We start from the raw sequence: 54706 nt of genomic DNA, 5'->3' as shown, positions 1-54706 counted from the left end.
GCGCGGGTCGACACCTGCTCGACCGTCTCGCCCGGCGTCACGCCGGGCTTCACCCCGTCGACGAAGACCTCCCACGGGTGACCGATCTCCTCGCTGATCTGCTTCGTGGTGACGCCCTCGTAGGCGCCGTAGTCCCACTCGCGCAGCAGCGGCTCGACCTCGAAGTCGCCGAGGCCGGCCAGCTCGGCGGTGCGCTTGGCCCGCTGCAACGGCGAGACGAGCACCCGCTGGAAGCGGTGCTTGCGCAGCACGTCGGCCAGCTCGCGCGCGGCGGCCTCGCCCTCGGGGAGCAGCGGCAGGTCGGTGGTGCCGGTGTGCTGGCCGCTCAGCGACCACTCGGTCTCGCCGTGCCGGAAGAGGTAGATGTTGCCCGGATAGATGCCGTCGGGGGAGGCCATACCGGTCATCAAACCACCTGCACCCCGCCTCGGGCCCTCGTCGACAGGACTGCGAGACTCCCCGGCATGGAGCTGACCTTCCGCATCGTCAACGTGTTCGGGATCGAGGGGAACCCGTTCTCGGGCAACGCCCTCGGCGTCTTCGAGGAGGCGTCGGGGCTTGACGACCGCGAGATGCAGGCCTGGGCCCGCCAGTTCAACCTCAGCGAGGTGACCTTCCTCGACGACGGCGCGTCCACCGACGCTGCGCACGGCGACGGCCCGGCGCGTGCGTCGGTGCGGATCTTCACGGCGACGTACGAGATGCCCTTCGCCGGTCACCCGACCCTCGGCACGGCCCATGTCGTCGCCGACCGAGCCGCAGCGCGCCTCGGAGCGCCCGTGGACGAGGTGCTCCTGACGATGCCGGCGGGTGACATCCCGGTGCGCCGCACCTCCGACGGCTGGCAGCTGCGCGCCAACCCGCCGCAGCACCGGGAGTCGTCCGCCACGCCGCAGCAGGTCGCGGCGGCGCTCGGCATTCCCGTCACGACGCTCGTGGAAGGTGCGACCCAGTGGGTCAGCTGCGGCGTCGAGTCGCTCATCGTGCAGGTGGACGACCTCGAGGCCCTGCGGTCGGCTGCCCCGGTCCCCGCCCTCATGCTCGAGCACCTGGCGATGCCCGGGCGACCGCCACATGCCTACCTCTGGGCGTGGACCGGGCCCGACACCGTCGAGGCGCGCATGTTCGCCGCGGCGGGCACCACCCTGGAGGAGGACCCCGCCACCGGGTCGGCGTGCAGCAGCCTCGGCGGCTGGTTCGTCGGCCAGGGCCGCACGGGCCTCGAGGTGGTCGTGTCGCAGGGCGCCCAGACCGGCCGGCCGTCGAGGCTGGTGCTCACGGTCGACCACGACTCCACGGTCCGGGTGGCCGGCCGGGTGGCCGACGTCGGTTCCGGTGCCGTCTCGCGCGGCTGAGTCGCCGGCCGCGACACCTGTGCGACCATCGGCAGGTGCCGACCTACATAGGGTTCCTCCGCGCCGTCAACCTCGGCGGCAAGCGGAAGGTGAAGATGGCCGCCCTGCGTGAGCTGCTGGAGTCCGAGGGCTACGAAGAGGTCGAGACGCACATCCAGAGCGGCAACCTCAAGGTGCGGTCGACCACGCGCAGCGCGGCAAAGGTCGAGACCGACCTGAGGAAGACCATCAGCGCAGAGTTCGGCTTCGACGTGCCCGTCGTCGTGCGCACGCCTGCCCAGCTGCGCAAGCTCGCCGATGACGCGGAGGCGCTCGACTCGCCGGTGCCCGGCGATGCCGGCCGCTACGTCACATTCATGACGGGCAAGCTCGACCCGGCGGGCGTCGAGGCCCTGCACGCCTGGGACGTCGAGACCGAGGGGGCGCGGGTCGTCGGCAGCGACATCGTGCTTTTCCTCGCAGCCGGGGTGCAGGGCGCCAAGCTCTCCAACGCCCGCATCGAGAAGCTGACCGGTGCCGTGGGGACAGCCCGCAACATCACCGTCGTGAGGGCGCTCGCCGACAAGTGGTGCGGCTGACGGTCGGTCGGACCGCAGGTTCAGAGCCGCGCCCGGCGGACGAGCTCGAAGCAGACCACGGCTGCTGCAGCCGAGACGTTGAGCGACTCGACCCCGGCTGCCATGGGGATGGACACCCACGTGTCGACGAGCCCGGCGACGTCGGGGGACAGCCCCGCGGTCTCGCTGCCCAGGACGAACGCGACCGGCTCGGGCAGGTGGGCGGAGAAGAGGTCGTCGTCACCACCCGCGTCGAGACCGACGACGTGGAATCCGGCCGTCTTGAGCGTCTCCACGGCCTCGCCGGCGGTGAAGGCCTTGAGGATCGGTGCGCGGAACGCGACTCCCGCCGACGCCTTGACGACGAGCGGGTCGATCGAGGCGACGCCCTTGCGCGGCACCACGATGCCGTCCACCCCCGCGGCCGTGGCCGAGCGAAGGATCATGCCGACGTTGGCGGGAGTCGTGACGCCATCGAGCACCAGCACGGTCCGGAGCGAGCCGCCTCCGTCTCGGGAGAGGGCGGCGTCGAGCGGGCGCATCCGGGGGGCCACGACGTCAGCGAAGACGCCCTGGTCCTGGCGGCCGTTGCCGGCGAGCTTCTTGACCCGTTCGGCGCTGGCGTACTGCACGTCGACGCGTCGACGCCGGGCGGCCTGCTGGATCTCGCGCAGGCCGGACCCGCGAGCGCCCTCGGCGATGACGACCTTGTCGACGTGGAGGTCGTCGTCGAGGAGCACCTCGTGGACCGGGTTGCGGCCGTAGACCGTGATGAAGCGGTCCTTGGGGGAGATCTCGTCGGTCACGCGGTCAGGATGCCATGCCCTGCCCGATGGGGCGCGAGCGGCTGGGACGCCAGCGCGAGGTCGATGACGGGGCCGGTCGGCTCGTAGCTCACGAGAGCGCAGTTGTGCTTGAGCAGCTCCTCACCCACCGTCCGACCTGTGCGCTTGTCGACGACGGTGCGCCAGATCTCGTTGCGCCGGAAGATCTCGGCGCCCGAGCGGATGAACTGCTCGGCGCGTGCATCCACCTTGTACGAGTGCGCGGCCGGCGCGTCCGACCGCAGCTCACCCTCGAGGTGGCGCTCGCCGACGGTGACGAGCAGTTGGAAGGTCGACGTCGTGTCGTTCCGCACGACGAGGTCGACGTAGTTGTAGACGATCGAGCAGCCGACGCCCCACGGCAGCACGCGCGCCTTGTCGGGGAAGGGGTCGAAGGAGTGCTCGGAGCGTTCGAGGACCGTGAGCTCGCTGTGCAGGAACATCCAGTGGAGCAGGTTGGCGAGCTGACAGATGCCGCCGCCGACGCCGGCGCGCGCCTGACCGTTGGACAGTCGCATGCCCTCGACGTAGCCCCGCCGGCGCGTGCAGCTGCCGACCACCTTGTTGAACGAGAAGGTCTCGCCAGGGCGGATCAGCAGGGCGTCGACGCGGCGCGAGGCGAGCCGGAGGTTGACCACCTTGTTTCGCTGCAGGTGCATCTCGTCCTCCGACAGCTCCCGCATGAGCAGGGAGCCGTGCGCCTTGACGCGGTGCGCGAGGGGTTCACCCAGTCGGTCCCCGGCCCATTCCGTGTCTCCGCGCATCCAGGCGAGACGCCGCCGGCACCGGTGTGCCCACACGGCGAGCGGGTAGAGGGCTGGAAGGGTCTGGGCCGGCCTGCGACGGGCGACGACCCGAGCGGGGGCGACAAAGCCCTCGGGCGGTGCGATGAGCTGCATGGGACTTTCCTGGTTCTGTTCAGAAGCCCCGGCGCCCCTGTGGCAGCCGGCTACTCATTGAGATGCTCGCCGGCGACCGAAAGTTGCCGCCGGCCGGCGGCTGCGCGTCGATCCGGTCAGGCGACGGCGACGACGTAGGCCGCCGTGGTCTGCAGCGTCAGCACGCCGTCGACCGAGAGGGGCTCCGCCACCTCCCGGAAGCGTGCCTCGGCAGCAGCGCGTACGCCGGGGGTCTGAGCCAGGAACGTCCGCCCTGCGACCCCGACGCCTCCGGCGATCCCGCGCCACAACGCGGCCACCTCGATCGTCCAGTGCATCGGCAGCTCCGTGGCCACGACCGGGACGAGGGCCGCCGACGAGGCCAGTCCACCGAGGCCCTCCACCGACCGGGCGAAGTCGAGCTCGGGGCTCAGGCGCTGGTCGGGCAGCGGGACGACGCCCGCGACGCCGAAGGCCTCGGTCACCAGACGGGCCCACTGGGGCGTACCCGACGTCCAGATCGTCAGGGCGACACGACCACCCGGCCGTGTGACGCGGCGGAGCTCGTGCACGGCAGCGCGAGGGTCCGCGACGTGGTTGACCACGAAGTTGGCAGTGACGGCATCGAAGGTGCCGTCCCCGAAAGGCAGGTCGGGCAGGGCAGCCTGCAGGACGGCGCCAGGCAGCAGGTCCCGCGACAAGGCCACCATCTGGGGGTCTGCGTCGACCGCCGCGACGGTGCGCCCCTTCGCCGCGGCCGCCGCTGCGAGCGCGCCCGTTCCGGAGCCGACGTCGAGATGGGCCCCGCCGGGGGTGTCGGACAGCAGGCGTGGGACGGGGCCCTCGCACATCGTGGCGAACGACGTCCGGTACGCCTCTGCCACGCCGCTCCACGAGCTCACCGGGCCATCCAACACGATCCTCGGGTCGAGTGCCGAGCCGACGGGAATGGGGGAGGGGTTGACGACGTTCGGTATGATTGAAACGTCAATCACTGAGGAGTTGGGACACATGCAGTTCGGGATCTTCACCGTCGGCGACGTCACCACCGACCCGACCACGGGCCGTACGCCGACCGAGAACGAGCGCATCAAGGCCACGGTCGCCATCGCGAAGAAGGCCGAGGAGGTCGGGCTCGACGTCTTCGCCACCGGCGAGCACCACAACCCGCCGTTCGCCGCGCCGGCGAACCCGCCCGTCCTTCTCGCGGCGATCGCCGCGCAGACCGAGCGCATCGTCCTGTCCACCTCGACGACGCTGATCACGACGAACGACCCGGTTCGCCTCGCCCAGGACTACGCGTACCTCCAGCACCTGAGTGACGGACGCATGGACGTGACGCTCGGCCGCGGCAACACCGGCCCGGTCTACCCGTGGTTCGGCAAGGACATCCGCGAGGGCATCCCCCTCGCCATCGAGAACTACGCGCTGCTGCACCGGCTGTGGCGCGAGGACGTCGTCGACTGGCAGGGCAAGTACCGCACGCCTCTGCAGGGCTTCACGTCCACGCCGCGTCCCCTCGACGGCGTGCCGCCGTTCGTGTGGCACGGCTCGATCCGCAGCCCCGAGATCGCCGAGCAGGCGGCGTACTACGGCGACGGCTTCTTCTCCAACCACATCTTCTGGCCGGCCACCCACACGAAGCAGATGGTGCAGCTCTACCGTCGTCGCTTCGAGCACTACGGCCACGGCCAGGCCGACCAGGCCATCGTCGGGCTCGGCGGGCAGATCTTCATGCGCAAGAACAGCCAGGACGCCGTGCGCGAATTCCGGCCCTACTTCGACAACGCCCCGGTCTACGGCCACGGCCCGACGCTCGAGGAGTTCACGAGCCAGACGCCGCTCACCGTGGGCAGCCCGCAGGAGGTCATCGAGCGCACCCTCGGCTTCCGCGACTACGTCGGCGACTACCAGCGCCAGCTGTGGCTGATCGACCACGCCGGCCTGCCGCTCAAGACGGTGCTCGAGCAGCTGGACCTGCTCGGCGAGGAGGTCGTCCCGGTGCTCCGCAAGGAGTTCGCCGCCCTCAAGCCCGCGCACGTGCCGGACGCTCCGAGCCACGCGAGCCGTGTCGCGGCTGCGGGCGGTGCCCACGACACGACCGTGTACGCCGACGGTGACGACGTCACCGGCGCGTCCCCCCAGCCCACCGACAGCACGACCGCCGTGGAGGTGACCAGATGACCACGCAGGCCCCGTTCCACCTCGCCGTCATCACCGCCGGCGTGACCCAGCCGTCGTCCACGCGTCTGCTCGCCGACCGCCTCACCGAGGCGACCGTGCGTGCCCTCGCCGGTCACGACGTCGGCGAGGTCGTCGTCGAGGTCGTCGACGTGCGCGACGTCGCCCACGACGTGACCAACAACGTGCTCACCGGCTTCGCCTCCCCCGAGCTCCAGGTGCGGCTCGACGCCATCACCGAGGCGGACGCGGTGGTCGTCGCGACGCCCGTGTATGCCGCCTCGTACAGCGGGCTGTTCAAGATGCTCGTCGACGTCCTCCCGCAGGACGCCCTGCGCGACACCCCGGTGCTGCTCGGTGCGACGGGAGGCACAGCGCGCCACTCGCTCGCCATCGACCACGCCCTCCGTCCCCTCTTCGCACACCTCGGGGCCCTCGTCGCCCCGGTCGCGGTCTTCGCCGCGAGCGAGGACTGGGGAAGCACCGACGCCGGTCGGCTCGGGGAGCGCATCGACCGCGCCGGACGGTCGTTCGCCGCTCTCGTGGTGGGCAGCCCACGTGAGGCGCGGGTCGACCCCTTCGACGACGTGACGCCGTTCGCGTCGCTGCTCAGCGACCTGCGGTCCTGACTGATCCCACCACGCCGCGCCGCGAGACCGACCAGGTCTCCCGGCGCGGCTTTCGGCAGACTCGGGCTGTCACCCTGGCCCTCGACCGGGTCCCGCCCGCGGCAGGGCTGCGACGCTGGGTGCCCTCCTCGCCCTCATCGCGTGGGTGGGCCGGACCACCCTGGCGATGGCGCGTGAGGGCGACCTGCCACGCCGGCTCGCCACCGTGCACGAGCGGTATGCCGTGCCGCACGTCGCCGGCGGGAGCGCCGCCGCGACACGCGGGGAGGGCTCCCCATCGACGGCGGGCCGGACGCAACCTAACGTGAGGCGCACCGTCGACAGGAGGCCAACGTGCTCTACCGCAAGGGCGCCGACCCCGAAGCCCTCGAGCGCACCGCACGTGAGCTCACTGCGTGCGCCGGCGAGGTCGACGGCATCCGCGCCACCGGCACCCGGGCCCTTGCCGCGATCGGCCGGTCCTGGGGCGGTGACGACGCGCAGGCCGCCCAGGAGACCTGGCGGTCCACGTCGTCGGCGCTCGTCGCGCTCGGGACCTCGCTCGACTCCATGTCCAAGCGGCTGGCCGAGAACGCCCGCGCACAACGGGGCGCCAGCGGCCCCGGGGGCGCCCGGAGCCCCGGGCAGCCTTCGCTCCCGCCGTGGCTGCCGCCCGGCTTCGGCGGCTCGTCCGGCTCCGGCGGCGAGACCGTTGACGAGCCGGACCTCGCGGACGACGTCAGGGGCACCGACCCGCACCAGGTCGACCTCGAGCTCGCCGAGCTGGCGAAGGGCGTCTATGACGGCGGGGGCACCGACAGCTTCGACCCGGTGAGCGCCGACGACCTCGAGAAGCTCGGCATCGACTCCGACTCCCTGACGGGGCGCGGCGGCTTCCAGGCGAACATCTACCGCGACGCTGACGGCCGCTACGTCCTGGCCTTCGCCGGGACCGACCCCAAGAGCGTCAGCGATTGGGGCGCCAACGCCCAGCAGGGCCTCGGCGGGCTCAGCAGCCAGCACCTGCAGGCCATCGCCCTGGCCCAGCACCTCGCCGCGGCGGTCGGAAGCGACAACATGGTCCTGACGGGGCACTCCCTCGGCGGTGGCCTCGCAAGCACGGCATCGGTCGCCACCGGCGTCCCGGCGGTCACCTTCAACGCTGCGGGTGTGCATCCCAACACCGTCGTCGCTGCMGCGGCGCTGGGCCACCACTCCGCGGGCCTCGACCAGGGGCAGGTGCGCAACTACCACGTGCGCGGCGAGATCCTGACGACCGTGCAGAACCCGCTCGGCTCGTTCGTCGACCACGTGCCGTTCATCGGCGACGACCCCCTCCCCAATGCCCTCGGAACCCAGATCGCCCTCGACCCGGCCAAGGGTCCCGAGGTCCACGTCTCGCCGTGGTCGATGGTGAGTCCGGTGGTCGGACTCGTCGACACCGCGAAGGACCTGGGCAGCTACTCGGTCGGTCAGCACGGCGCGCCGTCCGTCATCGAGGCGATGGAGGCGAGCGAGTACTTCGGCAAGAGCTGACCGGCTGGGCTCCGGCGGTGTGCGACCGAGCGAGCGCGTCAGTCGAGGCCCAGCCGGTCGACCACGAGGTCGGCGATGGCGAGTGACGCGGTGGCTGCGGGGGACGGGGCATTGCGGATGCAGAGGACGGCCCCGACCCTGCTGAAACGGAAGTCCTCGACGAGCGACCCGTCAGCGTCCATCGCCTGGGCGCGCACTCCCGAGCCGGCGCGCACGACGTCGGCGTCGGTGATGGCGGGCACGTAGCGCCGCGCGCGGGAGACGAAGGCATGCCTGCTGACCGACCCCATGACCTCGTGGAGGCCGATGCCGAGGTTGGCCCGGGCGAACCGTCGGAAGCCGTGCGAGGCCGCGAGTGCACGGAGCACGCGTGGGTCGACGTCGCGCCGACGGTAGCCCTCCCGCGCCGTCGCGAGCACGGCGTTCGGTCCGAGCAACACGTCTCCGCCCACGGTGCGCGTCAGGTGCACCCCGAGGAACGGGTAGCGCGGGTCGGGCACCGGATAGACCAGGCCGCGCACCAGATGGGTGGCCGACGGGGTGAGCCGGTGGTACTCGCCCCGGAAGGGCACGATCGCCGGACTCGGCCCGTCGCCGGCGAGGACGGCCAGGCGGTCGGCGTGCAGTCCCCCTGCGATGACCACCCGGTCGGCCCGGAGTCGACGACCGTCCGCCGCCCGCACCTCGACCTGTCCTCCGCCCTGGGCGAGCCCGGTCACCTCGAAGCCGGTGACGACCCGGGCGTCGGAGGTCACGGCGTCCTCGAGCATCGCCGCCGCCACGAGGGAGAAGTCGGTGATTGCCGTCGTGGGGGAGTGCAGCGCGGCCCGGCCGACCGCGTGCGGTTCGACCTCGAGCAGGGCCGCCGGATCGAGCCACCACAGTCCGGGCACGCCGTTCGCGTGCGCCCGCGCCTCGATCTCGCGCAGCCGACCGAGCTCGACCTCGTCCAGGGCGACGACGACCTTCCCGACCTCGTCATAGGGCAGCCCACGCTCGTGGCAGTAGGCGCGAAGGCGACGCACCCCTTCCCGCGAGAGCGTGGCCTTGGCGGATCCCGGCGCGTAGTAGATGCCCGCGTGGACGACGCCGCTGTTGCGGGACGTCTGGTGCCGGGCGGGTGCCGCCTCCTTCTCGACGACGGTGACGTCGGGTCGAGGGTCGGACAGGGTGAGGCGCCGCGCCACGGCCGACCCGACGATGCCGCCACCCACGACGACGACGTGGGGACGGGTCACCCTGCGGCCGCGCGAGCGGCCTCGTCGGCAGCCTCGACGTCGGCTTCGGTGGGCCTCACGACGTGGGCGGCATACGGCTCGGGGTGCCTGCGGAGGTAGACCTTGATGTAGGGGCACAGAGCCACGATCCGACGACCGGACGAGACGGTCGAGGACAGCGCCACGTCGGCGAGGCGGCCGGCGAGGCCCTGCCCCTCGTACGCCGCGTCGACCTCCGTGTGGAAGAAGACGACCCGGTCAGGCTCACCGATGCCCTCGCCGTGGACGACCGCGTAGCTGGCGATGCCGATCACCCGGTCGCCGTCGACCAGCTCGAACCGGCTTCGCCCGGGGTTGTCGACCACCCGGATCGCCGCTGTCGAGCCGTCGGTCGGATCGTCGACGCCGTCACCCGTGCGCTCCGTCATCGCCCCAGCATGGCAGGGTGAGGGCATGGCGAAGTACTTCGACGTCCACCCGGTGGACCCCCAGCCCCGGGCGATCGGCCAGGCGGTCGAGATCCTTCGGACGGGTGGCCTCATCGCCTACCCGACCGACTCATGCTTCGCCCTTGGCTGCTCGCTCGACAACCCCGAGGGCAAGGAGCGCATCCTGCGCATCCGGCAGCTCGACGACAAGCACCACTTCACGCTGGTCTGCTCGGACTTCGCGCAGCTCGGCCAGTTCGTGCACCTCGACAACTCGGTGTTCCGTGCCATCAAGGCCGCGACGCCCGGCCCCTACACGTTCATCCTGCCGGCGACGAAGGAGGTGCCGCGACGCCTGCTCCATGCCAAGAAGAAGACGGTGGGCGTCCGCATCCCCGAGCACCCGGTGGTGCGCGAGCTGCTCAAGGCGATGGGTGAGCCGATCCTGTCGAGCACGCTGCTCATGCCCGACGACGACGAGCCGATGACCGAGGGCTGGGAGATCAAGGACCGCCTCGACCACGTCGTCGACGCCGTGATCGACTCGGGGGAGTGCGGCCTGGAGCCCACGACCGTCGTCGACTGGTCCGACGGCTATCCCGTCGTGACCCGGGTCGGCGCGGGCGACCCCAGCCCGTTCGAGTGAGGGCGGGGGCGGCGGCCACGAGCGAAAGCCGTTCGGCCGAGGCGTGCCCCTGTCGCACCGGGTCGTGGTGCTGTTCAATCGGGCCATGAGCCAAGGCGCCCGAGACGTGAGCCCGACTCCCGAGTCCCTGGACTCGCTGCTTGCCGGTCTCGACGAGGCCGACCGCGAGACCCTGGAGCTGCGGCTCGAGCGATGGTCCGACGACCTCCTGGCGGCGCTGCAGGTGCTCTACCCCGAGCAGGACGTCTCCGCGATCGCCCTACGTCTCGTCGAACGGGCCGTGTCCGCCCACCAGGAGAGGGCACCGGAGCTGCGCCGCCTCGACCAGCGCCGGTTGCTGCGGCCGGACTGGCTCCAGCAGCCCGAGATGTTCGGGTACGCCTGCTACACCGAGCGTTTCGCCGGTGACCTTCGGGGGCTCAGCGGCCGCCTCGACCACTTGCGCGACCTCGGGGTGACCTACCTGCACCTCATGCCGCTGCTGCTACCCCGCGACGGCGACAACGACGGCGGCTATGCCGTGCAGGACTTCCGCACGGTGCGCCCCGATCTCGGCGACGTCGAGGACCTGCGCTCGCTGGCCGGCGACCTTCGCGCACAGGGCATCTCGCTCGTGCTCGACCTCGTGCTCAACCACGTGGCGCGTGAGCACGAGTGGGCGCGGCGGGCCCGGGCGGGGGAGTCGCACTACCGCGACTACTTCCACGTCTACCCCGACCGCGTCATGCCGGACGCGTACGAACGCACCCTGCCCGAGGTGTTCCCCGACTTCGCCCCCGGCAACTTCACGTGGGACGACGAGCTGGGCGGCTGGGCCTGGACGACGTTCAACGAGTGGCAGTGGGACGTCAACTGGTCCAATCCCGACGTACTCGTCGAGTACGCCGACATCGTGCTCTACCTCGCGAACCTCGGTGTCGAGGTGCTGCGGCTCGACGCCATCGCGTTCACCTGGAAGCGTCTGGGGACGAACTGCCAGAACCAGCCCGAGGTGCACGCGGTCACCCAGGCCCTGCGCACGGTCGCGCGGATCGCCTGCCCAGCGCTCGCCTTCAAGGCCGAGGCGATCGTCGGCCCGCGCGACCTCGTGCAGTACCTGGGCCAGGGCGAGCACGCCGGGCGGGTCAGCGACATCGCCTACCACAACAGCCTCATGGTGCAGGTGTGGTCGATGCTCGCGACGGGCAGCACCGGCCTCACCAAGCAGGCCCTGACGGCCCTGCCACCGACCCCTCCGAGCGGCACGTGGATCTGCTACGTCCGCTGCCACGACGACATCGGCTGGGCCATCGACGACGGCGACGCAGCCGCGGCCGGCCTCGACGGCTACGCCCACCGTCGCTTCCTCTCCGACTGGTATGCCGGCGACCAGCCCGGGTCGTGGGCGCACGGACTCGTCTTCCAGCACAACCCGGCAACGGGAGACAAGCGGATCAGCGGCACGGCGGCAGCCCTGACCGGCCTCTCCGACGCGGAGCGGCGCGCAGACTCGGGTGCGGTGGGGCTCGGGATGGCGCGCCTCTTCCTCGCCCACGCGGTCGTGTCCGGCTGGGGCGGCATACCGGTGGTGTGGAGCGGTGACGAGCTCGGGATGCCGAACGACCCGCACTGGGCCGAGGAGCCCGGGCACGAGGACGACAACCGCTGGGCCCACCGCGAACGCATCGACTGGGCGCTCGCGGAGCACCGGGGCGACCTGGGGACGACCGCCGGCAAGGTCTTCCAGGGGCTGCGACACCTGGCCGCGGTCCGCCGCGCCCTTCCCCAGCTCCACGCCTCGGCCCAGACCCGCGTGGTGCTCGAGACCGACGACGGCGTGCTGGCGGTGGTGCGCACGCACCCGAGCGGCTCCATGGTCTGCGTCTACAACGTGACGGCGTCGTGGCAGACCGTCCCGGTCCAGCTCTTCCTCGACGCCGGCATCACGCACGCGCACGACGCGCTGGGCGGGCACCCCGTCTTCGGTGACGCCCGCGGGCTCGCATCGCTGAGCCCGTATGCCGCGTGGTGGGTCACCGAGACACCGGCTGAGGTCTTACGCGCCTGAGACTGCGCGCTCCTTGGTAAAGGTTGTGCGATAACCTTTACCAAGGAGGTGGACAACGCATGGCACCGACCTGGCCCGCGCTCCACACGCGCACGGTTCCATGGCGACCCGTCGAGGGCCTGCTCGAGCTGTCGCGCCGCGCCCAGCGGGCCAGCCCGCGCAGCTACGCCGCGGCCGTCGTGCCGCCCATCGCCGCGACGCGGCTGGTGCTCGACGGCGACCTCGCGGCGGACCTCGACGAGGCCACCCGTCTGCTCGCGTCGTTCGACGCCGGGGGAGCGGGCGAGATCGCCCCGTTCGCCTCCGTCCTCCTGCGGTCCGAGAGCGCCGCCAGCTCCCAGATCGAGAACCTGACGTCCTCCGCCCGCGCCCTGGCCGAGGCCGAGATCGGCGAGGGAAACCGCGCCAACGCCGCCGTCATCCTCGGCAATGTTCGCACCATGCAGGCAGCACTCGAGCTCGCCGGACGGCTCGACGAGGACGCCGTGCTCGCGATGCACCGCGCCCTCATGGCCCACCAGACGCAGCACCCGGCCGGGCGATGGCGCGACCAGCAGGTGTGGGTCGGCGGCTCGGGCGTCCACCCCGGCGACGCGCACTTCGTGCCGCCCGTGGCCGACGACGTGCCTGCGCTCATGGCCGATCTCATCGCCTTCATGGACCGCGACGACCTGCCGCCACTCGCGCACGCGGCGCTGGCGCATGCCCAGTTCGAGACGATCCACCCCTTCACCGACGGCAACGGGCGCACCGGGCGCGCCCTGCTGCACTCGGTCCTGCTCCACACCGGAGTGATCCACCAGGTCACGGTGCCGATCTCTGCCGGCCTGCTGGCCATCCGCGAGGACTACGTCGAAGCCCTGATGGCCTACCGCCGGGGAGACACCGAGCCCATCCTGCGATGCGTGGCCGAGGCCGCGCGCAACGGCACCCACATCGGCGAGCGGCTCGTGGCGACCCTGCGAGAGGTGCGCGCCGACTGGGCCGAGCGCCTCACCGCCCGGGCCGGCTCGGCGTCGTGGGCGATGCTCGACCTCCTGCTGCGCCAGCCGGTCGTCACGTCGCGGGTCGTCATGCGCGAGCTCGAGGTCTCGGCCCCCACCGCCCAGTCGGCCCTCCAACGCCTCGTCGACGACGGCGTCCTGCTCGAGTCGACCGGACACCGGCGCAACCGCGTCTACCGGGCCCCGGCGGCCTTGCGGGCCCTCGACGCGTATGCCGCCGGGCTGGGTCGCCGCGCCCGCTGACTGTCAGCCCGGGGGGTGGCACCTGCAGTGCTAGGCTTGATGAATTCGCTTGTGCTGCAATGTTATTCGCCGTTAATCGACATTATGATGTTCGTCGTCAGAGACCGGCGAGGGCCAGATCCACCCACGCGCCGTGCGGGTGGCAGGTGCCGAGCGTCACCGACTCACGCTCCCGATCACCGCGCCAGCGACGCAGGCCGACGACCGTGCTGCCGTCGTCGGCTCCGGCCGGGGCCTCGATGCCGGGCGCGCACCCCGGCGGCTCCGCCGTGAGCCAGGACACGGCTTCGCCGTCGATGGCGAGCAGCCGCACGGCGGCCTCAAGGCCGGTGCGTCGTGAGGCATCGACGTAGGTCAGCGCCCACGAGCTGAAGACGACGACGTGGGCCCCGGCGCCCGCCTGGGCCCGTGCCCGCTCGACGGCCGCGGGCAGGCCGTCGACCATGTCGTGGCGCAGCACCGTCGGCTGCTGGCCTCGCAGCAGGTCCCGCGCGGCACGGAAGCGCTCGGCCCTGCCCGGCACCTCCGGCCAGAGGCACGCCTCCAGCCAACGCAAGGCACCGTCGTCGGCCAGGTCCACCGGGTCGAGGTCGACCCCGACGCGCCCCCTCACCGGAGGGAGTGCGAGCGTCTCGGACCCGAGCCCGGCCACCGTGCCCGACCGGTCCTGGCCCGCGCAGCGGACGCTCGAGGCCGGGTCACCCAGGACCACCTCGCCCTCCGGCGAGTCGATGCGGACGGCATACCGATCGACGGCGAGGAGCAGTCCGGCGCTCGCGCCGAGCTCGACCAGTGCGAGTGGGCGGTCACGCGTGTCGTGCGATGCGGCCGCCAGACCTAGCGCGAGGTAGACCGCGCGGTTCACCTCGTTCGTCTGCGTCCCGTGCGTCGCGATCTGCTCCAGCAGCTCGTCGCGGTGCTCGCGGACCGTGCGCCGAACGTCAGGCCACGGGTCTCCAGCGGGCAGTGCATTCGCACCCACGACACTCGGATACCACTGCGCTGCAGGCGTATCCGGGCGGTGGAGGGCCAAGTCGTGGAGGGCCGCCAGCCACAGGACCGGGCGAGCCTGGCCCGGCCTCGCGGCGAGCAGCATCGACGCCAGGTCGGGGTCGTCGGCGAGGTGGCGGCAGATCGTCGCGTAGAGCGGGAGCGCGGCATACTCGGTGGCGAACTCGGAGAAGCGCCGCTGGATCCGGGCGAGCCGCTCGGCGTCGCGCGGCGCCTCATCAGGCACCGGTGACTCCGTCGAGACTCTCGCGAACGAGGTCGGCGTGTCCGTTGTGACGGGCATACTCGCCGATGAGGTGGAGGTAGACGAACCGCAGCGAGAAGGGTTCACCGCCGGCCTCGAACACGCCATCGAGCGACCGACCGGCCACCGCTCGGTCGGCGGCCGCCCACTCGGTCAGCAGTGCCTCGTAGTCCTCACGTGCCGTAGCCGGGTCGAGGTCGTCGAAGTCGAGGTCGACCCCGCTGCCGAAACCGTGCAGAGCGGCCACGGGCTCGCCTGCGACCCTCTGGCGCAGCCAGATCCGCTCGACCTTGCGGAGGTGGCGTAGCAGGCCGAGGAGGCTGAGGTTGGACGGCTCGATGGTGCGCTCGGCGAGCTGCGCGGCGGTCAGGCCCGAGCACTTCGCGAGCAGGGTCGAGCGGTGCCAGTCGAGCATCTCGGGCAGCATCTTCGCCTCGGGCGCGACGAGAGAACCGCCGGGACGCTCGACCTCAGGGGCCGTCCATGGCGCAGTGGCGCTCTCGGTCGCCGTGCTCTGGCTCATGGGTCAAGACCTCCGTTGACGGGTTCGTCTGTGACAGATTGCGATTCGCGCTCCAGCAGCACGATCACCTCGTGGTGCGACGTCTGGGGGAACATGTCGTGCAGACGAGCCCGTCGCGCGACGTAGGAGGGCATGCGAGCGAGGTCGCGGGCGAGGCTGTCGACGTTGCAGCTGGAGTAGGTCACGTGGTCGGCGCCCGAGCGCTCGATCCAGGCCGCCAGGTCGGGGCCGATGCCGCGCCGTGGCGGGTTGACGACCACCATCGACCTGCCGGCGCCGAGCACGGTCGGGTCGAGCGCGGCGACGTCCGTGGCGTCACCGGCCCTGAACGTCACGTCGACGGAGACGGTCCCCGCCGCGCGCAGTCTCTCGGCGCTCAGCTCGGCGCTGCGCACCGCCTCGGGGGACACCTCGATGCCCAGCACTCGTTGGAGCGCGCTGTGGCCGGTGGAGCAGTGCAGGGCGAAGCCGCCCACGCCGCAGTAGAGGTCGAGCACGGTCTCGGGCCGCACCTCGAGCGCCCAGTCACGGGCCTGGCGGTAGAGGCCTGCGGCCACAGCGGTGTTGGTCTGGAAGAAGCTGTTGGGTCGCAGGTTGAGCGTGACGTCGTTGACCGGCATCTCCAGCACCGCCTGCTCGGTGAGCACCACCTCGGTCTCACCCTCGAGGACGGCCTTGTGCTCGGGCTGGAGGTTCACTGACACGACCCGCACCTCGGACAGGTGTTCGAGCAGGCGGGGCAGCCGCGACTGGAGCAACGCGAGGTGCTTCTTCGAGCGGAGCACGAGGCGCAGCATCACCTCACCGGTGGGGGAGAGGCTCAGGATCAGGTGCTTGAGCTCGCCACGTCGGGCCGCCACGTCGTAGGGCTCCAGGCCGATCTCGTCGACGACGTCAGCGAGCCGGGGGATCAGCCGCTGGAGCGGTTCCTCGTGCAGCCCGCAGGCCCGTAGGTCGACGCCGCCCAACTGCGGGTCGAGGATCCCGAGGGTGACCGCGCCCGCGCGGCCGCCGACGACGAGCTTTGCCTTGTTGCGGAAGGCGGACTCGCGGCTGGCGAAGGGTTCGAGCCAGGTGACCTCAGGAGCGACGGACGCCAGGGCCTGCTGACATCGCTCGAGCTTCTCGGCGAGCTGGACGGCATACGGAACGCCCATCAGGGCGCACGAGCGGCAGCGTCCCGCGTCGAAGTAGTCGCACTGCACCGAGCAAGGCTACGGCGCGACGCCCGAGTCTAGGACGACGGGTAGACCGCTCAGGGGGAGGTCTGACAAACAGCAAAGTGACATAATGTCGATTATCGGCGTTATACCGTTCCTCAACTGCTCGCGGGGGGCCGCCATCCAGACCGCGTCGCGCGGCGCCTCTGCAACGGGCCGCGCGACGGGCCCTTCCCACGCAGACAAGGGTCGCTCGGGCGGCAGGCCGCTCGCCATCAGACCTTCGACCTAGAACCCGGCCGCCGCCGGAGATCGACTCATGGCCACCCGTCGCCTACGGCTCGGTCCGTGACAGCCAGTCGCCGAGCACGCGCTCCAAGGTCGAGCAATCGGCCGACGTCAGTCCCGCCAGCATCTCCTCGTCGCCGGCCATCACGGCACCCAGGATGCGGTCCACCGCAGCCAGTCCGTCGGCCGTGAGCTGGACGTGGACCGTCCGCCGGTCGGGCTCCTCGCGCACGCGTTCGACGAACCCGAGCCGTTCCATGGCCTGCACCCGCTGCGTCGTCGCGCCGGCCGTGACCCGGCACCGCCGCGTGAGCTCGCCGGCCGTCAGCCGGTGCGGCGACCCGGCGCGCCGCAGGGTCGCCAGGACGTCGAGATGGCTCTGCTCCACGCCGAGGTCCGCGAGCACCCTCGTCCGGTTCTCGGTGGCACGTGCGGCCAGACGCCAGAGCGGGGTCAGCACCGAGATGGACGAGACGTCGACGTCGGGTCGCTCACGACGCCAGGCCTCGACCATCTCTGCGACCCGCTCCCCCGAAGGCTCACTCACCATCGATACTTTAGCGCTAAAGCGCAGTGGTGGGGAACCGTCTCCCCACCCTGCGTGGCCGCGTGTCGTCCGCTGGCCGGTGGGTCGCAAGCCAGCGCGTGCCGCCCGGGCGACGGACGGCATACGTAAGCGGGACGCTGCGGCGTGTTGGGGCCGCTCCCGGTGCCCTCTCCGACGCGTTGTGGGACCGTTGCGCCATGTCGCACGACGTCGTCAACGCCGCCCGCCCCGAGACTCGGGAGCAGCGCGCCTGGTACTGGTACGACTGGGCCAACTCGGCCTACGTCACGACCACCGCAACGGTGCTCATGAGCCCCTACCTGACGTCGGTGGCCGAGGAGGCAGCCTGCCCCGGGCTCGCGGACGGCCAGGACTGCACGACGACGCTCTCGGTGTTCGGCATCCCGGTCGCGCCCGGCTCGCTGTGGTTCTTCACCGTGACCTTCACGACCATCCTCTCGGCGGTCGTGCTCATCTTCATCGGCGCCATCGCTGACCGCAGCCCCCGCCCGACCAGGCTCTTCGGGGCGTTCGCCTGGGTTGGCGCCGCCGCGGCGAGCCTCATGTTCTTCGTCGCCGGCACGAACTGGCAGCTCGGGGCGGCACTCGTCGTCGTGGCGGGCATCTGCCTCGGCGCCTCGCTCGTCATCTACGACTCGATCCTCGTGCGCATCGCCAACGAGAACGAGCGAGACCGGGTCTCCTCGAAGGGCTGGGCCTTCGGCTACCTCGGCGGCGGCATCCTGCTCACCCTGAACTTCGCGCTCGACTTCTTCCACGAGGACCTCGGCCTCGACCGCGCCCTGAGCACGCGCATCAGCATCCTGTCCGCCGGCTTGTGGTGGGCCGGCTTCACGCTCATCCCCTACCTGGGGCTGCGCCACCTCACCGGCACCGCCGAGACGCCCGTCGATCGCGCGGCCGGTGTGGTCGGCGGCAGCATCGCCCAGTTGCGCAGCACCTTCCGCGACCTCGCCCGCTACCCGCAGACGAAGATGTTCCTGCTCGCCTACCTCTTCTTCAACGACGGCATCCAGACCGTCATCGGCAGCTCGAGCATCTACGGGTCCAAGGAGCTCGGCTTCTCCGAGACGACGGTGCTCGGGGTGTTCCTCTTCGTCCAGTTCGTCGCGTTCTTCGGGGCGCGGCTCTTCGGGCGCGTCGCGGCGACGATCGGCGCCTGGCGCACGGTGCTCTACGGCATCGGCCTCTGGACGGTGGTCGTGGTCTTTGCCTTCCTCGTGCCGTCCAAGTCGCTCGTCATCTTCCTGGCCCTCGCCCTGCTCATCGGCATCGTGCTCGGCGGCACCCAGGCCCTGTCCCGATCGCTCTACAGCCAGCTGATCCCGCGCGGCCGGGAGGCGGAGTACTTCAGTCTCTACCAGGCCATGGAACGCGGCACGAGCTGGTTCGGCACGCTCATCTTCGGGCTGGTCTACCAGGTCACCCTCAGCTACCGCTGGGCCATCATCGCCCTGATCATCTTCTTCGCCATCGGGGGCGTCCTGCTCTCTCGCGTACGCATGCGCGAGGGCATCGAGCAGGCCGGCAACCCTGTCCCCGCCGTGATCTGAGACGCGATTACAATCCGGGCAACTCCGGGGAACAAGTCAACCGTTTCGCTCGTTCAAGCGTCTGTGAGGGTATGACACCAACGGGTGTCACAGCGGCAGAAGTTCTGGAGGKGTCCACATGGCCGATCGAGCACTACGCGGTTCCAACCTCGGCGCGAGGAGCATGGAATCCGACGAGAACGTTGTACCGAGTGAGCGTCAGCTCACCGTCTACGTCTGCCCTGACGGCCACCGCACCGAGCTTCCCTTCTCGATCGAGGCCGACGTGCCCGCCACCTGGGAGTGCCGTTGCGGCCTCGACGCCAGGCTGCAGGGTGGGCCCGAGCCCGAGGCGAAGCAGGTCAAGCACCAGCGCACGCACTGGGACATGCTGCTCGAGCGCCGGTCCATCCCCGAGCTCGAGGAGCTGCTCGAGGAGCGCCTCCTGCTCCTGCGCGAGTCACGTGGCGAGAAGCCTCGCCGCCGCAAGAGCGCCTGACAGACGTACCACCGAGAAGCCCGCCCCGTTCGTGGGGGCGGGCTTTTCGCTGTCCTGCCACGCCCACTCGAAAGCCCATTTTCGTACGCCGTCCCGCCCAGTCGAATGCCCCACTTTCGTACGCCGACCCGCCCCGTCGAATGCCCATTTTCGTACGCCGACCCGCCCAGTCGAGTGCCCACTTTCCTACGCTGCGGCGTCGGGAAGTGGGCACTCGACGCGGGCTGGGCGTCGGGAAGTGGGCACTCGACGCGGGCTGGGGCGTCGGGAGGTGAGCACTCGACGGGGACGGTCAGTCCTCGTCGATGATCTCGCCCTCGACCACCTCGTCGCTCGACGACGAACGGCGCGGGCCCTGCGGCGTCTGCTGGTCCCAGCCCGGCTGGCCGGTCACGGTCGGGCCGGTGAAGCGCTCGGTCTGGGCGATCATCCGGCGGGAGATCACGGCCGCCAGCATGCTGCGGGCCACCGGCCGCGTGAACGGCAGCACCAGCAACAGGCCAAGCACGTCGGAGACGAAGCCCGGAGCGAGCAGCAGGCTGCCGCCGACCAGCACCACGACACCGTCGGCGATCTCGCGGGCCGGCATGCGACCACTGCGCACGGCCTGCTCCAGCGCGCGCCACGCCTTTGCGCCCTCTCGACGGATCAGCCAGGCACCGAGCAGCGACGTCGCCACGAGCAGCAGGAAGGTGGGCCAGCCACCGATGGCCTGGCCGACGGCGATGATGACCACGATCTCGATGATCGGCAGGACCAGCAGGGCGACGAGCGCCAGCCGGGTCAACCGCACCCGCCGGGCACGAGGGGTGCCGGGAGCGGTGGTCATGGCCGGTCCCCCACCGGCTCGCTGCGCCGGGCCTTCTGTGCCACTGAGCGCAGCTGGCCCAACCGGTGCTCGACACCCCAGCGCGTGACGCTCGTCAGGGCCTCGCGGACGATGTCCTTGCCCATCTTGGAGACGCCGACCTCGCGCTCGACGAACGTGATCGGCACCTCGACGACCGTGAGCCCCGCTCGGACCGCACGCAGCGTCAGGTCGATCTGGAAGCAGTAGCCCTGCGACTCGACACCCTGCAGCCCCATGGTGCGAAGGGCGCTGGCGCGGTAGGCGCGGTAGCCGGCCGTGGCGTCGTTGACCGCCATCCCGAGCATCAGCTTGGTGTAGACGTTGGCCCCGACCGAGAGCAGCTTGCGGTGGACCGGCCAGTTGCGCACCTCTCCCCCACGCACCCAGCGCGCCCCGATGACGACATCGGCCTCGCCGAGGGCGGCGAGCAGGGACGGGAGCTGCTCGGGCAGGTGCGAGCCGTCGGCGTCCATCTCGACGGCGGCGTCGTAGCCACGATCGAGCACGATCGCGAAGCCCGCGAGGTAGGCCGTTCCGAGGCCCTCCTTGCCGGCGCGGTGCACGACGTGGACCTGGGGGTCGGAGGCGGCGACGCCGTCGGCGACCTGTCCGGTGCCGTCAGGCGACGCGTCGTCGAGCACGAAGACGTCGACGGACGGGGCGCTCGCCCGCACCCGGGCGATGATCCCGGGCAGGTTGTCACGCTCGTTGTACGTCGGGATGAGCACGGCCACCCTGGTCACCGGCTCACGCTGAGTCGTCGTCATCCTCTTCCTTCGTCGTGTCTGCCACCGCACGCCCGCGGCGGATTCCGAGGGCCAGCATCATCAGCAGTGCAGCGGCGGCGACCCATTCGGGGGCCTCGCCGACCCGGGTCGCCAGTGTCGTGGCGTCCCGCAATGGTAGGGCCCCTCGAACGACCGCCTGCGTGAACAACGACGTGACCTGGTGGGCGGTTCCATCGGGCGTGATGAGGGCGCTCTGCCCCACGGTGGAGACGTGCACGACCGAGCGCCCGAACTCCATGGCGCGCAGCCGGCTGATGGCGAGCTGCTGCGGGGACTCTGCGGTGAAGCCGAACGTCGCGTTGTTCGTCTGCACGACCAGCACGTTGGCCCCCGTCTGCACCGCGTCGCGCATGATGTCGTCGTAGGCCACCTCGAAGCAGATCGCGAGACCGGCCCGGATCGACTGCCCACTCGGTGTGGTCACGCGGAACACGCCGGGGGCGTCGCCGGGCACGAAGTCGTTGCGGACGAGGTCGACCTCCTTGCTGAAGTGGCGCCAGAAGGACCGGTTGGGGATGTACTCCGCGAACGGCACCGGGTGGCGCTTCACGTAGCGGTCGGTGTTGCCCTTGCCGGGCTCGAAGAGCAACGCGACGTTCGACAGGAACCCGACGGGCTCCTCGAGCAGGCCCCCGACGATGAGCGGGCGCTGGAGCGTCTCGACGGTCTGCAGGATCAGCGACTTCGCGTCGGCGTTGCGCAGCGGGTCGATGTCCGACGCGTTCTCGGGCCAGACGACGAGGTCGGGCGCCGGGGCCCGACCGGCGGTCACGTCCTGCTGCGCCTTCAGCGTCGCGGCGATGTGCTTGTCGAGCACCGCGCGCCGCTCGGCGTTGAAGTCGAGCCCGGGGCGCGCCACGTTGCCCTGAACGCCGAGGAACTGGGCGGTCGGGCCGTCGGTCGGCAGTGGCACGGCCAGCCCGATGAGGCCGAGCACGAGCGAGGCGGCCACCGGCAGCGTGACAGCACGAGACGGCATACGCGATCGGTGGGGTCTGGCTGCGAACGCTCGCTGGGCCGCCAGTGCGAGGAACCCGCCGGCGAGGGCGATGGCGAAGCCGACGAACGGGGCGCCGCCCACTGCGACGAGACGCGCGAACGGCGAGTCCGCCTGCCCGAACGCGATCTTCACCCAGGGGAACCCGCCGTAGGGCGCCCGCGCCCGGAAACCCTCCGTCACGACCCAGACGAGGGCGAACCCGGCGGGACGCACCCTGCCGTCGCGGCAGAGCCACCCGACGAGGGCCCCTGCGAGCCCGACGAAGAGCGCCTCCAGCGTCGCCAGCGCTATCCACGGGACCGCGCCGACGTAGATGCCCGACCAGCTCAGGGTCGGCACGAAGAAGACGAGCCCCCCAGCGAAACCGAGCCCGAAACCGCGGCCGGCGCCGGCGCCGCCCCCCGACCACGCCCACGCCCACAGGCCGAGCGCGAGCGGCGCGGCGACCCACACGTCGAACGTCGGGAACGCGAAGCAGAGGAGCCCGCCCGCGAGCAGGGACACGATGAGACGCCGCACGGGGTTCACCGTATGCCGTGCGGTCGGGGCGTCAGGCCTCAGGGGACGACGACGACCCCGCGAGCCGTGGTGGCCACGAGCGGCGGGTCGAGGACGGCGGCCGCGGACTCGCCGCGGTCGGGGGTGCCGCGCCCGACGACTCGGACCTCGAAGGCCATCTCGCGCGACCGCGACCCGACGCGGACGAGCTCGGCCGAGATCTCGATGACGTCACCGGCGCGCACCGGGGCCTTGAACTGGACGTCGCTGTAGGAGGCGAAGAGACCCTCGTCGCCGTCGGTGACGATGCACATCTCGGTCGCGACGTCGCCGAACGCTGCCAGGGAGTACGCGCCGTCGACGAGGTTCCCGGCGTAGTGGGCGTGGCTGTACGGGACGTAGCGGCGGTGCGTCACCCGCTGGCCGACGCTCGCTGTGGTGGTGCGCTCGGTCATGACTTCCTCGTCTTCCGCTGGGTCATCTCGTGGACGAGGTAGCTGGCGACCTCGCCGGGGGTGGTGCCGCGCCCGAAGATGCGGTCGACGCCGAGGGCCTTCTCCGAGCCGTCCTCGAAGCGGGGGCCGCCGGCGATGAGCACCGGGACCTGTCCGGCCGGATAGGCCTCGCGGAACGCGGCCGACATCTGCGTCGTGTTGTGGATGTGGGCGTCCTTCTGGGTGACGACCTGGCTCACGAGCACCGCGTCGGCCTTCTCGGCGCGAGCCCTCGCCACGAGGTCGGGCACCAGCACCTGGGCGCCGAGGTTCACGACCTTGATCTCGCGGTAGTACTCGAGGCCCTTCTCGCCCGCGAAGCCCTTGATGTTGAGGATCGCGTCGATGCCGACCGTGTGCGCGTCGGTGCCGATGCAGGCACCGACGACGACGAGCTTGCGCCTCAGGTGCTTCTTGATCGCCATGTTGGCGTCCTTGGCCGACAGCAGGGGGTACTCACGCTCGACGACGTGCACGTCGTCGAGGTTGACCAGGTGCGTCGAGCTACCGTAGACGACGAAGAAGGTGAAGTCGGGGCCCATCGCCTTGGCGTGCACGAGCAGCGCCGGGTCGAGGCCCATCTTGCGGGCGAGCTGCAGCGCAGCGCCCTCCGCCTTCTTGTCGTGCGGGATGGGCAGGGTGAACGACATCTGCACCATGCCGTCGCCGGTGGTGTCGCCGTAGGGCCGGATGATGCTGCCCTGGGTGGGCGCGTCGGGGCCCACGTCCGGGCTCACGTCCGGGCTCACGTCCGGGCTCACGTTCGGGCTCATCGGGTGCTTCCCTTCGCCGGCGGGGTCCAGGCGTCGAGCGAGGTGATCGCCGGGTTGTCGTAGCCCGCCGCCCGCTCGACGACGCCGTCGAGACCCTTGCCGCCGGTGGCCGGGCGCTTCATCAGCCCGAAGGTGCCGTCGGCGATGGCCGCGAGCAGGGGCGCGTCTCCCGCCGCGTCCTTGTCAGCGACGATGCGCTCGAGCAGGTCCACGGCCTCGGAGAGCACCTGACGGGCGCGGGTCTGGATGAAGCCGTCGCGCGGCGGGTGGAAGTCCTCGGTGAGGCCGCTCGCGGCGTTCATGACGTAGCGGACGTTCTGGAGGGCGAGGTCGCGGTCCGAGAGGAACGGGGTCACGACGGCCTCGGTCATCATCCCGACGAGCAGGATGCCCTGCCCGGTCATCGCACCGACGAGGTTGAAGAAGCCGTCGAGCAGGTAGCCGCGGAAGACGTCGCCCGTCATGTGCTTGGTCGGCGGCATCCACTTGAGCGGCGCGTCGGGGAACAGCTGGCGCGCGAGCATCGCGTGGGCCAGCTCCATGCGGAAGCTGTCGGGGATCTCGGGGACGATCTCGAAGGCGTGGCCGAGGCCGAGCTGCCAGTCCTCGAGGCCGGCCTCCTTGGCGAAGCGCTCGTTGAGCAGCTGGCTCACCGTGACGGTGTGCGCTGCCTCGACGGCGTCGGCCGTCGTGAGGTAGTTGTCCTCACCCGTGTTGATGATGATGCCGGCGCGGGCATGCACCTGCCGCGAGAACCGTTGGTCCACAAAGGTTCTGATCGGGTTGATGTCGCGGAAGAGGATGCCGTACATCGAGTCGTTGAGCATCATGTCGAGACGCTCCATGCCCGCCAGCGCGGCGATCTCGGGCATGCAGAGACCCGACGCGTAGTTGGTCAGGCGCACGTAGCGCCCGAGCTCCTTGCTGACGTCGTCGAGGGCCGCGCGCATGAGGCGGAAGTTCTCCTGCGTCGCGTACGTGCCGGCGAACCCCTCGCGGGTGGCGCCCTCGGGCACGTAGTCGAGCAGGGACTGACCGGTGGAGCGGATGACGGCGATGATGTCGGCGCCCTCACGGGCGGCGGCCTGCGCCTGCGGGATGTCCTCGTAGATGTCGCCGGTCGCGACGATGAGGTAGATCCACGGCTTGGTCTTCGGGTCGCCGTGCCGCTTGATGAGGCGGTCTCGGGTGGTGCGGGAGCGGTCGACGGCCTTGAGGCCGACCCCGACCCCCTTGGCCGCCGCACGCTGCGCGGCCGTCGCGTCACGCCCGGTCGGCAGCCGGAACGAGACGTTCCCGCTCGCGGCCTTCTGGGCCAGCGTGGTCAGGTCGGGCGCCTCACCGCGCAGCAGCGCGTCGTAGACAGGGGTCGTCACACCGTGCTCGAGGCCCACCTCGTCGCGGACGGCCGTGACGAGGTGGTTGACCCACGGCACCCGCTCGTGGTCGGCACCGGCGAGTCCGGCGAGGCGCAGGGTCGCGCGCTCCACCGAGACGGTCGTGTGGCTCTTGGCGATCTTCACGACCGGGGCCGCCGCCTTGCGGGCGAGCGAGCGCGCCTTGCGCACCACGGCCGGGTCGAGCTCGAGCATGGCGTTCGGGCGGCTCATGCGCCCGCCCCCGCCGTCTCGGCCGCAGGGTGAATCTCGGCAGCGAGCCGCCCCTCGAAGAGGGCCCGGACTGCCGGCACCTCGCGCACGAGGCGCAGCGCGGTCTCGGCGTGGCCCGGCACGTAGCCGTTGCCGACGAGCATGCGCACGTCGGCGGCCAGGCCCTCCGCCCCCAGGGCGGCCGCCGCGAAGTTCGTGGCCATGCTGAAGAAGATGATGGTTCCGCCCTGGGCGGTCGCGAGGATCGCGGGCTGCTCACACCCGGGCACGTCGACGCAGACGACGGTCACGTCGGCCGGGCCGCCGGCCGACTCGACCGCGGCCGCCAGCCCGAGCGGCGAGCGGGCGTCGGCGAGCACCACTGCATCGGCCAGGCCGCTCTGCTCCAGCACCGAGCGCTCGCGCTCGACGGGCACGACACCGATCGTGCGGCCGGCGCCGGCGGCGCGGGCCGCGGCGAGCGAGAGGGACCCGGACTTGCCGGCCCCACCGAGCACCGCCACGGTCGGCGCGACGCCGCGTGCGGCATACTCCCCCACCACCCGCTCGACGAGCGCCGGCGCCCCGCACACGTCCATGACCATGAGGGCGAGGTGGGCGTCGAGGTCATCAGGCAGGGTGGCGGCGATGCTGCGGCCGAAGAGGATGGCGTGACCGGCGGCAGGCACCTGCTCGCTGAGACCGTCCCAGCGCTCGAGCCCGTCGGTGATCGCGAGCGGGGTCAGCGAGAGCGAGACGAGGGTCGCGACCCGGACGCCCGGGACGAGCCCGAGCGTGCTCTCGGGACCGACCTCCTCGACCGTGCCGATGAGCATGCCGCCGGACCCGGTGACGGGGTTCTGCATCTTGCCCCGCGTCGCGACGATGTCGAGGACCTCGGCGCGCACCGCCGCGCCGTCGACGCGCCCGTCGGTGCTGTGCTTCTCGGCGAGCTGCCGGTAGGAGGCGGCGTCGAGGTTCAGCGTCTCCACCGCGATGCGGACCTCGTCGGGCCACAGCTCCGGGCGGGCGTCGAGCCGGCGCGCGGCCTGCGGCAGCATGATCGCGTCGCCGGTGGGCTCGAGGACGCGGTGCAGGCCCACGGGGGACGGTCGGGTCGGCATGGTCACCTAGAAATCCTTCGGTCTGAGAGGGGTCTGGCAGAAGATCCTTCAGCATCATATGGGGCTTGACGGTGATGCTTCGGTTATCCTCGCCTCATGATCAAGGTTGAGCAGCCCTACGCCTACCGGCGCCGAGAGCTCGTCGAGCCCGACTGGACCCGCTTCCCCGGCTGGCGCGACGTCACCCAGGAGGACTGGGACAACGCCCAGTGGCAGCGCGTCAACTGTGTCAGGAACATCAAGCAGCTGCGCGCCCTGATGGGTGACCTGATCGACGACCGGTTCTACGACGACCTGACCAGGGACCAGTCCGAGCGCGCCACGATGTCGATGCTCGTGCCGCCGCAGATGCTCAACACGATGGTCCCCTCCACCGACTCACCGCTGCCGCCGGCCGGCCACGACTTCACCGAGGCGTTCTACGCCGACCCGATCCGCCGCTACATGCTGCCGGTCTTCTCCGACCGCCGCACCGACTGGCCCTCGCACCCGCACGCCTCCCGCGACTCCCTCCACGAGCACGACATGTGGGTCGCCGAGGGCCTCACCCACCGCTACCCCACCAAGGTGCTCGCCGAGCTGCTGCCGACCTGCCCGCAGTACTGCGGCCACTGCACGCGCATGGACCTCGTCGGCAACTCCACACCCCAGATCTCGAAGCTCAAGTTCGACCTCAAGCCGGTCGACCGCTACGCGGCGATGCTCGACTACCTCCGCGAGACGCCGGCCGTGCGCGACGTCGTCGTGTCGGGTGGCGACGTCGCCAACATGCCGTGGAAGAACCTCGAGGCCTTCCTCGACCAGCTCCTCGAGATCGACAACATCCGCGACATCCGGCTCGCCACGAAGGCCCTCATGGGCCTGCCGCAGCACTGGTTCGCCGACGACGTCGTCGAGGGCGTCGGCCGTGTCGCCACCAAGGCCCGCTCGCGCGGCGTCTCGCTCGCGATCCACACCCACGTCAACAACGCCCAGTCCGTGACTCCGGCTGTGGCCCGCGCGTCGAAGGCGATGCTCGACGCCGGCGTACGCGACGTGCGCAACCAGGGTGTGCTCATGCGCGGCGTCAACGACACAACCGAGCAGCTGCTCGACCTCTGCTTCGCGCTCGCCGACGGCGCCTCGATCACGCCGTACTACTTCTACATGTGCGACATGATCCCGTTCGCCGAGCACTGGCGTCTCTCGCTCGCCGAGGCCCAGCACCTGCAGCACTCGATGATGGGCTACCTCCCCGGCTTCTCGACTCCGCGCATCGTCTGCGACGTGCCGTTCGTCGGCAAGCGCTGGGTCCACCAGGTCGAGGAGTACGACACCGAACGCGGAATCTCCTACTGGCGCAAGAACTACCGCACCTCCATCGAGGGCGCCGACACCGACGCGCTGTCCCGTGAGTACGTCTACTACGACCCGATCTACACCCTGCCCGAGGCGGGCCAGAAGTGGTGGCACGACTCCGTCGACCACGAGTCGGTCATCGCCGAGGCCACCGAGAAGGCCGCGACCAGCCGCGCCGCAGCCGAGTCGCAGCTCGTCTGACGCTCGACGGCTTCCGTATGCCGCGTGGCCCGGTTCCCCGTGAGGGGACCGGGCCACGGGTGGTTCCGGGCGGGTCAGCCACCGACGAGTGCGAGCAGCTCGTCGTTGGCGTCACGGTCATCCAGGATCGGTGGCTCGCAGAAGCCGTCGTGCGACCAGTAGATGCCTCGTCGCGCACGCGAAGGTCGGGCGACTCCATGAGGGGCGAGTACGCCTCGACGATGCGCCCTTCCCCGAAGCGGTAGCCGATGCCGGGGCCTTCGGCGTGGGCGGCGAGCCGGTCCCAGGCCTTCGGAAAGACGGCGCCGACTCCTTGGGTGATCCAGTTGACCTCACCACGGCTCGTCGTCGCGACGGCGACGAGGACGAGGCCCCGCACCCGCTCGGGTGCGCCCGCGCGTACGCCAGCGCCAGGGTCGACCCCCACGAGGCGCCGTTGACGATCCACGAGCCGATGTCGAGGTGGGTGCGGTCGAGGTCGAACCGCCAGCGGTGGAGGCTCGTGCCGAGGCACCGCCGGGGCCGCCGTGGAGATAGAGAGTGGGGACACCGTCAGAGTGTCCCCACTCCTCCCAGTAGACGGCCGCGCCGGGCCTGTCCTCAGCGACCATGCCCCGATCAGACCACAGCGGCTGCGCTCGCCCCGGCGCGTACGCCCCGGTCGACAGCTGGGAGGCCCAGCGCCATCACGACGTAGAGCAGGGTCGCGACCCGGGGCAGCGCGCTCGGCTCGAAACCGCGGGACCCCACCACGAGGCCGTTGAGGACGAGGAGGACTCCGGCCAGGGCACCGCTGACGCCGGCCAGACGGACCCGGGTGCCGAGGTGGGCACACCTCAACAGGGCGGCGGCGAAGAGCACCACGGTCACCCCGAGGAGCACGGCAAAGAACGAGTTCACTCCCCACTCGAGCCAGCGGATCGCCTCCGCGGCCGCGAAGCGCGCTGCCTTGTCGTCCGCCTCTGCGACGGCCCAGGCGTCTACGGCGCCCTTGAGGGCGACACCGTCGACCGCCATGTTGACCGCGATCAGGGCCACCGTTGCCGCGGCCGCGACGTTGCCGAGACGAGCGAGGACCGAGGGAGCCCCGGCCCGCACCAGGGCGCCACCGACGACCACGAACCCTGCTGCCATCAGGGCCGCCGACAGGAACTGGAGGTCGTGCACCCACACCCAGTCGGTGCTCTCGGCGTACTCCGCGAAGACGGCCACGTGCGAGTTCGGCGCCTCGGTGTGCGGGTGCAGCAGACCACCGACGAGCGCCAGCACCGCGCCGCCCACGAGCAGCAGCGCCGCCACGAGACCCCGGCCCGACGCGGGCCGGCGAGCCGCGCTGTTGGCCTGGGCGAGGGTTGGGTGGGCGCCGGCGGCGTGGGGACGCAACCACAGGTATGCCGCCATGAGGCCGAACATCGCGACGTGCCCCCAGGTGAGCAGCCCGTCTCCGGACAGCACGCCGAGGTGGAAGGGCACGAGCAGGACGAGGAAGGGCAGCACCATGACGGCCGACATCTCGAGGATGTGTCGCGGCGAGTGACGCCGCACCCACATCCAGGCCGCCATGCCCGCCGTCATGTCGAACGCCATCGTGAGTGCCATGGCGTCAGGGCGCAGGGTCAGCCCGGGCCAGACACCGTCCCAAACGACACCGAGGACACCCATGCCGACGACCATCGACACGGTCATCTCCACGTAGGCGCCGAGGAAGCGGCCGAACCGCGTACGAAGGAACCGGACGACCCGGGCGCGGGGCGCCAGGCCTGCTGGGGAAGAGGTGAGCGTTGTCATGCCCACGAGGATCCGTCGCGGCCACGGCTGTGCGGACGTGCCAGAGGTCATGCCCGGGGTCACCTCCGCGGCATGACCCCCGGCTGCGCCGGCCCGGCGCACCCCGTCGCCCACGGGTCAGAGCAGCCCGAGGCCCCTCGCCCGAAGCGCCGCCTGCGTGCGGTCCCGCACGCCGAGCTTGGCGAGGACATTGGTGACATGGTTCTTGACCGTTCCCTCGGACAAGTAGAGGCGAGAGGCGATCTCGCGGTTGCTGAGTCCCTCGGCGAGCTCGCGCAGCACCTCGAGCTCGCGGGGGCTGAGCGGGTCGACGAGCGGCTGTGGTCGCGCGGGGTCCGGTTCGTCGGGCAGTCGGCTCATCATCGCCAGCACCTTTGCGGCCACCGACGGCTGCAGCACCGACTCGCCGCGCGCGGCGGCCTCGACGCCCTCGACGAGGCGTGCGGCAGTCGCGTCCTTGAGCAGGTAGCCGACGGCGCCGGCACGCAGCGCCGGGAACACCTCGTCGTCGCCGTCGAACGTCGTGAGCACGAGCACCCGGACCCCCGGGTGCTCCACGCGCAGCCGTCGCGTCGTGGCCACCCCGTCGAGGACGGGCATCCGCAGGTCCATCAGGACGACGTCCGGCTGCAGCGCGGCCACGAGCTGCAGCGCCTCTGCGCCGTCCGAGGCACCGCCCACCACCTCGACCTCCTGACGGGCGTCGAGCAGGGTCGTGAGCGCCTCGCGGAAGAGGGTCTGGTCGTCGACCACGAGCACCCGCACCGGCTGAGCGGTGCTCATCCGGGCAGCTCGACTCGCACGGCCAGGCCCGCGCCGGGCCTCGAGTCGACGACCACCGAACCGCCGAGGTGCTCGGCCCGTTCACGGATGCCGGTCAGCCCGAAGCCGCTGGGGCTCGTCGTGTCTCCGGTGATACCGCAGCCGTCGTCGCGCACCTCCAAGGTCATCCGGTCGGGAAGGTTGGCCAGCCGGAGCACGGCGGCCTGGGCGTGCGCGTGCTTGCGCACGTTGGTGAGTCCCTCCTGGGCCGCCCGGTAGAGCGCCGACTGAACCTCGTCGCCGAGCCGGCGTTCCTCACCATCAACGGCAACCGACGTCGGCAGACCGGCGGCGGCGCTCTCGTCGGCGAGCGCCCGGAGCCGGTCGGGCAGTCGAGGGACTCGGGAGCCGCGCAGCGCACCGACCGACTCGCGCACCGAGGTGAGCGCCTGACGGACCTGGTCCTCCGCCTGCGCCAGCAGGCCGTCCGCCCGGGCCGGGTCGGCGGCCAGCACCGCCCGGGCGGCCTGGACCTGCATGCCGACCACCGTCAGGTGGTGTCCCAGCCCGTCGTGGATGTCCCGGGCCACGCGGGCGCGTTCACGCACGGTTGCCAGCTCCTCGGCCTGCAGGCCGAGCTGCCGGAGCTGCTCGTTGGCCACCGCCAGCTGCTCGCGGGCCTGCTGCTCGCGCAGCCGCAGACGCGCGAGCACGAAGGCGACGGCACACGCGAGCCCCGTGCTCACGACCTGGCGCAGCCCGTCTGCCATCGGCATTCCAACATGGACGAGGGGCACGATCGCCGCCACGACCAGAGACCATCCCAACGGAAGGAGCATGACCGCCTGCACCACGACGAGCACCAGCAGGACCGTGCTGCCCACACCGGGCCCCGCGACGTCGAAGGTGAGGAAGCCGAGCGCGAGGGCCGACCCGAGGTAGGCGACGGACGCCGCCCGGCCACGGGCGAGTGCCCAGCGGTAGCCGACGACGGACCAGGCCACGAACGCGACACCCACGAGGGCGGTCAGCACGGACTCACCGCTGGGGGCGGCCTCGATCAGCATCACCCCCAGCGCAGCAACCGCCAGCGTCGGCAGCGCCCGGTTCACCGCCCAAATGTCGCGCCCGGCGACCGGCGGAGTCAACCATGCCGCGAGGTCCGGACCACCGTCGCACGTAGACTGCGGCGGTGACCTCCCGCTCCCCCGGCACTCGCGTGCGCATGCCCAGAGCCGAGCGTGAGGCGCAGATGCTCGCCGTCGCCGAGCAGGTCTTCTCGAGCCGAGGCATCCAAGCGGCCACGATGGACGAGATCGCCGAGCTCGTCGGAGTGACCAAGCCGCTCATCTACGACTACTTCGGTTCGAAGGAAGGCCTGCTGGCCGCCACGATCGAGCGGGCGCGCGGGCAGCTGCTCGCTGCCCTCATCGAGGCCTGGGTGGCCCAGCCGCTCGCGCCGGCTCGCGACCGGGTCGCGGGCGTGGTCCACGCGTTCTTCGCCTTCATCGACGAGCACGAGCAGGCCTTCACGCTGCTGCGCACCGAGGGCGCCCTCATCGGTGAGGCGTCGGCGTCGGTCGAGCGCATCCGGCAGCAGACCGCCAAGGCGTTCGCCGAGGGTCTGCGCACGCTCCCGGCGTTCGCCACGCTCGAGCCGCGACGGGTGACCGTCATGGCCGAGATCCTCATCGGCGGGTGCGAGCGGCTCGCCGTGTGGCGTACCACCCACCCGGGCACGACCGCCGACGAGGCCACCGGCCTGGTCGTGACGACGATCTGGGACGGGCTCGCGTCCGTGTCCGGCGCCTGATGGGCCGACAGCGCCAGTCCGGTCCCTCCACCCCTGCCACGGTCGCCCTCGACCGGGCCGGCGTGCCCTACACGAAGCACCCCTACGACCATGACCCGTCCGCCGCGAGCTACGGCCTCGAGGCCGCCGAGGCGCTGGGTGTCGAGCCGGCACGCGTCTTCAAGACACTCCTCGTCGACACCGGCAAGGGCCTCGGCGTGGGCATCGTCCCGGTCGACGGCCAGCTCGACCTGAAGGCCGTGGCCGCCGCGCTCGGCGCCAAGAGCGTCACGATGGCCGACCCGGCCGCGGCTGAACGAAGCACGGGCTACGTCGTGGGCGGCATCTCCCCGGTGGGCCAGAAGCGCGCGCTCCCCACGGTGCTCGACGAGACGGCATACGGCTTCGACCTCGTCTACGTCTCCGGAGGGCGACGCGGCTTCGACATCGGTCTGGCGCCCGCTGACCTCGCGAACGTCACCGGGGCCGTGCGAGCCCGGATCGGTCGGGCATGACGGCAGCGCACCACCGTTCCGAGGTCGCAGCGTCCCGGGTCTCGCGGGCCACGCTCGTGCTCATCCTCGCGGCCCTCACGATGGTCGGGCCGTTCACCATCGACGCGATCTTCCCCGCCTTCGAGGTGATGGGTCGCGAGCTCGGCGCAGACAAGGTCGCGATGCAGCAGACGATGAGCGTCTACCTCGTCGCGTTCGCCGTCGCGAGCCTCTTCCACGGCTCGCTGTCCGACGCCCTGGGGCGCCGTCCCGTGATCATCACGGGCTCGCTCCTGTATGCCGTCACCAGTGCCGTCTGTGCGTTGGCGCCCAACCTGCCGATGCTGCTCGGCGCGCGCGCCGCCCAGGGCCTGGTCGCCGGCGCCGGCATGATCGTGGGCCGCACCGTGGTGCGCGACCTCTTCGACGGCGCCCACGCGCAGCGCTTCATGAGCCACATCTCGATGATCTTCGCGGTGGCTCCGGCGCTCGCCCCGATCGTCGGCGGGTGGATCCTCGGCTGGGGGTCCTGGCGCACGATCTTCTGGGTGCTGGCGGCATACGGTCTCGTGCTGGTCGTGCTGACCCTGACCTCCCTGCCCGAGACGCACCCGGCCGACGAGCGCGTGGCCTTCCACCCCCGACCGCTCCTCGCGTCGTTCGCGTCGGCCGCTGGCGACGGGGGCGTGCTGCGACTCAGTGCGGCGATCGCGCTCAACTTCGGGGCGCTCTTCCTCTACATCTCCTCGGCGCCTGCCATCGTGGTCGACCACCTGCACCTGGGCGAGCGCGACTTCGGAGTGCTCTTCGTGCCGCTCGTCCTGACGATGATGGTCGGGTCGTTCCTCACCGGCCGCCTCGCGGGCCGCGTGCGACAGGGCGTGTTCGTGCTGGCCGGCTTCGTGATCGCCCTCGCGGGTGGCGTCTTCGCCGTCGCCTACCAGTCGCTCGTCGAGGTCCCGGCCGTCGCGTGGACCGTGCTCCCCGCGGCCGCCGCCTCGCTCGGGGTCTCGTTGGTCTTCCCGATCCTCACAATCGCCCTGCTCGACCTCCGGCCACGCGAGCGCGGGGCGGTGTCGTCGTTCCAGTCCTTCCTCAGCACGTGCCTCAACGCCGTCGTGGCCGGAGCCCTCTCACCGCTCGTCAGTGGCTCGTTGGCGACGCTCGCACTGGTCGCCGGAGCCATGACGGTCGGCGCGCTCGCCCTGTGGTGGTGGCACCGCGCCCGCACCCACGCCAAGGCGCTCCGGCGAGACGACCACGTGCGAATCGACGGGCTGGCCCCCGAGCCGACCGACCAGCTCTGACGCGCTCGCCCGCACGTCGGTCAGTTCGCCGCAAGCACCTCGGCGATCATCCGGTGCCCCTGGGCCTCGAACGGCTCGTCGCCGACGGCATGCGCCCAGGCCGCCGTCCCGATCACCTCGCGGACCCGCTGGCGCGACCACGCCTCCGGGTCGCGCGGGTCACTGCCGTAGCCCTCGAGGAAGGCGCGCTCCAGCGCCGGGTCCCCTCGGAAGTCCGGGCGGCGAGGCGGGTGAAGTCCGTCAGCGCCGGGCGCAGCGCCGCGCGACCGAAGTCGATGACCGAGACGACCCCCTCGTCGACGAGCCAGTTGCCCGGCCGCCAGTCTCCGTGGGTGGGAACGACCGTCGCCGGGGGCTCGGGCCACGACGCGATCTGCTCGCGCAGGTGTTCCTCGGTGCGCGCGTCGATGCGGTGCGGCTGGTCGAGCCACGCGAGTGCCTTCGCGTTCTCGGTGCGCTCGTGGTCGGGGTCGACGTGGCTCTCGTGACCGTGGAACGCGGCGAAGGTCATCGCAGGATCCTCGGGCGGCCACCCGGCGACCATCGGAGCGGACTCCGCGCCCGTAGGCTCTGGACGTGATCCAGCGCTCCGATGTCGACGAGGCCCGCGACCGAGTGCGTGACCACGTCCGCACCACCCCGGTGCTGGAGGTCGAGCGCGAGGCCTTCGGCGTTCGCACGTACTTCAAGCTCGAGTACCTCCAGCACACCGGCTCGTTCAAGGCCCGCGGGGCCTTCAACCGCATCCTCGCGGCGCGGGAGAAGGGCCTGCTCGACCCACGTGTGGGCATCGTCGTGGCGTCCGGTGGCAATGCCGGCATGGCCAACGCGTATGCCGCCGCGCGCCTGGGCGTGCCTGCCACGGTGTTCGTGCCAGAGACCGCACCGGCGGTGAAGATCGCCCGCCTCAAGGCCTACGAAGCGCGCGTCATCCTGGCCGGCACCGAGTACGCCGCCGCGTACGAGGCTGCGCAACAGGAGGTGGAGCGCTCGGGCGCGCTGCACTGCCACGCGTACGACCAACCCGAGATCGCTGCGGGCGCAGGCACGCTCGCCCTCGAGCTCACGCAACAGGTTCCGTCAGCGGTCGACACGGTGGTCGTGGCGGTGGGCGGCGGTGGGCTCCTCGCGGGTGTCACGGCGGCGCTCGACGGGACCGCCCGGGTCGTCGGCGTCGAGCCGGCCGGAGCCCCGACGCTGCGTTCGGCCCTCGAGTCGGGACGCCCGGTCGACGTGCCGGTCTCGGGCATCGCAGCCGACTCGCTCGGTGCCCGTCGACTCGGCGACATCGCCTTCGAGGCCACGAAGCGGCTACCCGTCCAGAGCGTCGTCGTCACCGACGACGACATCGTGGCCGCCCGCTCGTTGCTCTGGGAGCGCTGGCGCGTCGTCGTCGAGCACGGCGCCGCCACGGCCCTCGCCGCGCTGGTCTCCGGGGCCTACGCCCCCGAGCCGGACGAGGCGGTCGCCGTCGTGCTGTGCGGGGCCAACACGGACCCGACCGGGCTCTGACGCGGCGTCGGCGCCGCCGACGTCAGGCGTCGTCGCGCGACTCGGCCGAGGCGCTGCGCGCCTCCCACGGGGTGGAGAGCACGACAGTGGTGCGCGTCGAGACGTTGGCAGCAGAGCGGATTCGCGCGAGAAGGTCCTCGAGGTTTCCTGGGGTGGCCACGCGCACCTTGAGGATGTAGCTCTCGACGCCGGCGACCGAGTGGCAGTCCTCGATCTCGCCGATGTGCCGGAGCCGCTCGGGCACGTCGTCGGGGGCGCTGGGGTCGAAGGGCGTCACCGAGATGAGCGCCGTGAGTGGGAGTCCGAGGGCCTCGGGAGAGACCTGCGCCGTGTAGCCGGTGACGACCCCGCGCTCCTCGAGCCTGCGGACGCGCTGGTGGACCGCCGACGTCGACAGGCCGGTGGCCTTGCCGAGGTCGGTGTAGCTCATCCGGCCGTCCGCGAGCAGCAGGCCGACGAGGCGGCGGTCGAGATCTTCCATGGCCGAAGGGTAGACCAGGGGTTACGCGCAGGGTGGTCCATTCCTCATGCCGGTATGCCCTGCGCCGACCGCGCCCGTCGCCACCGGGCGCTCACCTGCCCCCGGTAGCCTCTCGCGTATGCCGTCCCACGCACCCCGGTTGCTGCTGCTCGACTCCGCGTCTCTCTACTTCCGCGCGTTCTTCGGCGTGCCCGAGGTCATCGGCCCGAGCGGCGTCCCGACCAACGCCGTGCGCGGGCTGCTCGACATGATCGCCTCCCTCGTCGACCGATCGCACCCGACGCACCTGGTCGCGTGCTGGGACAACGACTGGCGGCCTGCCTTCCGCGTCGAGGCCATCCCGTCGTACAAGGCCCACCGTGTCGCCGAGCCCGGCGACGACGACCTGTCCGGCGAGCAGGTGCCCGAGGCGCTGGGCGTCCAGGTGCCGATCATCGAGGACGCCCTGCGCGCCCTCGGCATCGCCCGGGTCGGACTCGACGGCCACGAGGCCGACGACGTCATCGGCACCTACGCCACCGCGTACTCCGGCCGTATGCCGGTCGACATCGTCACGGGCGACCGCGACCTCTTCCAGCTCGTCGACGACGCCAACGAGATCCGCGTCGTCTACACCGCGCGCGGAGGTGTGCGCTCCCCCGACTTCGTCGACCAGACCTTCATCGCCGAGAAGTACGGCGTGCCCACGGGCCTGGCCTACGCCGACATGGCGGTGCTGCGGGGCGACACCAGCGACGGCCTGCCGGGTGTCGCGGGCATCGGCGAGAAGACGGCGGCCAAGCTCATCACGACCTACGGCACGCTCGAGGCGCTCCGCGCCGCGATCGACGGCGGCGACGCGGYACTCAAGGGCGCCCAGCGCGACCGGCTCGAGGCCGCCACCGACTACCTCGACGCGGCACCCCGCGTCGTCGCGGTGGTCAAGGACGCGACGCTGCCCGACATCGACGTCTCCGTCCCGGCGACGGTGGCCGACCCCGTGCTCATGTCGAAGCTCGCCGTCGAGCACGGGCTCACGTCGTCGTTCGACCGGGTGATCTCCGCCCTCGGCATCGACTGACGGCTCCTGGCGGCTCCTGACGACTGACGACGACTGGAGGCACGACATGGCACACCGGCACCACACCATCGACTACATCGAGCTGGCGGCTCCCGACCTGGCCGCAGCCAAGGCTTTCTACGCCGCTGCGTTCGGTGGGAGTTCAACGACTACGGCCCCGACTACTCCGGCATCAGGGCGTCCGACGGCGACGGAGAGGTCGGCGGCCTCAACCCCGAGGGCCGGGCGGGATCCGGCGGCGCACTCGTGCTGCTCTGGTCCGACGACCTCGACGCCACGGTCGCAGCCGTGACCGAGGCGGGCGGCACCGTCACGCGCGAGCCCTACGCGTTCCCCGGCGGTCGCCGCTTCTCCTTCACCGACCCCGCGGGCAACGAGCTCGGCGCCTGGCAGGCGGCCGACACCGGCGAAAACGCGCCGCTCACCGAGCCCAGCGAGGCCTGAAACCCAGGCTGTGGCCCACCCCGCGCACCGCGGAGGCCTCCGGAGGGCGCATACTGGAGGGTGCCCACCCACGGATCGTCCGACCGCCGTCGTCATCTCGCGAGCAGCCCGTTCAGGCCGGCTCCCGCGCCCGACATCGAGGAGTTCGCCGTCGGTGACCGTGTCTCGCACCTGCGCCACGGCCTCGGAGTGGTCGTGGCCTCGAACGCAGGGACCGTGACCCTGAAGTTCGAGTCCGGCGTGATCCGCGTCAACAGCCCGTTCGAGCGGCTGACGCGCCTCTGACCCGTCGTCCGCCCTCATGACAGCGCCCAGAACACGACGAAGGCCGGCCCCCTGCTGGGGGCCGGCCTTCGTGCGTGGACCGAGGTCCGGTGAGGTCAGAGCGCGCGAACGCGCATCGCCTGCGGGCCCTTGGGGCCCTGCTCGACGTCGAACTCGACGGCCTGGTTCTCCTCGAGGCTGCGGTAGCCGTTGCCCGTGATCTCCGAGTAGTGGACGAACACGTCAGGACCCTCGGTGGGGGCGATGAAGCCGAAGCCCTTCTCCGAGTTGAACCACTTGACAGTACCCTGCGCCATGACTGGCTCCTTCAGGTTGGGGATGAGGTCTCCCGGTCGGGAGACCCCGTGTCGAAAAGGACGCAACCCTTCAAACCTGAAGAAACTGCGCTCGCTGGTCGTTCCTGCGAGCGTGCGAACACGAGCACCAAAAACGTCGACGGTTCGCCAAGACTAGCCGACCCGGCCCTCGAACGACGATTCGACCCACAGGCCGCACCGGCAGCGCGCCACGTGACGTCCCCGTCAGTCGAGCCGGTCTGCCGCGACGACGCCCCGCAGGACGCCCTCGCTGGCCCTGCGCGCCGTGACGGCGAGGTCGCGGTCGGCCGCGTCGGTCAGCTGCCCGAGCAGGTCGATGACCTGCTTGCACCGCCGCACGAAGTCCCCCGCGGCCAGGTCGGTGCCGCGCAGGACGTCCTCGAGCCGCTGCCCGCTGGCCCACCGGTGCATGGCCCAGGCGATGCCGCCATCGGGCATGCCCGTGCGCGGCAGGGTCAGCGCTCCCTCGGCGTCCTCGAGGTCTGACCAGATTGTGATCATCCGGTCGTACGCCTCGCGCACGTCGTCGTTGGGCCACCGCGGGGTGAGCCCGCCCTCCTCGCGCCTGGGCTCGTGGACCAGCGTCGACACGATGGCGGCCAGGGACGGCCCGTCGAGACGCCGCCACGTGCCCTCGCGGAGGCACTCGGCGGCGAGCAGGTCCTTCTCCGTGTAGAGCTGGCGCAACCGGTCGCCGTGCGCGGTGACCGACTCGCCGCCCTCGCCGAGGTAGCCCATCTCGACGAGCAGGTCGCAGATGCGGTCGAAGGTCTTGGCCACCGAGTTGGTGCGCCCGTCGATCTTCCGCTGGAGCCCGTCGGTCTCGCGCCGCAGCCGCCACCACCGCTCGGCCCAGCGCGCGTGGTTCTCGCGGTCGGGGCAGCGGTGGCACGGGTGTGCCTTCATGCGGCGCCGCAGCTCGTCGAGGCGGTCGTCCGACGGGTCGGGGTCGGCGGCACTGCTCCGCGCCGGCGGGTCGTGCGGCATCGTCGCCCGCAGGGTGGCGGCGAGGTCGCGTCGCGCCTTGGGGTTGCGCGCGTTGAACTGCTTCGGCACCCGCATCGAGCCCAGCGGCTCGATCGCGGTCGGCACGTCGTGGAGGGTCAGCCGGCGCAGCTGGTGGTCCTCGGTGACGACGGCAGGCGAGGCGGCCTCACCCTTGCCGCCGCGGTTGGGCATGACGACCACCGCGAGCCCGCTGTGCCGGCCGGACGGGATGCGCACGATGTCGCCGATCCGCAACGACTCCAGGGAGATCGCAGCCGCCGCGCGCGCCGAGGCGGAACGTGCCTTCGCGCCCTCCTTCTCGATGGTGCGGATCTCGTCGCGGATGGCGGCGTACTCGGCGAAGTCGCCGAGATGGCAGCTCATCTGCTCGGCGTAGCCGGTCAGGGCCTCCTCGTTGCGGCGGACGGTGCGGACGAAGCCGACGACCGCACGGTCGGCCTGGAACTGCGCGAACGAGGTCTCGAGGATCTCGCGCGCGCTCTCGCGGCCGAACTGTCGCACCAGGTTGACGGCCATGTTGTAGGTCGGGCGGAAGCTCGAGCGCAGTGGGTAGGTGCGGGTCGAGGCAAGGCCCGCGACAGCGGCGGGGTCCAGGCCGCGGTTCCAGATGACGACCGCGTGGCCCTCCACGTCGATGCCGCGACGCCCCGCCCGCCCGGTCAGCTGGGTGTACTCGGCGGGAGAGATGTCAACGTGGTTCTCGCCGTTGAACTTGACCAGCTTCTCGAGCACCACCGTGCGCGCGGGCATGTTGATGCCGAGCGCCAGCGTCTCGGTGGCGAAGACCGCCCGGACGCGACCGGCGGTGAAGAGCTCCTCGACGATCTCGCGGAAGGTGGGCAGCATCCCGGCGTGGTGGGCGGCGAAGCCCCGCGCGATGCCGTCGACGAAGTCCCAGTAGCCGAGCACCGAGAGGTCCTCCTCGGCCAGCCCCTGGATGCGTTCCTCGACGAGGCGACGGTTGGCCTCGCCCTCGGTCTCGGGCACGAGCCGCATGCCGCTCGAGAGCAGCTGGGCCACGGCTGCGTCACAGCCGGCCCGGCTGAAGATGAAGGTGATCGCGGGAAGCAGACCTTCACGGTCGAGGCGCTCGATGACCTCCGAGCGCGTCGCCCCACCGCCCGGTCGGCCCCCTCGTGCGAAGCCACGACCACCATCGCCCCCACCGGGCCCGCGCCCGCCGGAGGCGTCGCTCCCTCGTCGGCCCCGCCCGGCCCAGTCGTCGTGGCCACGCCCCGCGCGGCCACCCTTGCCCTTCGGCCGACCCTTGTCGCGACCCCCACGGTTGCTCACCCAGTGGGAGTCCCACGCACCGCGCCCCTCCGTGCCACGGATGGCGTGGACGAGGTCGGGGTTGACGCTCACGGAGTAGTGGGACGGACTCGCGTTGAAGTGCTCGTCGCCCTCGTCGGCGTCACGCTCCTCGACGAAGAGGTCGAAGAGCGTCTGCCCGACCATCATGTGCTGCCACAGCGGCACGGGTCGGTGCTCGGAGACGATGACCTCGGTGTCGCCGCGCACCTCACCGAGCCAGGCTCCGAACTCCTCCGCGTTGCTCACCGTCGCCGACAGCGACACGACGCTGACGTCGGGTGGGAGGTGGATGATGACCTCCTCCCACACGGCCCCGCGGAACCGGTCGGCGAGGTAGTGGACCTCGTCCATGACGACCCAGCCGAGGCCACGCAGCGTGGTCGACCCGGCATACATCATGTTGCGCAGCACCTCGGTGGTCATGACGACGATCGGTGCTTCACCGTTGATCGAGGCGTCGCCCGTGAGCAGACCGACCTTGTCGGCCCCGTGGCGTCGCACGAGGTCGGTGTACTTCTGGTTGGACAGCGCCTTGATCGGCGTCGTGTAGAAGGCCTTGCGCCCGGTGGCGATGGCCATGTGCACGGCGAACTCTCCGACGATCGTCTTGCCCGCGCCTGTCGGGGCCGCGACCAGAACTCCGCGCCCCTCCTCGACCGCCCTGCAGGCCTCGGTCTGGAAGTCGTCGAGAGGGAAGTCGATCTCTGCCGCGAAGTCGGCCAGGTGCGGCCACGACGGCATCATGCGAGCACCTCCGCCGGCGTCACGACACGGAGGGCGCCGGGCACGATCTCGGCGTCGACGGGCAGCTCGGCGAAGGACTCGCCATCAGCCTGGGAGTGGATACCGCTCGCCTCCAAGCGAACTCGCCGGGCGCGATGGATCTCGACGGCCGGATGGGTGGTGTGCGAGCCGGAGTAGACCTTCGGGAAGACCCGCAGGAAGGCCGCGACCGACAGCGCGTGGACGATCATGACGTCGAAGAGCCCGTCGGCTACGTCGGCGTCGGGGCAGACCCGCATGCCGCCACCGAAGGACGTCGTGTTGGCGACGGCGACCAGCATGGCGCGGGTCTCGATGCGGTGCCCGTCGAGCACGATGGCGTACGGGATGGGTCGGAAGACGGGCAGCTCACGCAGCACCGCGAGGTTGTAGCGCATCTGGCCGCGCGGCCACGTCATGCGCTGGGCCCGCGCGTTGACGACCGCGTCGAACCCGGCCCCGAGCACCCCGCCGAACCACTTCTCGCCCGCGACCCCGTGGCTCACGCGCCCCAGGTCGACCTGGCGCGTGCGGCCCTCGGTGAGCAGGGCGACGGCAGCCTGCGCGTCGCGCGCCGGCAGGCCGAGGTTGCGGGCGAAGTCGTTGCCCGTGCCGGCGGCCACGACGGCGAGTCTCGTCGAGGACCCGGCACACACGTTGACGCCGAGGTGCACCATGCCGTCGCCACCGACGACGAGCAAGGTGTCGACGCCGTCGGCGACCGCCGCCTCGGCCTGCGAACGAGCCTGCTGGTAGGTGTCGCCGGAGACGTCGACGACTTCGTGGCCCGCGTCGCTGAGCAGCCGCCGGGTCTGCGCGCCCACCTCTCGCCCGACGCCCTTGCCCGAGGTGGGGTTGACGATCAGGGCGACGCGCTGGGACACACCCGAAACCTACAGGGGCGACGGCTTGTCGTCGGGGACGTCGAGCCAGTCGGGCTGGTGCTCCTCCTTGCGGCGGTCGAAGAGGAACGCCAGGCCGACCGAGGCGAAGTAGAGCAGCACCATCGGGCTGGCGAGGAAGAGCATCGTGTAGGCGTCGGGGGTCGGCGTCATGATCGCCGCGAACACGAGGATGATCATGACGGCTGGACGCCAGCCCTTGAGCATCGCCTGCGCCGAGAGGACACCCACGAGGTTGAGGGCGACGAGGAAGACCGGCAACAGGAACGCGCAGCCGAACGCGACGATGAACTTGAGCACGAAGTTGAGGTACTGCGAGCCGTCCTGCAGGTTGTAGGCGCCCGCCGGGGTGAAGCCGAGCAGGACCGCGACCGCCTTCGGAACCATGATGAAGGCGAAGAAGCAGCCGGCGAGGAAGAGCGGCACCGCGGCGACGACGAACAGCCGCGAGACGAGCTTCTCCTTCTTCGTCAGGCCGGGCACGATGAAGGCCCAGATCTGGAACAGCCAGATCGGCGAGGCGAGGATCATGCCGACGAACAGCGCCGTCGTCAGCTGCAACGCGAACGCGTCGGTCATGTTCGCGAAGTTGATGTTGACGACGCCGTCGCGCTGCTTGTCCAGGTCGGTGAGCGGCTTGGTCAACGCGGCGATGATCTGGTTGTAGTAGATCCAGCCGACAACCGCCCCGATGAAGATGGCGACCGCGCTGATGGTGATGCGGTTGCGCAGCTCTCGGAGGTGGTCGCCGAGCGACATGCGCCCTTCGGGATCACGCTGGCGTCGGAGTGAGGGCATTCAGATGAGTCCGTGCACGAGGTCGAGCAAGGTCGCGCGAGCTGTCCGGGCGACGATCAGAGCGTCGTGTCGCGACGGACGTCGCTCTCGGCGGTGCCCGCGGCGCTCGACGGGCTGGACGGGCTCGACGGGCTCGAGGGGCCGGCAGCAGCACGCAGGCGGTCGGCCTCGGCGCGTGCTTCGGCAGCGCGGCGCTCGGCGTCGGCGAGACGGGCGTCGGCGTCGCGCCGGTCGGCCGCGCGACGCTCGGCGTCGGCGTCGTAGGCCTGGCCCTGCACAGTGCTCTGGGCGGCGTCGCTGGGAGCGGGCTTGCCGTCCTTCTTCAGCTCGTCGACCTCGGACTTGAAGACGCGTGCGGAGCGGCCGAGGCTGCGGGCCATGTCGGGGAGCTTCTTCCAGCCGAACAGGGCGATGAGCACGACCGCGATGATGATGAGTTCGGGGGCACCCAGGTTGGGCATGGTGATGTCTCCTCGTCGAAAGCCGGCCCCGTGCGGACCGTCAGCCTGCAGCCTCGGGGCTGCAGGTGTCCAGCATACGTGCGTGGGGTGAACGCCACCCGTGGGATGGCCCCACGGACCGCTGCTGCCCACTCAGTGGACGGAGGCGTACGCGTTCAGCGCCGCCCGGGCCTCGTCAGCGACCGCGTCGGCCAGCTCACGGGGCTCCACGACGCGGACCTCTCCCCCGAGACGCAGCACGAGACGACGCACGAGCGCCGGGTCGGCGACCTTGAGGGTGACCCGCAGCGAGCCATCGGGCCTTCGCTCGACCCCCTCGTTCGGGTAGTAGTCGGCGATCCAGGCAGCCCACCGGCTGGCGTCGAGCACGACGGTGAGGTCGTTCTCGCCCGGCACGAACACGTCGTCGAGGTCGCGCGGTGTGGCGTCGGCCGGCGGCGTCCCGTCGACGTCCAGCACGGCGGCGTGCTCGATGCTGTCGAGCCGGAACAGCCGGACGTCCTGGGCGCGGTGGCAGTAGCCCTCGACGTACCACTGCGAGTCGAGGTTGAGGATGCGCATGATGTCGACGTCGCGCTCGGTCGACTCATCGCGGGTCGCGACGTAGTAGCGCAGGTGCACGCGGCGGCCGCGTGAGAAGGCGTCCTTGAGGGGCGCCATGGCCGGGTGCTGGCTGCCGTCGTCGAGGTCGAGGGCGATGCGACCTGTGGGCTCGGCGACGGCGCTGCCGGCGGCGTCGCGGATCTTGCGGAGCGTGCGCTCGGCGACGTCGGAGCCGACGAGGGTCGACCCGAGCGCCTGGAGGCCGGCCGTGAGGGTCACCGCTTCATCGCGCGACAGGCGCATCGGGGCCGCGATGTCATCGGCGTTGTCGAGGTAGATGTGCCCGCTGTCCCACTGCGCGTCGATGAGTTCGGCGTGCCCGTAGCCGGGTGTGCCGCAGACGAAGAGCAGCTCGAGGTCCTCGACCACCTGGTCCTCGCTGACGCCGAACTCGCGTGCGGCGTCGGCGATCGGCACCCCACGGTGCTGGAGCAGCCAGGGCACCATGTCGAGCAGCCGGCCCAGTCGCTGCGTCGCGGTCTCGGGGGCTCGGCGCGGTGCCGGGCGTCGGGTGTCACTCATGCGGGCTCCCCCGTCGCGTCGGTCTCGGTGGGGGTGTCGTCGACGTTGCCGGACTGCGCTTCTGCCACGGCCTGCAGGGCCGACCGCACCCCTACGACCAGCTCGGGCGGCGAGACCGCGACGGCGTGGGTGCCCAGAGCGACGACGTCGCGCTCGGTCGTGCCGCGCTGGTAGGGCACCTCGATCTCGGCCCAGCGCTCGTCGAGCTCGGTCGTGCGGCCGGCGTTGCGGCGAAGCGTGTGGCCGCGGCCGTGGCGGACCCGGACCACCGCGGTGCCGACGGGCTCGGGCGGCTGCGCCTCGAGCGCCACCTCGGGCACATGGTCGGATGGGACGGCATACGACCCCGCCCGTCCTTTGCGCCGGACCGTGCCCTCGAACCGGCTCAGGCGGAAGGCCCGCTCGTCACCGCGGTCGACGTCGAACGCGGTGAGGTACCAGCGCCCGTGCCAGTTCTTCAGGGCCCAGGGCTGGACGTGACGCGTGGACAGCTCTCCGTCGTTCTTGCGGTAGTCGAAGGTGATCGGCTGCAGCGCTGAGACGGCGGCGTGCACCGCCTCGAAGGCCGGCTCCTTGGTGCGGATGCGGGGCTCGGCACCCGCCGCGACGGACTCGTCGATCTCGACGCCCGAGAGGCGCAGCTTGCGCAGGCCGGCCGAGGCGGCGCCGGAGATGCTCGCCGTCGACCACGCGCGCGCGGCGAGGGCGAGGGCTGCGACCTCGTCAGGCTCGAAGCTGATGGCCGGCAGCGTGGTCTCGCTGGAGTCGATGCGGTAGCCGACCTCGTCGTCGAAGAGCACGTCGATGACGGTCGTCGAGATCGGGATCCCCATCTCGCGCAGCTCGTCCTTGTCGCGCTCGAACATGCGGTCGAACGCCTCGTCGGAGGTGGCCGCGGCGTAGGCGGGCAGCGACTCACGGATCTTCTGCTTGGACACCGGACGACGCGCCGACTTCAGCGCGAGGATGAGGTTGAGCAGCCGTTCGGTCTTGTCGGCCGAGGCAGACGCAGGACTCATCGAGACCTTCCTGGGAGGCGGCAGCGCGGGCGGGCAGTCCGACGCTACCCGAACATGCGATCGATAGGGTCACCCCATGATCCAGTGGCGTCGCGGTGTCGTCGTCGAGGTGCGCTCACGCTGGGCGGGGGCGGTCGAGTATGCCGTCCGCCTCCCCTCCGGGGACGTCGTGCGCGCGCTCGGCTACGTCGAGCTCGTCGGTGCGCTCGAGCCGGGCACCGAGGTGCTCCTCAACACCACCGCCCTCGAGCGGGGCCTCGGCACCGGCGGCCTGGCGATCGTGGTCGCGGCGCCCGACGCGCTCCCCGACCCCGTCGCCGACGTCAGCCGGGTGCCGGGCCATGTCGTCAAGGCCCGCTACACGCCGAGCCAGACCATGGTGCTGGGCGTCGACGAGCAGGACAGCGAGCACCACGCGTTGCTCGCCGAGGCCGACGACCTCGCCGGGCTGCCGGTGGTCGTGGCCGACCTGCACTCTGCGATCCCCGCGGTCCTCGCCGGGATCCGAGAGACCGACCCGACCCTGCGCGTCGCCTACGTGATGACCGACGGCGGCGCGCTGCCGATCGACTTCTCCCGGGCCGTCGCCGGCCTGCGCGAGGCCGGGTGGCTGGCCGCCTCGGTCACGGTGGGTCAGGCCTTCGGCGGCGACCTCGAGGCGGTCAACGTCCACACTGGGCTGCTCGCCGCACACCATGTGGTCGGCGCCGACGTCGTGGTCGTCGCGCAGGGGCCGGGCAACCTCGGCACGGGGACGCGGTGGGGCTTCTCGGGCACGTCCGCCGGGGAGGCGGTCAACGCCGCCGCGACGCTCGGCGGTCGCGCCGTCTGCTCGCTGCGCATCTCCCAGGCCGACCCCCGCGAACGCCACCGCGGCGTCTCGCACCACAGCCTCACGGCATACGGCCGCGTGTCGCTCGTCCCGGCTGACGTGCCGGTCCCACGTCTCGAGGGGGACCTCGCCGACTTCGGGGCGCACGTGCTCGCCCAGGCGCGCGAGCTGGGGACCGCGAGCGGCGGCCGTCTCACGATCCACGAGGTGGACACCGACGGGCTCGAGGAAGCCCTGCGCTCATCGCCGGTCACCTTGAGCACCATGGGCCGCGGATACGACGACGACCGCGCCAGTTTTCTGGGCGCGGCCGTCGCTGGGCGTTTCGCTGCTGGGCTGGTTCGGCGCGCGTCACGCCTGGACTGACGAGCGACGCGAGCGAAGCGAGCCAGCCGAGGAGGGAAGGCGTGACGTCAGGGCGCGCCGAACCCGGCGAGCGGAGCGAGCCAGATAAGTACGGTTCGGCGCGCGTCACGCCTGGACTGACGAGCGACGCGAGCGAAGCGAGCCAGCCGAGGAGGGAAGGCGTGACGTCAGGGCGCGCCGAACCCGGCGAGCGGAGCGAGCCAGAGTTATTTCACGTCGTCGAGGTCGACGACGAAGATGAGCGTCTCGCCGGGCTTGATCGCGCCACCGGCTCCGCGCTCGCCGTAGGCGAGGTGCGACGGGATGGTCAGCTTGCGCCGGCCCCCGACCTTCATGCCCTCGATGCCCTTGTCCCAGCCGGGGATGACCATGCCGACACCGAGGCGGAAGTCGAGCGGTGCTCCGCGGTTCCACGACGAGTCGAACTCCTCACCCGTCGAGTGCGCGACCCCGACGTAGTGGGCGCTCACCGTGTCACCGGCCTTGGCCTCGCGGCCGTCGCCGTCGATGAGATCCTCGACGACGAGGTCGGCGGGAGCCTCACCATCCGGAAAGTCGATCTCGGGCTTGGAACGGGTGGGGTCGAGTGCCATGCTGCGTGTCCCTTCGTTGGTGGTCGTGCGTGCGTGTGGCCCTGCAGGCCGAGCCGAGGGTCAGTATGCGTCGAGGATGTCGACGACGAACACGAGAGTGTCGGTGCCCGAGATCTTGGGCGGGCTGCCGGCGTTGCCGTAGCCGTCCTTCGGCGGGATGACGATCAGGACGCGGCTGCCGACCTTCTTGCCCACGAGGGTCTTGTCCCAGCCCGGGATGACCCCGCCGACGCCGATCGGGAAGTCCGCCGCGGCGCCACGCTGCCACGAGGAGTCGAAGACGCTGCCGTCCTTCCAGAGGACGCCGTGGTACTGCGCGCTGATCGTCTGGCCCTGCTGGACCGTCGCGCCGGTGCCCTGGATGAGGGTCGCCTGCTGCGTCGTCGTGGGGGCGGCGGACTTCGGCACCGTCACGGTCGGCTCCTTGGTCGGGCCGTTCTTGAACTCGACCGTCGGAAGGCCGGCGGGAGCCGCCGTCTGCGTGCCGTCGATCTTGGCGAGGGGCGTGTGCACGTCGGCGATGTCGGCGACGACCACGATGGTGTCGGTGCCCTTCACGCCGAGCTGCTCGTTGCCGGCGGAGCCGAAACCCTTCTCGGGCGGGATGGTGAAGGCGATGCGGGAGCCCTTGGTGGCGCCGAGCAGCCCCTCGGTGAAACCGGCGATGAGGTCGGCACGACCCAGGCGGTAGCCCTCGGCCTTGCGACCGGCCGCGTAGCCGTCGTCGAGGAGCTTGCCGCTCGTGCCGTTGTAGATGGTGGCACGCAGGCTCACGGCGTCGGCTTTCGTGGCCGCCTTGCCGCTGCCCGGCGTCAGCACCTTGTGCTCGACCGTCTTGGAGCTGATCGGCGTCTTGCCGAGCGCCACCTTGGGGGCGGTCTTGAAGTCGACCGCTCCGGTGGCGGTGACTCCTGCCAGGGCGACCGAGGCGGGTGCAGTGGTCGCGGAGCCGGTGGACCCGGTCGAGGTCGAGCCGCAGGCGGCGACGGTGGTGAGCCCGAGGGCAGCGATCAGGGCAGCGGCCGTGCGAGCGGCCGGACGGTTGGGACGCACAGGTGAGACTTTCGGTCGGGGGCGGGCGGGTGTGGAGGTCCCGCTGGGCAAATCCCGGCCACTGTAACGCCCACCCTTGTGGACGGTTCACAGCGCGTTGACAGGTTGACGCCGTTCCCGTGCGGGGCGGCGAGTCGGTCCACGCCTGTCGCGGACGGCTCTGACAAGTTGGGACCCAGACGGGACCCAGACGGGACTCAGAGGGGACGCTGGACCGTCGGCGACCGGTCGATGGTCTCCATCAGCCGCTCGACCCGCTCGTCGACGGACCGGAACGGGTCCTTGCAGAGGACGGTGCGCTGGGCCTGGTCGTTGAGCTTGAGGTGCACCCAGTCGACCGTGAAGTCGCGACCGTGCGCCTGGGCTGCCCGAATGAAGTCGCCACGCAGCTTGGCACGCGTCGTCTGTGGTGGCCGCACCTTGGCCTCGAAGATCTCGACGTCGGAGGCGACGCGCGCCGTGCGGCCGTGGCGCTGGAGCAGGTAGAAGAGCCCCCGTCGCCGGTTGATGTCGTGGTAGGCGAGGTCGAGCTGCTGAACCCGCGCGTCGGTCAGGGCGAGACCGTGGCGCTCGCGGTAGCGCTCGATGAGCCGGTGCTTGATCACCCAGTCGATCTCGGTGTCGATGGCGTCGAGGTCGCCGCTGCCGATGGCGTCGAGCGCGCGACCCCAGAGGTCGATGACCTGCTTGGTGTCTGGGCTGCTCACACCCTCGCGGTCGATGAACTCGATGGCCTTGTCGAGGTACTCGCGCTGCATCTCCAGAGCCGAGATCTCGCGGCCGTTGTTGAGCCGGACGGTCGCCCGCCCCGTCGGGTCGTGGCTCATCGTGCGGATCGCACGGATGGGGTTCTCCATGGACAGGTCGCGCATCACCACCCCGGCCTCGATCATGCGCAGCACGAGGTCGGCGCTGCCGACCTTGAGGAGGTTGGTCGTCTCGGACATGTTCGAGTCGCCGACGATGACGTGCAGCCGACGGTACTTCTCGGCGTCGGCGTGGGGCTCGTCGCGGGTGTTGATGATCGGGCGGCTGCGTGTCGTGGCGGACGACACGCCCTCCCAGATGTGGTCGGCCCGCTGGCTCACGGCGAAGCTCGCCCCGTGGGCCGTGGCGACGACCTTGCCTGCGCCGCAGACGATCTGTCTGCTGATGAGGAACGGGATGAACATGTCGGACACGCGCTGGAAGTCGCCGGTGCGCCCGTAGCAGTAGTTCTCGTGGCAGCCGTAGGAGTTGCCGGCGGAGTCGGTGTTGTTCTTGAAGACGAAGATCTCGCCCTCCACCCCGTCGTCGCGCAGCCGGCCCTGGGCGTCCTCGACGAGTCCCTCGAGGATGCGCTCCCCCGCCTTGTCCTGGATGACGAGCTCACGCACCGAGTCACACTCGGCCGTGGCGTACTCGGGGTGCGAGCCCACGTCGAGGTAGAGCCGCGCCCCGTTGCCGAGGAAGACGTTGCTCGAGCGGCCCCATGCCACGACGCGGCGGAAGAGGTAGCGGGCCACCTCGTCGGGAGTCAGGCGCCGCTGGCCCTGCGTGGTGCAGGTGACGCCGTACTCGTTCTCGATCCCGAAGATCCGCCGCTCCATGAACCAACTCTAGGCGGACGTCCCCGCATCCGGTCGGCGTCGCCCATCAGGTCGCGCGTGTCATCACGGCGGCGCGAGGTCGGCATGGTCCTTACGGCTCACCGGATGGGTGACGACCTCGCCGTGCGCGTCGGGCACGGCGACGACGCGGCCCCCGCTCACCAGCTGCACCTGGTCCGCCAGTGTGTCCGCCGTCATGGTGAAGACGATCTGCGTCATCGTCAGCTGCTGCACCCCCATCGAGAGCCGGTCGAAGCCGGACGGCACGGTCACTCGTGCGGTGCCGTCGTCCGTGATGGTGGCTGTCGGCGTACGCGTCGTGACCGGCACGTCCGTGTCCAGCCCGGCCGCCACCTCCCCGGGCGCGCCTGCACTGAGTCGTGTCCCCCTGTCGGGGCCAGCTGTGGGGCGGAGCGTCGGGCGAGGGTCCGGACGCTCGGCGCGTCCCGGCATCCCGACTGGCCCGACGCGCCGGAGAGGCACGAGAATGTGGCTGCCACAATGGTGGTTGCTGATCCCCCACGGCCGGCCCCCGACCCTCCCCTGCATTGGACGGAAATGATCGACAGACCGCACTTCAAGTCCTCCCGCCGCGGCTACGAGCCCGAGGAGGTCGACGCCTTCATCGAGTCGCAGAACCGCACCCTCCAGGCCGCCAAGAAGGACGCAGCCGAGCGCAGCGTCGAGCTGACCAAGCTCAACGCGGCCCTGACCGACCTGCGGGGGCAGCTCGGCCAGCAGTCGCGCGTGATGGCCGACCTGAAGAAGAACAGCACCCCGAGCCCCGCGCAGACCTACACCGACCTCGGTGAGCGCATCGGCCAGATCCTCTCGCTCGCCGACGAGGAGGCCGCTGACCTGCGCAACCGCGCCACCACCGATGCCGACGAGATCCGCGAGCGCGCCAACCGGGCCGCCGCCGACCTCAAGTCGACCACGAGCACGTACGCCGATCAGGCCCGAGCGCGAGCCGACGAGGAGTCCGTGCGGATCATCGCCCAGGCCAACCGCGAGGCCCAGGCCATCGTCGCCGAGGCCCAGAGCGTCACAGCGGCCCAGCGCCAAGAGGCCGCCGCCGAGTTCGAGGCGCACCGCCTCAAGGCCTCCACGGCCTCAGCCGAGCTCGAGGTCAAGCTCGCTGCACGGCGCGAGTCCGCCGACCTCGAGTTCGAGGTGCGCCGCCAGCAGCAGGAGGCCGCCCTCGGTGAGAGCGAGTCCCGCCTGCGGCAGTTGACCGAGCGGGCCGAGCACGACGCCCACGAGATGCGGGCTCGGGCCGAGCGCCTGCTCGAGAACGCGCAGACGCAGGCCGACCAGATCGTCTCCGAGGCCCGCGACCACGCTTCGCGCCTGCGCGAAGAGTCCGACCGCGAGCTCGCGGCCGCCTCGGCCCAGCGCGACAGCATCACGGCCCAGCTCGGCAACGTCCGCCAGATGCTCGCCACCCTCGGCGGCGGGGCCCTCATGGACTCCTTCGGCGCCCCCGACAAGCCCGCCCAGCCGGCTCCCCCGGCCGACGCGACGCAGGCGCTGCCGGCCGTTGGTGCTGCCGGCACTCCCGCTCAGGCGGCAGGCGGTGACGAGGCGGCCGCCTCAGACGACGAGGGCGCTGCCGACGACGCGGACGCCCACCATCCCGAGACTGCCACCAGCACGGACTCCGACGAGTCGACCGAGGCAGCGAACAACGCAGCGGAGGAGACCGACGAGGTCACCGGCGCCACTGAAGCCACCGCCGACGCGAAGGCGGAGAGTGGCTCGAACGGTTCGTCGTACTACCAGCGCAAGCGGGTCGACGCCTCGCGCCGCTGAGGCGAGCCGAGACGGCACGGCACGCCGCCCACCTGACCAGGTGGGCGGCCCCCCGTCGTCGTCAGTGGTGGGTTCCGTCAGCAGTGGGGCTTCCCGTCACGGGTGCGCGCCGCATCCCTCACTCGTGAGGGAACCGCCCACTTCTGCGGTAAGACGTCACCGCCGGCGTACGCCTAGGGCCCGGACGGGCTCTCGGGCTCGCCTGCTGGAGGCGGACCCTCAGCGGCCGTGGGTGACTCGGCGGACTCGGCGGGCTCGGCGGGCTCTCCGGCGGACCCCCCAGCGCCGCCCGAGCTGCCCAGCACCTCGGCGGGCACGTCGCTCGTCTCACGCGGCTCGATCAGCCTTGCGAGCAGCGGGCCGACGATCCGGCGGAACGACCGTCGGGGCCGGTCGCGGTCGAGAACCGCAACTTCGAGCTGCGCCGCGTCGAGCACGCGCCGCTCGCCGTTCTCACCCGCACCGAGCACGTCGACCGCGAGGCGCAGCACCTCACTCAGGTCCATGCCGGCTCGCCAGGCCGTGCCGAGTCGCTCCTCGGCCGCGTCGCTGGCGCCGCCCATCGCCACGAAGCCCTGCTCGTCGGCGACCGACCCGTCGTAGGTGAGCCGGAAGATCTGGTCGGCCTCGCTGTCGACCCCCACTTCGGCGACCACGATCTCGATCTCGAAGGGCTTTGACTCCTGGGTGAAGACCGCGCCGAGGGTCTGGGCGTAGGTGTTGGCCAGGGCCCGAGCCGTCACGTCGGTGCGGTCGTAGGAGTAGCCGCGCAGGTCGGCATAGCGGATGCCGGCGACGCGAAGGCTCTCGAACTCGTTGTAGCGACCGACCGCCGCGAAGGCGATGCGGTCGTAGATCTCGGACACCTTGTGCAGGGCGCGGGACGGGTTCTCGGCGACGAAGGCGATCCCGCGGTCGTAGCCGACCACGATGACCGAGCGGCCACGGGCAATTCCCTTGCGCGCGAAGTCGGCCCGGTCCTTCATGACCTGTTCGGGCGGGACGTAGAACGGCATGCTCATCGGGCACCTCCCGGGTTGTCGCGCCGCGCGGCCACGACCCGTTCGACGTGCCCCTCGAGGACGTCCTGGGCCACGAACCGGGCGCCGGCGTGGTCGACGAGCGCGACGGTCGGCCAGATCTGCCGGCCGAGGTCGGGACCGCCCGTGGCGGAGTCGTCGTCGGCGGCGTCGTAGAGCGCCTCGATGGCGACCGACACGGCCTGCTGCTCCTCGAGTCCCGGACGCCAGAGCTTCTTCAGGGCGCCTCGCGCGAAGACGGAGCCGGAACCGGTCGAGTGGTGACCGCCCTCGATGTAGCAGCCGCCGGTGACGTCGTAGGAGTAGATGCGCCCGGTGGCGGACTCGAGGTCGAAGCCGGCATACGTCGGCACGACCGTCAGGCCCTGCATCGCGAGACCCAGGTTGCCGCGGATCATCGAGGCGAGGCGGTTGGCCTTGCCCTCGAGCGACATGATCGCGCCCTCGATCTTCTCGTAGTGCTCGAGCTCGACCTGGTAGAGCCGGACGAGCTCGATCGCGATGCCGGCCGTGCCGGCGATGCCGACGACGCTGAAGTCGTCTGCGGCGAAGACCTTCTCCATGTCGCGGTTGGCGATGACGTTGCCCATCGTGGCGCGGCGGTCACCGGCCATGAGGACCCCACCGTCGTAGAGGAGGGAGACGATCGTCGTGCCGTGGGGTGCCTCGATGCTGGCGCCCGACGGCAGGCGGCGACCGGCGGGCAGCAGCTCGGGGCGGTAGACGGAGACGAACTCGGTGAAGGACGACGAGCCGGCGCTCAGGAAGGCGTCATCGAGCCGACGCGACCGTCCCGGGAGCGAGTCGGTCACTGGCCGCCCTTCTGGACGAAGCCCCGCACGAACTCCTCGGCGTTGGACTCGAGCACCCCGTCGATCTCGTCGAGGACGCTGTCGATGTCGTCGGAGAGACCTTCCTTGACGGCGGCACCGGCAGGTGCGGCGGGCGGTGTCTCAGGGGCCTCAGGCGACTCCTCGTCACGACGCTGCGGCTTGGCGTGCTCCTGACCCGGCATGGCTACCTCCCAGACGTGTTCAACCTCGTTGGCTCGACCCTAACCCGTGCGACCGCGCGTTCCGAGCACCGCCCCGGAAGGGGCGGACGGCATACGTGATCGGGCGCGTGGCTGGCCGAGGCCACGTGGGCGGGTCTCAGTCGGGGGTGGCGAGCCCGCGGAGCAGCTCTGCGACGTCGGCGCTCTCCTCGAGAAGGGCGCCCACCTGCGCCCTGGTGCCGCGTTCGGGCTCGAGGATCGGCACGCGCTGCAGGCTGGCACGGCCCGGCACGTCGAAGACCACGGAGTCCCAGCTCGCGGAGAACACCTGCCCCGTGAAGCGGCGCACGCACTCCCCCCGGAACCACGCCCGGGTGTCCTCGGGAGGTGTCGTCTGCGCGGCCTTGACCTCCTCGGGCGTGACGAGGTCGCGGAGCATCCCCCGGTCGCGCAGGCGGTGCACGAGGCCCTTCTCGGGACGCACGTCGGCCCACTGGATGTCGATGGCGGCAAGGCGGTGGTCGTCCCACGCGAGGCCGTCACGCGCCCGGTAGCCCTCGAGGACCTTGAGCTTGGCCACCCAGTCGAGCAGCGGCGAGCACGACATGACGTCGCGACCGAGGCCGGTGAGGACCTCTTCCCAGAGAGCCATCACCTCGGCGGTGGCGTCGGACTCGGGGTCGTCACCACGGCGGTCGAGCCAGCTACGGGCCGCCTCGAAGTACATCCACTGGACGTCGAGGGCAGTGACGGTGCGCCCGTCGACGAGCTCGACCGTCGCCTGCAGGCTGG

57 protein-coding genes and 1 pseudogene (2 of these 58 only partly in view) are annotated in these 54706 nt (G+C 71.3%); 21 read left to right on the top strand and 37 right to left on the bottom strand.

Annotated features, from left to right (window positions below):
• On the bottom strand, window positions 1-398 hold the 5' portion of the coding sequence (locus tag AC1DE0_RS18800; protein WP_478104082.1) for a histidine phosphatase family protein. The gene continues 229 nt to the left of window position 1, outside the view; the window shows 398 of its 627 coding nt (coding positions 1-398); the start codon lies at window positions 396-398; the stop codon falls past the left edge of the window.
• Between the two features lie 66 nt (window positions 399-464).
• On the opposite strand from AC1DE0_RS18800, the gene AC1DE0_RS18795 reads away from it, so the two are divergent.
• On the top strand, window positions 465-1355 hold the full coding sequence (locus AC1DE0_RS18795) for a PhzF family phenazine biosynthesis protein (protein WP_478103973.1): 891 nt from the start codon (window positions 465-467) through the stop codon (window positions 1353-1355).
• 35 nt (window positions 1356-1390) lie between these two features.
• Window positions 1391-1933, top strand: a complete 543-nt coding sequence (locus AC1DE0_RS18790; RefSeq protein ID WP_478103970.1) for a DUF1697 domain-containing protein — start codon at window positions 1391-1393, stop codon at window positions 1931-1933.
• Between the two features lie 20 nt (window positions 1934-1953).
• Here the strand turns inward: AC1DE0_RS18790 and AC1DE0_RS18785 are convergent, their stop codons facing one another.
• The 3 genes from AC1DE0_RS18785 to AC1DE0_RS18775 all read right to left on the bottom strand — a co-directional run bounded on the left by AC1DE0_RS18785 (window position 1954) and on the right by AC1DE0_RS18775 (window position 4516).
• Window positions 1954-2718 (bottom strand): TrmH family RNA methyltransferase, encoded by a 765-nt coding sequence (locus AC1DE0_RS18785; protein WP_478103966.1) that lies wholly within the window; start codon window positions 2716-2718, stop codon window positions 1954-1956.
• Window positions 2715-3635 carry a VanW family protein gene (locus AC1DE0_RS18780; RefSeq protein WP_478103961.1) on the bottom strand — a complete coding sequence of 307 codons (921 nt, stop codon included), beginning with the start codon at window positions 3633-3635 and terminating at the stop codon, window positions 2715-2717. The genes AC1DE0_RS18785 and AC1DE0_RS18780 overlap by 4 nt, the downstream gene beginning before the upstream one ends.
• A gap of 116 nt (window positions 3636-3751) precedes the next feature.
• Window positions 3752-4516, bottom strand: coding sequence for a class I SAM-dependent methyltransferase (locus tag AC1DE0_RS18775; RefSeq protein ID WP_478103958.1), 765 nt, complete (start codon window positions 4514-4516; stop codon window positions 3752-3754).
• Window positions 4517-4625: 109 nt separating this feature from the next.
• Here AC1DE0_RS18775 and AC1DE0_RS18770 point away from each other — a divergent pair, with 109 nt between their 5' ends.
• The 4 genes and pseudogenes from AC1DE0_RS18770 to AC1DE0_RS18755 all read left to right on the top strand — a co-directional run bounded on the left by AC1DE0_RS18770 (window position 4626) and on the right by AC1DE0_RS18755 (window position 7939).
• The gene (locus AC1DE0_RS18770; RefSeq protein ID WP_478103953.1) at window positions 4626-5798 is read left to right on the top strand and encodes an LLM class flavin-dependent oxidoreductase; all 1173 of its coding nucleotides are present in this window, start codon (window positions 4626-4628) and stop codon (window positions 5796-5798) included.
• Window positions 5795-6424: a CE1759 family FMN reductase gene (locus AC1DE0_RS18765; protein WP_478103949.1), complete on the top strand. Its 630-nt coding sequence runs from the start codon at window positions 5795-5797 to the stop codon at window positions 6422-6424. Before AC1DE0_RS18770 ends, AC1DE0_RS18765 begins: the two co-directional genes overlap by 4 nt.
• Window positions 6425-6530: 106 nt before the next feature.
• Window positions 6531-6662 (top strand): annotated as a pseudogene (locus AC1DE0_RS18760) (amino acid permease); the annotation flags it as partial.
• Between the two features lie 95 nt (window positions 6663-6757).
• Complete coding sequence (locus AC1DE0_RS18755) at window positions 6758-7939, top strand: Tle-like phospholipase domain-containing protein (RefSeq protein WP_478103945.1); 1182 nt, start codon at window positions 6758-6760, stop codon at window positions 7937-7939.
• Window positions 7940-7977: 38 nt separating this feature from the next.
• Here the strand turns inward: AC1DE0_RS18755 and lhgO are convergent, their stop codons facing one another.
• Both lhgO and AC1DE0_RS18745 read right to left on the bottom strand, forming a co-directional pair.
• Window positions 7978-9177 (bottom strand): L-2-hydroxyglutarate oxidase, encoded by a 1200-nt coding sequence (lhgO, locus tag AC1DE0_RS18750; protein ID WP_478103941.1) that lies wholly within the window; start codon window positions 9175-9177, stop codon window positions 7978-7980.
• Entirely contained in the window at window positions 9174-9584 is a 411-nt protein-coding gene (locus tag AC1DE0_RS18745; RefSeq protein WP_478103937.1) for a GNAT family N-acetyltransferase, read from the bottom strand. Before AC1DE0_RS18745 ends, lhgO begins: the two co-directional genes overlap by 4 nt.
• Before the next feature lie 25 nt (window positions 9585-9609).
• Between AC1DE0_RS18745 and AC1DE0_RS18740 the strand changes: the two genes are divergently transcribed.
• The 3 genes from AC1DE0_RS18740 to AC1DE0_RS18730 all read left to right on the top strand — a co-directional run bounded on the left by AC1DE0_RS18740 (window position 9610) and on the right by AC1DE0_RS18730 (window position 13524).
• A complete protein-coding gene (locus AC1DE0_RS18740; protein ID WP_478103930.1) occupies window positions 9610-10230 on the top strand; it encodes an L-threonylcarbamoyladenylate synthase in 621 nt (206 codons plus the stop codon).
• 85 nt (window positions 10231-10315) lie between these two features.
• Window positions 10316-12277 carry an alpha-amylase family protein gene (locus tag AC1DE0_RS18735; protein ID WP_478103926.1) on the top strand — a complete coding sequence of 654 codons (1962 nt, stop codon included), beginning with the start codon at window positions 10316-10318 and terminating at the stop codon, window positions 12275-12277.
• A 59-nt stretch (window positions 12278-12336) separates the two neighbouring features.
• Complete coding sequence (locus AC1DE0_RS18730) at window positions 12337-13524, top strand: Fic family protein (protein ID WP_478103922.1); 1188 nt, start codon at window positions 12337-12339, stop codon at window positions 13522-13524.
• A gap of 97 nt (window positions 13525-13621) precedes the next feature.
• Here AC1DE0_RS18730 and AC1DE0_RS18725 read toward each other — a convergent pair whose 3' ends face one another.
• The 4 genes from AC1DE0_RS18725 to AC1DE0_RS18710 form a co-directional block, all read right to left on the bottom strand.
• Window positions 13622-14761: a DUF2332 domain-containing protein gene (locus AC1DE0_RS18725; protein WP_478103918.1), complete on the bottom strand. Its 1140-nt coding sequence runs from the start codon at window positions 14759-14761 to the stop codon at window positions 13622-13624.
• A complete protein-coding gene (locus AC1DE0_RS18720; protein ID WP_478103913.1) occupies window positions 14754-15302 on the bottom strand; it encodes a mycothiol transferase in 549 nt (182 codons plus the stop codon). The genes AC1DE0_RS18725 and AC1DE0_RS18720 overlap by 8 nt, the downstream gene beginning before the upstream one ends.
• Window positions 15299-16507 carry a methyltransferase domain-containing protein gene (locus AC1DE0_RS18715; protein ID WP_478103908.1) on the bottom strand — a complete coding sequence of 403 codons (1209 nt, stop codon included), beginning with the start codon at window positions 16505-16507 and terminating at the stop codon, window positions 15299-15301. Before AC1DE0_RS18715 ends, AC1DE0_RS18720 begins: the two co-directional genes overlap by 4 nt.
• Before the next feature lie 289 nt (window positions 16508-16796).
• On the bottom strand, window positions 16797-17297 hold the full coding sequence (locus AC1DE0_RS18710; protein ID WP_478103904.1) for a MarR family winged helix-turn-helix transcriptional regulator: 501 nt from the start codon (window positions 17295-17297) through the stop codon (window positions 16797-16799).
• Window positions 17298-17494: 197 nt separating this feature from the next.
• Between AC1DE0_RS18710 and AC1DE0_RS18705 the strand changes: the two genes are divergently transcribed.
• Window positions 17495-18871, top strand: a complete 1377-nt coding sequence (locus tag AC1DE0_RS18705) for an MFS transporter (protein WP_478103900.1) — start codon at window positions 17495-17497, stop codon at window positions 18869-18871.
• Window positions 18872-18989: 118 nt separating this feature from the next.
• Window positions 18990-19349, top strand: a complete 360-nt coding sequence (locus AC1DE0_RS18700; protein ID WP_478103896.1) for an RNA polymerase-binding protein RbpA — start codon at window positions 18990-18992, stop codon at window positions 19347-19349.
• Between the two features lie 292 nt (window positions 19350-19641).
• Here AC1DE0_RS18700 and AC1DE0_RS18695 read toward each other — a convergent pair whose 3' ends face one another.
• Genes AC1DE0_RS18695 through kdd form a run of 7 tightly spaced genes read right to left on the bottom strand, consistent with a single transcriptional unit; the run spans window position 19642 to window position 26465 of the window.
• On the bottom strand, window positions 19642-20178 hold the full coding sequence (locus AC1DE0_RS18695; RefSeq protein WP_478103894.1) for an FxsA family protein: 537 nt from the start codon (window positions 20176-20178) through the stop codon (window positions 19642-19644).
• Window positions 20175-20966 carry a polyprenol monophosphomannose synthase gene (locus tag AC1DE0_RS18690; RefSeq protein WP_478103889.1) on the bottom strand — a complete coding sequence of 264 codons (792 nt, stop codon included), beginning with the start codon at window positions 20964-20966 and terminating at the stop codon, window positions 20175-20177. The genes AC1DE0_RS18695 and AC1DE0_RS18690 overlap by 4 nt, the downstream gene beginning before the upstream one ends.
• Window positions 20947-22506 (bottom strand): apolipoprotein N-acyltransferase, encoded by a 1560-nt coding sequence (lnt, locus tag AC1DE0_RS18685; protein WP_478103885.1) that lies wholly within the window; start codon window positions 22504-22506, stop codon window positions 20947-20949. The genes AC1DE0_RS18690 and lnt overlap by 20 nt, the downstream gene beginning before the upstream one ends.
• Before the next feature lie 38 nt (window positions 22507-22544).
• Window positions 22545-22940, bottom strand: a complete 396-nt coding sequence (gene kal, locus AC1DE0_RS18680; protein WP_478103881.1) for a 3-aminobutyryl-CoA ammonia lyase — start codon at window positions 22938-22940, stop codon at window positions 22545-22547.
• Entirely contained in the window at window positions 22937-23752 is an 816-nt protein-coding gene (gene kamE, locus AC1DE0_RS18675) for a lysine 5,6-aminomutase subunit beta (protein ID WP_478103875.1), read from the bottom strand. Before kamE ends, kal begins: the two co-directional genes overlap by 4 nt.
• Window positions 23749-25362 carry a lysine 5,6-aminomutase subunit alpha gene (gene kamD / locus AC1DE0_RS18670; protein ID WP_478103871.1) on the bottom strand — a complete coding sequence of 538 codons (1614 nt, stop codon included), beginning with the start codon at window positions 25360-25362 and terminating at the stop codon, window positions 23749-23751. Before kamD ends, kamE begins: the two co-directional genes overlap by 4 nt.
• Window positions 25359-26465 carry an L-erythro-3,5-diaminohexanoate dehydrogenase gene (gene kdd / locus AC1DE0_RS18665; protein WP_478104078.1) on the bottom strand — a complete coding sequence of 369 codons (1107 nt, stop codon included), beginning with the start codon at window positions 26463-26465 and terminating at the stop codon, window positions 25359-25361. The genes kamD and kdd overlap by 4 nt, the downstream gene beginning before the upstream one ends.
• 96 nt (window positions 26466-26561) lie before the next feature.
• Here kdd and AC1DE0_RS18660 point away from each other — a divergent pair, with 96 nt between their 5' ends.
• Complete coding sequence (locus tag AC1DE0_RS18660) at window positions 26562-28004, top strand: KamA family radical SAM protein (protein ID WP_478103866.1); 1443 nt, start codon at window positions 26562-26564, stop codon at window positions 28002-28004.
• Between the two features lie 618 nt (window positions 28005-28622).
• On the opposite strand, the gene AC1DE0_RS18655 is transcribed toward AC1DE0_RS18660, so the two are convergent.
• From AC1DE0_RS18655 to AC1DE0_RS18645, 3 genes are all read right to left on the bottom strand, one after another.
• A complete protein-coding gene (locus AC1DE0_RS18655; protein ID WP_478103863.1) occupies window positions 28623-29792 on the bottom strand; it encodes a hypothetical protein in 1170 nt (389 codons plus the stop codon).
• 117 nt (window positions 29793-29909) lie between these two features.
• Window positions 29910-30575, bottom strand: a complete 666-nt coding sequence (locus AC1DE0_RS18650; RefSeq protein WP_478103860.1) for a response regulator — start codon at window positions 30573-30575, stop codon at window positions 29910-29912.
• The gene (locus AC1DE0_RS18645) at window positions 30572-31666 is read right to left on the bottom strand and encodes a sensor histidine kinase (protein ID WP_478103856.1); all 1095 of its coding nucleotides are present in this window, start codon (window positions 31664-31666) and stop codon (window positions 30572-30574) included. The genes AC1DE0_RS18650 and AC1DE0_RS18645 overlap by 4 nt, the downstream gene beginning before the upstream one ends.
• Window positions 31667-31746: 80 nt before the next feature.
• Between AC1DE0_RS18645 and AC1DE0_RS18640 the strand changes: the two genes are divergently transcribed.
• From AC1DE0_RS18640 to AC1DE0_RS18630, 3 genes are read left to right on the top strand one after another with little or no spacing between them, the layout of a single operon-like run.
• The gene (locus tag AC1DE0_RS18640; RefSeq protein ID WP_478103852.1) at window positions 31747-32367 is read left to right on the top strand and encodes a TetR/AcrR family transcriptional regulator; all 621 of its coding nucleotides are present in this window, start codon (window positions 31747-31749) and stop codon (window positions 32365-32367) included.
• Complete coding sequence (ybaK, locus tag AC1DE0_RS18635) at window positions 32367-32861, top strand: Cys-tRNA(Pro) deacylase (RefSeq protein ID WP_478103848.1); 495 nt, start codon at window positions 32367-32369, stop codon at window positions 32859-32861. The genes AC1DE0_RS18640 and ybaK overlap by 1 nt, the downstream gene beginning before the upstream one ends.
• Entirely contained in the window at window positions 32858-34147 is a 1290-nt protein-coding gene (locus tag AC1DE0_RS18630; RefSeq protein WP_478103844.1) for a multidrug effflux MFS transporter, read from the top strand. The genes ybaK and AC1DE0_RS18630 overlap by 4 nt, the downstream gene beginning before the upstream one ends.
• Window positions 34148-34259: 112 nt before the next feature.
• Here AC1DE0_RS18630 and AC1DE0_RS18625 read toward each other — a convergent pair whose 3' ends face one another.
• Entirely contained in the window at window positions 34260-34658 is a 399-nt protein-coding gene (locus tag AC1DE0_RS18625; protein ID WP_478103840.1) for a phosphotransferase, read from the bottom strand.
• 65 nt (window positions 34659-34723) lie between these two features.
• Here AC1DE0_RS18625 and AC1DE0_RS18620 point away from each other — a divergent pair, with 65 nt between their 5' ends.
• A complete protein-coding gene (locus AC1DE0_RS18620; RefSeq protein ID WP_478103836.1) occupies window positions 34724-35659 on the top strand; it encodes a threonine/serine dehydratase in 936 nt (311 codons plus the stop codon).
• A gap of 22 nt (window positions 35660-35681) precedes the next feature.
• On the opposite strand, the gene AC1DE0_RS18615 is transcribed toward AC1DE0_RS18620, so the two are convergent.
• Window positions 35682-36140, bottom strand: coding sequence for an Lrp/AsnC family transcriptional regulator (locus tag AC1DE0_RS18615; protein WP_478103833.1), 459 nt, complete (start codon window positions 36138-36140; stop codon window positions 35682-35684).
• A gap of 118 nt (window positions 36141-36258) precedes the next feature.
• Between AC1DE0_RS18615 and AC1DE0_RS18610 the strand changes: the two genes are divergently transcribed.
• The 3 genes from AC1DE0_RS18610 (at window position 36259) to AC1DE0_RS18600 (ending at window position 37929) form a co-directional block, all read left to right on the top strand.
• Entirely contained in the window at window positions 36259-37200 is a 942-nt protein-coding gene (locus AC1DE0_RS18610) for a 5'-3' exonuclease (RefSeq protein ID WP_478103830.1), read from the top strand.
• A 246-nt stretch (window positions 37201-37446) separates the two neighbouring features.
• Complete coding sequence (locus AC1DE0_RS18605; RefSeq protein WP_478103826.1) at window positions 37447-37644, top strand: VOC family protein; 198 nt, start codon at window positions 37447-37449, stop codon at window positions 37642-37644.
• Window positions 37645-37704: 60 nt separating this feature from the next.
• The gene (locus tag AC1DE0_RS18600) at window positions 37705-37929 is read left to right on the top strand and encodes a hypothetical protein (protein ID WP_478103824.1); all 225 of its coding nucleotides are present in this window, start codon (window positions 37705-37707) and stop codon (window positions 37927-37929) included.
• A gap of 95 nt (window positions 37930-38024) precedes the next feature.
• On the opposite strand, the gene AC1DE0_RS18595 is transcribed toward AC1DE0_RS18600, so the two are convergent.
• From AC1DE0_RS18595 to AC1DE0_RS18565, 7 genes are all read right to left on the bottom strand, one after another.
• Window positions 38025-38225, bottom strand: a complete 201-nt coding sequence (locus AC1DE0_RS18595) for a cold-shock protein (protein WP_020144233.1) — start codon at window positions 38223-38225, stop codon at window positions 38025-38027.
• Between the two features lie 225 nt (window positions 38226-38450).
• Complete coding sequence (locus AC1DE0_RS18590; protein ID WP_478103821.1) at window positions 38451-41312, bottom strand: DEAD/DEAH box helicase; 2862 nt, start codon at window positions 41310-41312, stop codon at window positions 38451-38453.
• Window positions 41309-42214: a diacylglycerol kinase gene (locus AC1DE0_RS18585; protein ID WP_478103819.1), complete on the bottom strand. Its 906-nt coding sequence runs from the start codon at window positions 42212-42214 to the stop codon at window positions 41309-41311. Before AC1DE0_RS18585 ends, AC1DE0_RS18590 begins: the two co-directional genes overlap by 4 nt.
• Window positions 42215-42223: 9 nt before the next feature.
• The gene (gene tatC / locus AC1DE0_RS18580; RefSeq protein ID WP_478103816.1) at window positions 42224-43030 is read right to left on the bottom strand and encodes a twin-arginine translocase subunit TatC; all 807 of its coding nucleotides are present in this window, start codon (window positions 43028-43030) and stop codon (window positions 42224-42226) included.
• A 56-nt stretch (window positions 43031-43086) separates the two neighbouring features.
• A complete protein-coding gene (gene tatA / locus AC1DE0_RS18575; RefSeq protein WP_478103813.1) occupies window positions 43087-43491 on the bottom strand; it encodes a Sec-independent protein translocase subunit TatA in 405 nt (134 codons plus the stop codon).
• Between the two features lie 132 nt (window positions 43492-43623).
• Entirely contained in the window at window positions 43624-44616 is a 993-nt protein-coding gene (locus tag AC1DE0_RS18570) for a helix-turn-helix transcriptional regulator (protein WP_478103809.1), read from the bottom strand.
• Window positions 44613-45635, bottom strand: a complete 1023-nt coding sequence (locus AC1DE0_RS18565; protein ID WP_478103805.1) for a helix-turn-helix transcriptional regulator — start codon at window positions 45633-45635, stop codon at window positions 44613-44615. The genes AC1DE0_RS18570 and AC1DE0_RS18565 overlap by 4 nt, the downstream gene beginning before the upstream one ends.
• A gap of 76 nt (window positions 45636-45711) precedes the next feature.
• Between AC1DE0_RS18565 and AC1DE0_RS18560 the strand changes: the two genes are divergently transcribed.
• Window positions 45712-46833 carry a DUF3866 family protein gene (locus tag AC1DE0_RS18560; RefSeq protein WP_478103801.1) on the top strand — a complete coding sequence of 374 codons (1122 nt, stop codon included), beginning with the start codon at window positions 45712-45714 and terminating at the stop codon, window positions 46831-46833.
• A gap of 206 nt (window positions 46834-47039) precedes the next feature.
• Here AC1DE0_RS18560 and AC1DE0_RS18555 read toward each other — a convergent pair whose 3' ends face one another.
• The 4 genes from AC1DE0_RS18555 to AC1DE0_RS18540 form a co-directional block, all read right to left on the bottom strand.
• Window positions 47040-47426: an FKBP-type peptidyl-prolyl cis-trans isomerase gene (locus AC1DE0_RS18555; protein WP_478103796.1), complete on the bottom strand. Its 387-nt coding sequence runs from the start codon at window positions 47424-47426 to the stop codon at window positions 47040-47042.
• A gap of 60 nt (window positions 47427-47486) precedes the next feature.
• Complete coding sequence (locus AC1DE0_RS18550; protein ID WP_478103791.1) at window positions 47487-48479, bottom strand: FKBP-type peptidyl-prolyl cis-trans isomerase; 993 nt, start codon at window positions 48477-48479, stop codon at window positions 47487-47489.
• Window positions 48480-48676: 197 nt separating this feature from the next.
• Window positions 48677-50068, bottom strand: coding sequence for a Pup--protein ligase (pafA, locus tag AC1DE0_RS18545; protein WP_478103788.1), 1392 nt, complete (start codon window positions 50066-50068; stop codon window positions 48677-48679).
• Window positions 50069-50131: 63 nt separating this feature from the next.
• Complete coding sequence (locus AC1DE0_RS18540) at window positions 50132-50398, bottom strand: hypothetical protein (RefSeq protein WP_478103784.1); 267 nt, start codon at window positions 50396-50398, stop codon at window positions 50132-50134.
• Between the two features lie 228 nt (window positions 50399-50626).
• Here AC1DE0_RS18540 and AC1DE0_RS18535 point away from each other — a divergent pair, with 228 nt between their 5' ends.
• Window positions 50627-51880 carry a hypothetical protein gene (locus tag AC1DE0_RS18535; RefSeq protein WP_478103781.1) on the top strand — a complete coding sequence of 418 codons (1254 nt, stop codon included), beginning with the start codon at window positions 50627-50629 and terminating at the stop codon, window positions 51878-51880.
• Window positions 51881-52053: 173 nt separating this feature from the next.
• Here the strand turns inward: AC1DE0_RS18535 and prcA are convergent, their stop codons facing one another.
• The 4 genes from prcA to dop all read right to left on the bottom strand — a co-directional run.
• The gene (prcA, locus tag AC1DE0_RS18530; RefSeq protein WP_478103778.1) at window positions 52054-52902 is read right to left on the bottom strand and encodes a proteasome subunit alpha; all 849 of its coding nucleotides are present in this window, start codon (window positions 52900-52902) and stop codon (window positions 52054-52056) included.
• A complete protein-coding gene (gene prcB, locus AC1DE0_RS18525) occupies window positions 52899-53732 on the bottom strand; it encodes a proteasome subunit beta (RefSeq protein ID WP_478103775.1) in 834 nt (277 codons plus the stop codon). Before prcB ends, prcA begins: the two co-directional genes overlap by 4 nt.
• A complete protein-coding gene (locus AC1DE0_RS18520; RefSeq protein ID WP_478103771.1) occupies window positions 53729-53935 on the bottom strand; it encodes a ubiquitin-like protein Pup in 207 nt (68 codons plus the stop codon). Before AC1DE0_RS18520 ends, prcB begins: the two co-directional genes overlap by 4 nt.
• Before the next feature lie 136 nt (window positions 53936-54071).
• Window positions 54072-54706: the end of a depupylase/deamidase Dop gene (gene dop / locus AC1DE0_RS18515; protein ID WP_478103767.1), read on the bottom strand. It continues 886 nt past the right edge of the window; only the last 635 of its 1521 coding nucleotides appear in the window; its start codon lies beyond the right edge, outside the window; it ends in the stop codon at window positions 54072-54074.

It is taken from the genome of Terrabacter sp. 05T424 (assembly GCF_056396225.1).
The sequence above is the reverse complement of the archived record's forward strand: the minus strand, read 5'-3'. Positions and strand labels throughout refer to the sequence as shown.

Excerpts from the sequence above, each read along its gene's own strand:
- AC1DE0_RS18795 (WP_478103973.1), top strand. The coding sequence starts at position 465 with ATGGAGCTGACCTTCCGCATCGTCAACGTGTTCGGGATCGAGGGGAAC.
- AC1DE0_RS18780 (WP_478103961.1), bottom strand. The coding sequence starts at position 3,635 with ATGCAGCTCATCGCACCGCCCGAGGGCTTTGTCGCCCCCGCTCGGGTC.
- AC1DE0_RS18770 (WP_478103953.1), top strand. The coding sequence starts at position 4,626 with ATGCAGTTCGGGATCTTCACCGTCGGCGACGTCACCACCGACCCGACC.
- AC1DE0_RS18765 (WP_478103949.1), top strand. The coding sequence starts at position 5,795 with ATGACCACGCAGGCCCCGTTCCACCTCGCCGTCATCACCGCCGGCGTG.
- AC1DE0_RS18745 (WP_478103937.1), bottom strand. The coding sequence starts at position 9,584 with ATGACGGAGCGCACGGGTGACGGCGTCGACGATCCGACCGACGGCTCG.
- AC1DE0_RS18740 (WP_478103930.1), top strand. The coding sequence starts at position 9,610 with ATGGCGAAGTACTTCGACGTCCACCCGGTGGACCCCCAGCCCCGGGCG.
- AC1DE0_RS18735 (WP_478103926.1), top strand. The coding sequence starts at position 10,316 with ATGAGCCAAGGCGCCCGAGACGTGAGCCCGACTCCCGAGTCCCTGGAC.
- AC1DE0_RS18730 (WP_478103922.1), top strand. The coding sequence starts at position 12,337 with ATGGCACCGACCTGGCCCGCGCTCCACACGCGCACGGTTCCATGGCGA.
- AC1DE0_RS18720 (WP_478103913.1), bottom strand. The coding sequence starts at position 15,302 with ATGAGCCAGAGCACGGCGACCGAGAGCGCCACTGCGCCATGGACGGCC.
- AC1DE0_RS18705 (WP_478103900.1), top strand. The coding sequence starts at position 17,495 with ATGTCGCACGACGTCGTCAACGCCGCCCGCCCCGAGACTCGGGAGCAG.
- AC1DE0_RS18700 (WP_478103896.1), top strand. The coding sequence starts at position 18,990 with ATGGCCGATCGAGCACTACGCGGTTCCAACCTCGGCGCGAGGAGCATG.
- AC1DE0_RS18695 (WP_478103894.1), bottom strand. The coding sequence starts at position 20,178 with ATGACCACCGCTCCCGGCACCCCTCGTGCCCGGCGGGTGCGGTTGACC.
- AC1DE0_RS18690 (WP_478103889.1), bottom strand. The coding sequence starts at position 20,966 with ATGACGACGACTCAGCGTGAGCCGGTGACCAGGGTGGCCGTGCTCATC.
- kal (WP_478103881.1), bottom strand. The coding sequence starts at position 22,940 with ATGACCGAGCGCACCACCACAGCGAGCGTCGGCCAGCGGGTGACGCAC.
- kamE (WP_478103875.1), bottom strand. The coding sequence starts at position 23,752 with ATGAGCCCGAACGTGAGCCCGGACGTGAGCCCGGACGTGAGCCCGGAC.
- kamD (WP_478103871.1), bottom strand. The coding sequence starts at position 25,362 with ATGAGCCGCCCGAACGCCATGCTCGAGCTCGACCCGGCCGTGGTGCGC.
- kdd (WP_478104078.1), bottom strand. The coding sequence starts at position 26,465 with ATGCCGACCCGACCGTCCCCCGTGGGCCTGCACCGCGTCCTCGAGCCC.
- AC1DE0_RS18660 (WP_478103866.1), top strand. The coding sequence starts at position 26,562 with ATGATCAAGGTTGAGCAGCCCTACGCCTACCGGCGCCGAGAGCTCGTC.
- AC1DE0_RS18655 (WP_478103863.1), bottom strand. The coding sequence starts at position 29,792 with ATGACAACGCTCACCTCTTCCCCAGCAGGCCTGGCGCCCCGCGCCCGG.
- AC1DE0_RS18650 (WP_478103860.1), bottom strand. The coding sequence starts at position 30,575 with ATGAGCACCGCTCAGCCGGTGCGGGTGCTCGTGGTCGACGACCAGACC.
- ybaK (WP_478103848.1), top strand. The coding sequence starts at position 32,367 with ATGGGCCGACAGCGCCAGTCCGGTCCCTCCACCCCTGCCACGGTCGCC.
- AC1DE0_RS18630 (WP_478103844.1), top strand. The coding sequence starts at position 32,858 with ATGACGGCAGCGCACCACCGTTCCGAGGTCGCAGCGTCCCGGGTCTCG.
- AC1DE0_RS18625 (WP_478103840.1), bottom strand. The coding sequence starts at position 34,658 with ATGACCTTCGCCGCGTTCCACGGTCACGAGAGCCACGTCGACCCCGAC.
- AC1DE0_RS18615 (WP_478103833.1), bottom strand. The coding sequence starts at position 36,140 with ATGGAAGATCTCGACCGCCGCCTCGTCGGCCTGCTGCTCGCGGACGGC.
- AC1DE0_RS18595 (WP_020144233.1), bottom strand. The coding sequence starts at position 38,225 with ATGGCGCAGGGTACTGTCAAGTGGTTCAACTCGGAGAAGGGCTTCGGC.
- AC1DE0_RS18590 (WP_478103821.1), bottom strand. The coding sequence starts at position 41,312 with ATGATGCCGTCGTGGCCGCACCTGGCCGACTTCGCGGCAGAGATCGAC.
- tatC (WP_478103816.1), bottom strand. The coding sequence starts at position 43,030 with ATGCCCTCACTCCGACGCCAGCGTGATCCCGAAGGGCGCATGTCGCTC.
- tatA (WP_478103813.1), bottom strand. The coding sequence starts at position 43,491 with ATGCCCAACCTGGGTGCCCCCGAACTCATCATCATCGCGGTCGTGCTC.
- AC1DE0_RS18570 (WP_478103809.1), bottom strand. The coding sequence starts at position 44,616 with ATGAGTGACACCCGACGCCCGGCACCGCGCCGAGCCCCCGAGACCGCG.
- AC1DE0_RS18565 (WP_478103805.1), bottom strand. The coding sequence starts at position 45,635 with ATGAGTCCTGCGTCTGCCTCGGCCGACAAGACCGAACGGCTGCTCAAC.
- AC1DE0_RS18560 (WP_478103801.1), top strand. The coding sequence starts at position 45,712 with ATGATCCAGTGGCGTCGCGGTGTCGTCGTCGAGGTGCGCTCACGCTGG.
- AC1DE0_RS18555 (WP_478103796.1), bottom strand. The coding sequence starts at position 47,426 with ATGGCACTCGACCCCACCCGTTCCAAGCCCGAGATCGACTTTCCGGAT.
- pafA (WP_478103788.1), bottom strand. The coding sequence starts at position 50,068 with ATGGAGCGGCGGATCTTCGGGATCGAGAACGAGTACGGCGTCACCTGC.
- AC1DE0_RS18535 (WP_478103781.1), top strand. The coding sequence starts at position 50,627 with ATGATCGACAGACCGCACTTCAAGTCCTCCCGCCGCGGCTACGAGCCC.
- prcA (WP_478103778.1), bottom strand. The coding sequence starts at position 52,902 with ATGAGCATGCCGTTCTACGTCCCGCCCGAACAGGTCATGAAGGACCGG.
- AC1DE0_RS18520 (WP_478103771.1), bottom strand. The coding sequence starts at position 53,935 with ATGCCGGGTCAGGAGCACGCCAAGCCGCAGCGTCGTGACGAGGAGTCG.